Here is a 57,671-nt window from a genome sequence, read left to right as displayed (position 1 = left end):
CGGCGATGACGGAGCCGTTCCGCACGCCCTCCAAAAACTCCGTGTCCGTCCGGCTGGCAAAGCCGGGGCTGGCGGCGATGGACAGCATGGCCTGGGCCACGTCCACGCCAGTAATGGGACCGTCTGTGCTGTTCCAGGTGCAGTAGTTGGTCAGGCCGTCCTCGTTCAGGCCCACCGTCAGTCCGGTGTTGCCGAAGAACGCGTAGACATACCAGGCGGAGCTCCAGTCCATGGTCAGCTTCCGTCCGGCCGCCGCCGCAACCTCCAGCATCCGGTCCAGACTCTCTACGTCCCCCTCAGAGAAGTACGCCTTGTTGTAATAGAGGAAATAGCCGTTGTCCGCCGTCAGCGGATAGGCGTACAGCACGCCGTCCACCGAGGCGGCGGCCACTGCGGCGGAGAGGCTTGCCCCCCGGACCGCTCCGGCGTCCTCAATGGGGTCCAGCGCTCCGGCGGCCGCCAGGGCGGCCGCCTGGTCGTCGGCAAAGGCGAACACATCCGCCCCGTTTTCCAGGTCTCCCAGCATCGCGTCCTTGCAGCTGGACTCGCTTTGAGGCTGAAAATGAATGCGGAACGACGCCTCCCCGGCATAGCGGGACTGGAAGGAGGCAAAAATCTCCTCCAGAAGGTCCGCGTCCTCCTCGGCGCCCCAGACGGTGAGCTCCACCGTTTGTTCCGCTGGTTCTCCCTGGGACGGAGGCGGCTCCTGCTGGCCGCAGGCGGATAAAAAAAGAAGTGCCCCGATGGACAAAAGCAGGAATATTTGATTCATCTTCATGGCGTCATACCTCTCCCGTTGGTTCCGGCGGCCGCGGGCGCGGAGCAGCGCCGCAGTGTGTGAGCCGCTCTTCCCGATCATTATACCAGTTCTTTCCCTTCTTGGCAACCCATATCTCTCTGACCGGCGGCGGGCAAACCGGCGCGGCCCGCCCGGTCCAGGCAGACGGCTGTCCGCGTTCAGACCGGGCAGGGCCGCGTTGGGCAGGTCAATTTTCCGGGATTTCCCCCACGCCGTTCAAAATGAAATCGGGACGGTAGGGATATTGGTCACAGGTCTTGCGTGTGGACACGCCGGAGAGCACCAGCACCGTGTCCAGGCCCGTCTCAATGCCGGCGATGATATCCGTGTCCATCCGGTCGCCGATCATAACCGCGTTCTCCGAATGGACGCCCAGCATGCGCAGGCCGGTGCGCATCATCAGGGGATTGGGCTTGCCCACAAAATAGGCGCTCTTCCCCGTGGCCAGTTCCACCGGCGCGATCAGGGCCCGGCAGGCCGGGACGATGCCCGCCTCCACCGGCGCGGTCAGGTCCGGGTTGGTGCCGATGAGCTTGGCGCCGTCGTTCACCAGGCGGATGGCCTTGGTGATCTGCTCCAGATTGTAGGTGGAGGCCTCTCCCACCACGACATAGTCCGGGTTCACGTCGTTATAGGTGATTCCCTTGTCGTACAGGGCGTTCATGATGCCGTGCTCGCCCACCACATAGGCGCTGCACCCCGGAGCCTGGCTGTCCAGGAAGCAGGCCGTGGCCAGGGCGCTGGTGTAAAAATGGGATTCGTCCACGTCCAGTCCCATCCGGGCCAGCTTCTGCTGAAGCTCCTTGGGGGTATACTGGCTGGAGTTGGTCAAAAAGAGATAATTCTTCTTCTTCTCCGTCAGCCAGCTTACAAACTCCCGGACCCCGGGCAAAATTTTGTTCCCGTGATAGATCACGCCGTCCATATCGCAGATAAAGCCTTTTTTCTTTCTCAGTACTTCCATAAACATCCTCCTGTCCGTTCCAGGGCCCGGAGGCCCGATGATGTCTTGTTTCCGGTCCGCCGGTTCTCCCGGCCCGGGAGGCGGGGCGGCGGCGTCTTCCCCTTCAGTATCCCATATCCCGGCAGATTTGTCAAAGGAAACCCGGCCCGCCGCTTCAGGGGGCCTGGGCCCCGGACCAGCCCGCGGGGGGTTCCGGCGAGTAAAACTCCTGCATGCTCTGAATAAAGGTTTGGGCGGCCTCGGAAAAGTAGCCGTTCCGGCTGCGGGAGAGGACGACCACCCACTGCTCGTTGAACTCCGGCGGAATCCGGAAAAACTTCACCCGGTTGTTCAGCAGCGGCCGGTGGAACCGCACGGAGATTTCCGGCTGAATCGTGAAGCCGAAGCCATGGGCGCAGTATAGCATGGCCCCCTTGGAGCTGCGGGTATTCAAAATTGTCTGTACGGAGATATTGGCCTTTTTCAGAATCTTCTCCGTCACCATGTGGAGCTTTTGGGAGGGGCGGGGAAAGATAAAGGGCTCCATATCCAGCTTCCGGATGTCCAGAACGCCGGTCCGGGGGTCCAGCAGCGCGTCCCCGGGTTCATACCAGCCGGGGGCGCACAAGACCATCTCGCAGGAGATCATGGGCACCGAAATCAGGCTGGGGTCCACCGGCAGGGACATGATGGCCAGGTCCACCTTCCCGCGGAACAGCATCGACTCCAGGCGGTTGGAATCGTCCTCATACAGGTCGATTCGTACATTTGGGTACTTTTGGCGGAAATACATGTAGCCCTCCGGCAAAAGATATCCATTCAGCAGCGTCGGAATTCCCACCACCAGATAGCCGGTATGGAGGGTGGACAGGTCCGCCAGCCGATTCTCCAGGTCCCGGTACTCTTTGCAGACCTTCTCCGCCGTCTCCTGAAAGGCCCGGCCCGCGTTCGTCAGTTCGATTCCGCTCTTGGTGCGGATGAACAGCGTGGTAGACAGTTCCGCCTCCACCCGCTGAATACATTGGCTCAAAGAGGGCTGCGACATGAAAAGGCGCTTGGCGGCGCTGGTAATGTTTCCCTCTTCAATTACGGTGATGATGTTTTCCAAGTCCTTGATGTTCATGTCCGTTGTTCCGCCTATCTGTCTGAGATGAGAAGCTTTTTCCACAGGGTTTATTATAACACGGAAGGGCTGCTTGTACAGCATTTTATCCGCCCAATCATCCAATTATAAAAAACACCAATGGATTATATAAAATATACGTGTTTGACTTATGAATGCGCCGGACGTACAATGAATTCAGCACAAAACCCAAACCGGAGGGGAAAACTTTCGCATAAGAGAAGCGGGTGAGAGACAGAACAATGGAAACCAGGGAAAACACGCGCGGTTCGGAAGACAGGGGTTTTCCAGCCGGACCGCGCAGGGGGGTCAAGGAGGGATGATGATGTCAAAAGTAATCCAGAAAATGGAATTGGTTCTCTGCGTCGCTTTTGTAACCTTTCAGATGTACACCGCGTTTTTCGGTGCGATTTCCGGAATCGCGCAGAAATCCATCCACCTGACGTTTGTCATTGCAATCTTGTTCATCGGCCTGTACCACCAGGACGAAAAGCGCCGGGTCATGCGGATACTGGACCTGACCCTGTTGGCGGCGGGCTGTATCGTAACCGTTTATATCACCTCTCTTTCCAAACAGCTGGCCATTGACAGCACCACCCACACCGCCGCCATGAGTGTTTTCGGCGTGCTGTTCATCGGCATTCTCCTGGTGGCTGCCTGGCGAAAGGTGGGGCCTGTTCTGGCGGTCGTGGTGGCGTTCTTTATCTTTTACGCCTTCTTCGGCAAGATGTTCCCGCTGATTCTGCGCCACGGCGGCATGAAGTTCACCCGCTTCATCCACTTGATCTGCTATACCTCGGAGGGAATCTTCGGCTCTCCGCTGAATTCCGCCGCCACCTTTATCTGTGTGTTCATCATCCTGGGGGCCCTCTTCGCCGTCACCGGCGTCGGCGACTACATCACGGAGCTGGCCTCCTCCATCTTTGGCGTATTCCGGGGCGGTCCGGCCAAGGTGGCGGTGGTGGCCTCCGCGCTGTTCGGGTCCATCTCCGGCTCCGCCTGCGCCAATGTCATCGGCACCGGCACGTTCACGATTCCCCTGATGAAGCGCATCGGCTATGACGGGGAGTTTGCCGGAGCGGTGGAAGCCACCGCCTCCACCGGCGGTCAGATCATGCCCCCCATCATGGGCGCCGCCGCGTTTTTGGTGGCGGAGATTTTGCAGGTGCGCTATTGGGACGTGGTCAAGGCCGCCCTGATTCCGGCCATTCTCTTTTACGTGGCGCTGCTGATCGCCGTGGATCTGTACGCCCTCAGCCATGGGCTGGTGGGTCTGAAGCGCTCGGAGCTGCCGCCTCTGAGCCGGACTATCCGGGGAATCTGGAAGTTCACTCCCATGCTGGTGCTGATTCTGATGATCGGCCCCCTGAACTTCACCATCACCCGCTCCGGCGTCTACACGTTCCTCTTCACCCTGGCGCTGAGCTTTGCCAGCAAGGAGACCCGGCTGACCCGGGAGAAGCTGGTGCAGTTCCTGTATTCCGCAGGCCGGGGCTGCTGCACAGTGGCCATCGCCTGCGCCGTGGTGGGCATCGTCATCGGCACGGTGACGGGAACGGGCCTTTCCTACCGCCTGTCCTCCATCCTGGTGGAGATTGCCGGCGGCCGGCTGGCGCTGCTGCTGGTCATCACCATGCTGGCGGCCATTATCCTGGGCATGGGTCTGCCCAGCTCCGCCTGCTACCTGGTTCTGGCGGCCCTGGTGGCCCCGGCCATCATTCAGCTGGGCGTGCTTCCCATGGCGGCCCATCTCTTCGTGTTCTACTATGGAATCATCTCCAACGTGACGCCCCCCGTCGCCATGGCGGCCTACGCCGCCGCCGGAATCGCGGACTGCAACCCAAGCCGCTGCGGTTTCCAGGCCTTCCGCCTCTCCATCGCCGGGTTCCTGCTGCCGTTCTTCTTTGTGTACAACAACGTGCTGCTTTTCGACGGGACGCCCTTCGCGATTCTGACGGCCTTCGCCGGCGCGGTGGTGGGCATCTACTGTCTGGCCTGCTCCATGCAGGGGTATATCTGGAACGCGCCCATCCACTTCCTGGGCCGGGCGGTCCTGTTCGCCGCGGCGGTGCTGCTGATTGACAGCGCCCTGATTACGGACATCGCCGGTCTGGCCCTGATGGCGGCAGTGCATCTGTTTTTTAACCTGCGCCGCAGACAGACCCCGGTCCGCAGTCCCGAAACACAAGCGGAGTAATCCCCCGGCGCCTGCCGGAGACATAACACTAAGGAGGTTTCACTATGAAAAAAGGATTCTGCACTCTGCTGGCCGCCCTGGTTCTTCTGACCTGCACGGCCTGCTCCGGCGGCGCGCCGGACAGCTCCCAGAACACGCCTTCCAACACGCCCCAGAACAGCCCCCAGACCGGGGAACCGGCGGACGCGGTGGTCCGGACGCCCCAGGACATCCACATCGCGACGGGAACCTCCACAGGCGTGGGCTTCATCACCGTCAGCACCCTGGGCTCCCTGCTTGGAAAAGCGTGCCCGGAGTATACCATCATTCCGGAGATCACCACCGGCGGCGCGGAGAACATCAATATGCTCCTGTCGGACGATGCCCAGATGGCCTCCTGCATGCTGGACGACGCCATTGCCTGCAACCAGATGGAGCGCAAGTGGGAGGGCGTCGCGGAGGCGGAGAACGCCCTCTGCTATGTCACCAACAGCTACCTGACCAGCATCACCCAGTTCTCCCCCAAGAGCACCGGGGCCAAGGAGCTCTCCGACCTGCGGGGCATGCGGATCGGCGTCGCCTCTGGCACCATGGCGAATTACTATTGGAAGTACCTGCTGGAGGCCTACGGCATGACGGAGAGCGACTTTAGCAAGGTGGAAATCATGGGCATCAAGGACCTGCTGGTTGCCATTCAGGACGGCACCCTGGACTACGGCGTCCACGTGGCCTCCACCCCCAACACCAGCATTCAGGACACGGCGCTGTCCGTGGGGCTGAACATCCTGACCATGAGCGACGAGGTCATTGATAAGATGACCGCCCTCAACCCCAGCTTCCAGAAGTTCACCATCAGCAAGGACAAATACGAGTCCGACTTTGACGCCAACACCGTGGGCGTACACAATGTCTACGTCTGCAAGGCCGACGCGGACGAGCAGATGATCTACGACTTCGTGAAGACCATCGACGAGAACAACGATACCCTGCTTGCCGCCCATCCGCAGGCCGGCGAGGTGGGGCAGAAGGTTCTGGAAAACCAGCTTTTGCCCTTCCACCCCGGCGCGGAGCGGTATTACCGGGAAATCGGACTGGTGCAGTGAGCCCGGGCAGAAGGGCCCCGTGCTTTTCACGCAAGAATTTGACGCATAAACGCATAAAAAGGAGAGTGCCTTATGATAGAAGGAAGGGAGCAGCGCCGGATTGTGGAGAAGCTGACGGCGCAGATGGAACAACAGGGACTGGACGCCCTGCTTCTCACCTCGGCGGACGGCGTTTTTTACAGCACGGGCTTCGCGGCCCGCAGTCTCTACCGCTCCGGGAAGACAGGGAACGCCGTCAGCGTGGTCACGTCCGACGGGAAGGTGACGCTGGTGTGCAGCGAGTTTGAGAAAATGGCCGCGCAGAAGGTCTGCGACCCCTCGGTGCACATTGAGGCGTACCCGGTCTGGATTTACATTGAGGACTACGCCTTCGAGGGGATGACCAAGGAGGTTCAGCCTGATCTCAACCGGACCTATCGCATGGCGGCGGAGTTCATCCCCCAGGACAAGCCTGTCCGGGTGGGCATCCAGAGCAAGTGGATCACCTACGAGGCCGGCTGCTTCCTGCGGGAACGGTTCGGCGCGGACCGGGTGGCGGACTGCTCCAAACTCCTGGCGGAGGCCCGGCTTCTGAAAACCCCCTGGGAGATCAAGGTTCTGCGGCACAACGCCCAGCTGTCGGAGCTGGCCATGTACAAGACCATGAAGGCCACCGTCCCCGGCATGACCCACGCGGACGTGCACACCTGTTTCCACCGGACCTGCCTGGACCTGGCCCCGGACCTGACGGCGGTCAGCCAGTCCCACACCTTCGGCTCCAGCATTGCTCCGGCCTGGATGCCGGCGGAAACCCCCTTGATGCGGGGCGACCTGGTCCGCCTGGACGGCGGCCCTTATACCAACGGCTATAAATCCGACCTGGGCCGGACCTTCGCCGTGGGCAACACCACCCTGCCCGAGCGGGAGGAGCTGTACGCCGCCTTGTGGAAGGGCTATGAATGGGGAATCCGGCATATCGGTCCCGGGGTTCGGATGTGCGACATCTTCCGGGGCGTGGAACAGGCCATCGGCATGAAGGAGTATATCCGAGGACATTTCGGCCACTCCATCAGCTGCGACATCTCCGGGGAAGAGGCCCCCTTCATCGCGCCGGAGGAAACCCGGGTCTTTGAGCCCGGCATGGTCATGTGCTTTGAGACGCCGTTTTACAGCTCCCGCCGCCATACTTACAACATCGAGGATACCTTCGCCGTCACGGAAAACGGCATCGAGCTGTTCACCCACGCGAGCCCCTCGCTTTATATCTGACCGTACCCCCAGCGCCAAAGGAGCGGCGGCCTTCCGGTCTGCCGCTCCTTTCCTTGGCGGAGGCTCTGAAGCCTCACGGGCAGAAGGGTTTTCCCTCCTCGGGCCTCGCTTCCGCCCTCCCGGGCCGCTTGCCGCCTTCTCACTTTGCACAAAGTTTTCCCATCCGGAGTGTCGTAAAATTATCCAAAATAAGGATTGCCTTTTTGTGCGAAACAACTATAATGAACGGAAGTTTTCCGGAGTGGATTCCGGAGGCCATCCCCACTCACCGACACGCACAGCGAGGTAATTCTATGACAAAAGACTTGACCAGCGGCAGCCCCATGCGGCTGCTCCTCAGCTTCGGCATTCCGGTTCTGTTCGGGAACCTGTTCCAGCAATTCTACAGTCTGGTGGACACGGCCATCGTGGGCAAAACCCTGGGCGGCAGCGCTCTGGCGGCGGTGGGCTCCACCGGGTCCGTCAATTTCCTGGTGGTGGGCTTCTGCATCGGCATCTGCGGAGGCTTCGCCATTCCGGTGGCCCAGCAATTCGGCGCGGGAAACCACCAGGAGCTGCGGCGCTATGTCGCCGGCGGCGCGTGGCTGTGCCTGCTCTTCGGCGGGCTGCTGACCCTTGCCACAATGCTCTTCTGCAACGAAATTCTCACCGGGATGCAGACGCCTCCGGAAATCTACCAGCGGGCCTACTGCTACATCCTCACCATCTTCGCGGGGCTGCCCGCCTACTTCCTCTACAATTTCACCGCCGGCGTCCTCCGCTCCCTGGGGGACAGCCGGACGCCGGTGATCTGGCTCAGCGCGGCGGCGCTTTTGAACATTGTACTGGACGCGGTCTTCATCCTCACGTTCCATCTGGACGTCTTCGGCGCGGCGCTGGCCACGGTGCTCTCCCAGCTTTTGGCCGGGGTGGGGTGCCTGGTCCGGATGCTGCGGGGCTATCCCATTCTCCGCATGGAGCGGGAGGACTGGCGCTGGAACCGCCGCCGGATGGGGGAGCTGTGTCTGATGGGCCTGCCCATGGGCCTCCAGTTCTCCATCACCGCCATCGGCAGCGTCATGATCCAGACGGCGGTCAACGGTCTGGGAACCGCCTACGTCACCGCCGTCACCGCCGCCAGCAAGGTCTCCATGTTCTTCTCCTGCCCCTTTGACGCCATGGGCAGCACCATGGCCACCTACGGCGGGCAGAACGTGGGCTCCGCCCGCTGGGAGCGGCTCCACCAGGGCCTGCGGGCCTGCGTGCTTCTGGGGGCGGTGTACGCTGTGGTTTCCCTGGCGGCGCTGTATATCTGGGCCGACCCGCTGAACATGCTCTTCCTGGACAAGGCCAGCGCCCCCTTGCTGCCCCTGGCCCGGCAGTATCTGCTGATCCTTGCCCTGTTCTACTTCCCCCTGGCCTTGGTGAACATTTTCCGCCTCCTCATCCAGGGCATGGGCTTCTCTCCTCTGGCCACGCTGGCCGGCGTGCTGGAGCTGGCCGGCCGGGCGGTGATCTCTTATCTGGTGCCGGTCCTGGGTTTTGCCGCCGCCTGCTTCGCTTCTCCGGCGGCCTGGGTGTTGGCGGACCTGTTTCTGCTGCCCGCCTACCTGTACTGCTACCGCCGCCTTACCCGGCCCCGCAGCCGGGACCGGAGGCCCCCCAGAATCCGGCTTCTGCGCCCCACCGGCGCCTGAGCGGACGGTTTCCTTCCTCGCCCATTCCCTGGCTGGCCGCCGGGGGGTGGGCGCTTCTCTATCCGAAAATTGTTTACGTGAACATAGAAAAAAGTGGAAGGCAGAGCGTGGGGGGAGCAGGGCCTCAATTCATAGAAACTTTTCCAAATAAGCGCTTATTCTTGAAAATATTTCGAATTTTGGAAGGATATCCCTTCCGACTATGCGCGTCTTTGGCCCTGCGTCCCCGACGAACCGCGAAACTGTGTAAACCGACAAAATTCGCAGACTTTTTTTGGCAATAAAATGATACGCGTTTTGATTGACTGTTTCGACGAATTATGTTATATATATTTTATAGTTCTTTGTTTGTTTTAGCAAAAGAATGTTAACGTGAACAATTTGGATTGAGAGGAGAAACCTGAAATGAAAAGAAACCGCTCTGCTTGCTTCCGCCGCTCAGCCTCCCTGTCCCTGGTCCTCCTTCTGCTGATTGGACTGCTCTCCGCCTGCGGCGGCCAAAAGCAGCCGGACCCGCCGGCGGCGAACGGCGGAGACGCGCCCCCCGCCGAATCCGGCGGCGAGGCGGAGCCCGCCGGCGTCACCGGAAAGCTGATGATCTACACCTCCGCCGAGGACGCGTTCATCTCCGAGGTCTGCGCCCAGTTCAACGTCAAGTATCCCGGCGCGCAGGCGGAGTACTACCGCTCCGGCACGGAGGAGGTCGTCAGCAAGATTCTGGCGGAAAAGATGACCAACAGCGTCCAGGCGGATCTGATCATGGTCTCCGACGCCGCCACATTTGAAAACCTGAAGGCCAACGATCTCCTCCAGCCCTACGAGTCCCCGGAGCTGGGGAACATCTACACGGAGTTCGTGGACCCGGAGCACTACTATTACGGCACCTTCCCCGCCGCCATGGGCATCGTGTACAACACCACCTTGGTGTCCGAGGCCCCGGAGAGCTGGTTTGACCTGCTGGAGCCCGCGGCCAAGGGCAACGCCGTCATGCCCAACCCCCTCTACGCCGGCACCGCCGCCAATGCCCTGCTGGAGCTGACCCGGGTGGAGGACATCGGCTGGAAGTTCTACGAGGGTCTGCTGGCCAACGAGATGATGGTGGTCAACGGAAACGGCGGCGTCATCAACTCCGTCGCCGCCGGCGAGAACGCCTATGGCGTCGCCTGCGACTCCAACGCCCTCTCCGCCGCCGCCAGCGGCTCTCCCCTGGCCTTCGTCTACCCGAAGGAGGGCGTTCCCGCCACCGCCGACCCCATCGGCATCACCAGCAACACGAAAAACCTCCCCGCCGCCCAGGCCTTCCTCGACTTCATGCTGTCGGAGGAGGTGCAGGCCATGGGCCGGGAGCTCATCGGCAAGGCCCCCATCCGCAAGGGCATGGAGGTTCCCGCCGGCAGCCTGACGGTGGAGGAGCGGGTAAACCTGATCTCCGACGCCAAGGAGCTCTTTGCCGTCCGGGAGGACGAAAAGGCAAAGTTTGCGGAGCTCTTCGGCTTCTAAAACGCTGACGGAACGCGGGCCGCTTTCTCAGGCGGAGAGCGGCCCGTGCCCTTATGTTCACAATGGAAAGAGAGGTCTATATGCCAACCATGCGCTCTCCGAACTGCGGCCCCTTCTCCTCCCGGAAGCTGCCGATATACGTGCTGGCGGTCTTTGGTCTTCTGGCGGTGTTCGGGCTGTTCTTCCTGCCGATCTGCAAGCTGGCGGTTATGGCCGTTCAGGTGGACGGCAAGCTCAGCCTGGGGATGTTCTCCCAGCTGCTGCGGGACCCCAAGACCTTGAAGGTCATCTGGGATACGCTGTATATCAATTTGCTCTCCTCCTTCTTCGCGTCCCTCATCGGCGTCGTCATGGCCTACTTCGTGGCCTACGCGGACATCCGGGGGAAGAAGCTCATTCACTACGCGCTGCTGCTGCCCCTGATTATTCCCGGCTATATCATCACCCTGGCCTGGATGCAGTTCTTCGCCAAAAGCGGCATTGTGGCCACGGCCCTGCGCGGCGTGATTCCCGGCATCACGATGCCCAACATCTACTCTTACTGGGGCATCATCTTCGTGTTCTCCGTCACCAAGTACCCCCTGATCTACACGCTGACGCTGACCACCTTCCGGAAAATCTCCACAGACATGGAGCTTGCCGCCGCCGTCTCCGGCTGCGACAAGGTGAAGACCTTCTTCAAGGTGACGCTGCCCATGTCCTTCTCCGGCATCGCCAACGGGCTGCTGCTGGTGTTCATCTCCTGTCTGGACAACTTCGGCACCGTGGCCTTTTTGGGCATCCCGGCCCGCATCACCGTCCTGTCCACGGACATCTATCAGACCATCATCTCCTTCTCCGGCAACAACTTCAGCGAGGCGGCGGCCAAGTCCGTAATCCTGGGGGTCATCGGCGTTCTCTCCTCCCTGATTCTCTGGCGGGTGGCCAAGCTCTTCCAAACCATGCAGACGGACCTGGAGGACATGAGTCCCCGGTTCTTCCTCCACGGAAAGCGGCTGCTGGCGGAGGGGCTGATCTGGCTGGCCATCTTCATTATCAACTTCGTCCCCCTGCTGACGCTGATTCTCACCTCCTTCATGAAGGGCGTGGGCGGCGGCTATGGCCCGGATAACATGACCCTGGAGAACTTCGCCTTTGTCTTCCACAATCCCAAGAGCTTCCACGCCATCCAAAACAGCCTGGTCCTCAGCTTCTCCACGGCGGGCATCTGCGTGATTATCGGCACCATCGTGGCCTATCTGATGGTGCGCCGCCCATCCCGGCTGGTCCGGCTGGTGGAGAGCGTCATTTCCGTACCTTACTCCATTCCCGGCATTATCCTGGGTCTGGCGCTGATCCTCACCTGGGCCAGCCCTCTGCCCATCATCAACAAGACCATCTACGCCACCGTCTTCATGCTGCTGGTGTCCTATGTGGTGCGCTTCACGTCCCTGCAAATCCGCAACAGCACCACGGGCATCCTGCAAATGGACCTTTCCATGGAGGAGGCGGCGGAAATCTGCGGCGCGGGGTTCTGGAAAAAGTGGCTCTCGGTTATCCTCCCGCTGATCTTCCCCGCCACCCTCTCCGGCATGGGACTGGTGTTCCTCAACGCGCTGACCGAGCTGACCACCTCGTCCCTGCTGTGGTCCGCCGGGTCGGAGACGCTGGGCGTCGTCATCTACAACTACACCTCCGCGGGCTACACGACCTACGCCTGCGCGCTGTCGTCCGTGGTGTGCCTGACCATTCTGGTCCTGGTCCTGCTTTACCAGGGAATCGCCGTCATTCTCAGACGCTATAAAGGGAGGAACGCTGCATGAGTACGGAAATCCGCAACATTATCATGGAGTTCAACGGCTTCCGGGCCCTGAACGACATCAGCCTGAACATCGATACCGGGGAGTTCATCGCCATTCTGGGCCCCTCCGGCTGCGGCAAGACCACCCTGCTCCGCCTGCTGGCGGGCTTCAACCGGCCCACCTCCGGCGAAATCCGAATCGGGGAGAAGGTGGTGGCGGACAAGGACTACGTCCTGCCTCCTAACGAGCGGTTCATCAGTATGGTCTTCCAGTCCTATGCCCTGTGGCCCCATATGTCGGTGAAGAAAAACGTGGAGTTCCCCATCAAGAACAGCAAGTTTGTCTCCCCCCAGATTCGGGAGAACTGTGACAGCCGGGTGAGGGAGCTCATCGAGATGGTGGGCCTTACCGGCATGGAAAGACGGCTGCCCTCCCAGCTTTCCGGCGGGCAGCGGCAGCGGGTGGCCCTGGCCCGGGCGCTGTCGGTGGACCCGGACCTGCTGCTGATGGACGAACCCCTCAGCAACCTGGACACGGAGCTGCGGGTGGAGATGCGCCGGGAGATCAAAGAGCTTCACCAGAAAACCGGCGTGACGGTGGTTTATGTGACCCACGACCAGTCGGAGGCCCTGGCCCTGGCGGACCGGATTGTGGTCATGAACCACGGCCAGATCGAACAGGTGGGAACGCCCAGGGAGATTTACAACCGCCCCGCCACGCCCTTTGTGGCCAAATTCGTGGGCCGGTCCAACCTGATTCCCGGCGCCTGGGAGGGCGACGCCTTCCGTCCCGCCGGCTCCCAGGCCCAGTGGCACAATCCCCAGATTGCCGAGGTCTTCCGCCAGGAGGGGCAATATCCGGTGAAGCCGGAGCACCTGCTCATCGCCCCGAAGGGGGCGGAGGGCGTCCGGGCCGTCATTTATGAGATCGAATACCAGGGCACGGAGATGCGGATGATGCTGCGCAGTCAGGCCGGAGGAGACACATTGGAAATCCGCTACCGGGGCGATGGCGAGTACCAGATCGGAGACGAGGTGACGTTGACGGTATGAGCGAGCTTCACATGCTGGATGTGGGCCGTGCAGACTGCTCGATTCTCCTGCTGGATACGGAGGACGGGAAAAAAACCGTGGTCATCGACGGGGGGGAGCTCTCCTGCCGGGGGCGGCAGCCCCTGCTGGAGTTTCTGGAGGAGCGGAGCATTCGCGAAATCGACCTCCTGATTCTGACCCATCTGCACCAGGACCATTTCGGCGGCTTTCATCAGCTGATCGGCCGGGTGGCGGTCCGGCGGGCGGTGGCCCCCTGCGGGGACCTGGTGTTTCACGAGAAGGTCTATCCCCTCTTCGGCGACCGGGAGTTCTACCGGGAGTATCACCGCATCTTCCAGTACTTCCGGCAAAGCGGCACGGAGCTGGCCGCCTCCCCCTCCTGCTGGGGGAAGTCCTTCGCCTTCGGAGAGAGCGCCCTGCGCTGCCTGTACCCCAGGCCGGACAGCCCCATGCGCTCCGTACGCTCCGCCCAGGCCCTCTGCGCCCCGGAGCTCACGGATAGCCAAATTCACCGTCTGCTGGAGCTCCACAAGCGCTCCTGCAACGAGGACAGCAGCATCTGGCTTCTGGAGCACCGGGGAAATCCCATTGCCCTCTTTACCGGAGACAGCACCGACGAGACGCTGCGCCGGGCCCTGGAGACCAGCGGGCCGGTGCATCCGGAGGTGCAGAAGCTCTCCCACCACGGCATCGGGCAGCCCTATTTTTCCGAGGAGACCCAAAAAATGATTTTGCCGAAAAATCTTGTAGTCAGCGTGGACAAAACCTATTATAATGAGGATATGCGGATCACGGTGGAGGGTTTGGCGGCCGCCGGAGCCTCTCGGGTCCACTATACCTTTCAGGGGGCGTTTGCCTTCCACTTCTGAATCTCTCCCAAGGGGGCTGCTTATGGGCGAGCTGACAATCAAGGATATTGCGCGGATGGCGGGGGTATCCCATACCACGGTTTCCCGCTCTTTAAACGGCGCCAGAAACGTGAAGCCGGAGACCTATGAGAAGATCATGGAAATCTGCCAGCAGACGGGATTTACCCGGAACGCGGCGGCCCGGCAGCTGAAAAAGCACGAGGCGAAATCCATCGGCATCGTGGTGCCGGACATCTCCAACGCCTTCTTTGCCGAGCTGATTCACAACATCGAGTGGGACGTGAAGCAGCGGGGCTTTAACATCTTCATCTCCAGCTCCTTCTATGACTACAACATTGAGGACCAGAACATCCAGGCCCTGCTGGAGCGGCGGGTGGACGGCGTCATCATCTCCGGCGTCGGCGACAAGACCCATCTGAGCCTGCAAAAGTATCTGGACAAGCTGCCGGTCCTCTTCCTGGGGGACAATATCCCCAACAACTTCGTCTCCAAGATCACGGTGGACGGCTACAACGGCATCGTCATGGGGGCCCGGTATCTTCTCAGTCTGGGGCACCGGAACCTGGCCTTCCTGGGCGGACGGGAGACCTCCATCACCCACCAGCGCCGCCGCCAGGGGTTCCTGGACGTGGTGCAGCGGGCGGTGGATGTGCGGTACGAGGTGTTTACCATCACCCCCGGCAGCCGGATTGAGGACGGCTACCACACCGGCATGGCCTATTTCGGCCGGTGCATGGAAGCCGGTACGCCCTATGCCACCGCCATCATGACCATCAACGACCACTTCGCCCTGGGCATCATCCAGGCGGCCATGGAATTCGGCATCGACATCCCCCAACAGGTCTCTCTCATCGGTTTTGACGACGTGGCCTTCGCTGCCCTCCCCAAGATTCAGCTGACCACTCTGGCCCAGCCCAAGGAGGAGCTCTGCGCCCTGGCGGTGGAGACGCTGATGAAGCTCATCGGTCAAAGCGGCCGGAATATCTATTCCGAGGTCATTCAGCCCGTCTTAATCCGCCGGGAAACCTGTGTGCCGCCCCAACAGAAATAAGGAAGAAGCCCCGGCGGGAACCGCAAGGTTCCCGCCGGGGCTCTTGTTCGTTTGCCGGACCCGCGCCGCTGAACCGCAGTCCCGGTAAGCGCTTTTCCGGAGTCAGCTCTTGGTGCGGACGCCGTCCATCACGTCGCCGGGGTTGGTAGCGTCGTAGATGCTGGCCCATTCCGCCTCAATGGCTTTCCAGTCCCGGACGGGGAGCACCTTTGTCCAGTTCTCCATGCCGCCCTGGATGCGGACGTACTCATGAGAGTTCGTCGCCTCCTGGACATCCTCATAGTACCATTTCGTCGTATCCATGTTGTCGGGCCACTGGATCATGTCCTCGTGCATGTGGTCCTTGTCCGGGGTACGGCCGATCATGGCGTTCACCAGGGACATGACCTCCGCGCGGGTGATGTAGTCGTTGGGGCGGAAGGGCTGGTCGAAATCCCTCACCCAGCCCGCCGCCGCGGCGCGGTTGATGTACTCCCGGGCCCAGTGGGCGCTGATGTCGGTGTAGTAGTCCTCGCCCACATATGGGTCGCTGAGGAAGCGGGCCGCGATGGTGGCGAACTCGCCCCGGGTGATGTTGGCGTAGGGGTCAAACTTGCCGTTCAGACGGCCCTTGATAACCCCGGCGTTGGACATCACGGACACCGCGATGTTGCACCACTCGCTGGAGGGTACGTCGGGATAGGGATTCTCCTTCACCCACAGCTCTTTGCGGGATTCCTCGGTGAGCAGACGGTAGAAGACGGTGGCCACCTCGGCGCGGGTGATGTTGGCCTCAGGGTGAACCAGGCCGTCCGACTTGCCCAGGATGTAGGCAAAGTGGTCGGAAGTATCCAGCTTGGCGGGCGTGGCGGGATTCGTGGTTCCGGAGGGCCGGGGCGTGAAGCCGCCGCCTCCTCCGCCGCCGCCTCCGCCGCCGGACTTCTTGTAGCTGTTGGCCCAAGTGACGCCGGTGGAGGAAGCGGTCAGCTGGCCGTCCACGTCGGTTACGGTAATGGTCAGGGTCTTCTCCGCCGTGTCATAGGTCATGCGGGGGGCGGAGCCCTGGCGTTCGGTGAGTTTGTAGGTATAGACGCCCGCAGCGGTAAAGGTGATCTTGCCGAAGGGCACGTTCGCGCTGGAGCCGCTGGTGGGAGTGATGGTGACTTCCGTCACGTCATGGTTCTCGGCGTCCTTGGGCAAAAGCACGGTGCCTTCGCCGGGGACCAGATCAAAGGTGAAGCTGTCGCCGGCGGTGAAGGCGCGTCCGGAGAGGGTCTTCACGATGTTGACGGGCGTGCTGCCGTCCGCTCCGTCGCCGCCGAGGTCGACGGTTACGGGGGCGGTGGTGTACACATTGCGGAAAATGGACTCCCGGTCGCCGGAAGCATCCGCATTCAGGACGACGCCGTCCACATGGTCCGCCACGGTGCCGCTGGTGAGGGGATTGCCGTCGCTGCCGTGGAGGTGGACATAGACGAAGAGGTCCCGTACCATGTCGTCGTAAGCGACGCCGTTGTAGACCTTCTGGCCGTCCTTGTCCGTCCAGCCCTCGGGCACGATTTCCTGGATCGTGTAGTGGTAAACCTTACCCAGGACATTGCTGCCCAGAGAGGCGCGGTCAAAGGCGGTGCCGCCGAAGAGGACCCGGCCGCCTTCGCCGTTGCCGACAACAGCGGTCTGCTGTCCGTCCACGGTCTCGATCTTCACATTGTCCGTCTCTGCGGGCATGGGCTGCTCCGCGTCCGCCGCATAGGTCTTCTCCATCAGATAGCTCTTCACATCGGCGGAGTCACCGGCGTCTTTCAGTTCGTGGAACTTTATGGAGTCTGCCGCAGTCATCAGATAGGAGCCCGCCGCCGTCAAACGGAACTGGAACTCCCCGTTCTGCGCGCCGGAGACCGTGCCGTCCGGATTCGTCCGGCCGGTCAGCTCTTTTCTGCCCTCGAAGTGGATGGTAGTGGAAGTGGGGTCATACACGTTGTCGAAGGTAATGCTGTCGAGGATGCCGCCGGGTTTCAGCGCCTCGTCCTGATAGGTGCCGTCATCCTGCCGTGTCTGGAGCGTAAAGCCGGTGACCGCAAGATTGCTGTCCTGAATGCCCACGGTCACGATGACCCGGTAGATCGTCGGGTCGTAGGTGACGCCAGGAACCATGTCGATGGCTCTGGGACGGTCCTCGCGGATGAGATAGCGGTACTCGCCGGTGTGGTCAAACTTGATCTCGCTGAAGAAGCCGCTCAGCTCCTGAACGCCCGCAGCGGAATTCAGGGTAATCTGGCTGGGAGAGGGAAGGGGAACGCTCTCGGCGGTATTGCCCTCGCCCTGGGAGATGGTGAAGCTGTAGCGGTTTCCGCCAAGGAAATCGCTGTGATTCCCCTGGGCGTCCAGCCGATGCTTGATGACTCGGAAGCTTTGCGCTCCGGCAGTGTTCGGGTCGATGTCCAGCTTCGTTGTGGCGTGGTACTGGTTCACGAAGGACACGCTGGCAGCGGTGCCGCCGCCAACAGCTGCGGTTTTCATCGCGCCGTCCTTCACCGTATAGTAGTTGTTCTGCGTGGCGTCAAACTTGCCGGCCTGCGCGCCGGTGGTGTTCTCCGTCACGGTGTAGGTTTCGTTTGCGAGGCCGACGAAGTTCATTGTCTGCCCGGCCTTCAGGGTAAAGTCAGCGCTGGTGTCGCCGGGGGCATAGGTCAGGCTGGCCTGAGAGCTGCCCGTGCTGCCGGCGGTGGTTGTGTAGGCCAGGATGTTGGCGGAATTCAGCGTTCCGCTGATGGTAAAGCTGAATTCGTCATCTGCGGGAGCGGGTACGCCGGACGCCTGCTCGACGGTCTTGCTGACCGTCAGATCCGGCGCCACGTGGCTCCAGTTGGCCACGAAGGTCAGGTTGCCCACGCTGTTTTCAATGGTGAGCGAGTTGTAGCTGTTGCCGTCCGCTCTCACGGCGGGCTGCCGGACTTCCATCGTCTCACCGCCCAGCGTCCAGCCGGCGAACTGCCACCACAGGCCGTTGCTGTCCTGGATGTAAGCGGGGTTCTTGGCCCTGATGGTGTCTTTGACGGTGTAAAGCGTGGGGTTCTTTTCGCCGGCATGTTCAGGCGGTGTATTTTCCGCCGCCGTAATGGCCGCCAGCGCCGTATCCGCCGCCGTTTTCAGCGTGGCGTCAACCTCCGTGCCGGTAAAAGGCTCACCGATTTCATACGTGATCGTATAGTCGATGGGTTTTACCTGGAACGTCTGCACGGTGCTGCCGTCCGGGCTGACGTCAGTGGACCCCAGCGGGCCGCCTTCCAGCAGGTCTTTATACGACCCGGCCGGAGTGCCGTCGGCCTTAACAATCTGATAGCCCATATTTCTGAGCGTTTCAAACATTTTGGCGCTGGGCGTGAGGACCGCCTGGTCCGCGTTTCCGCTCTCCGTGAGCACGGGAGCTGTACCGGGAGCGGCGTTCAACTCAACGAACTGAATCTTGTAGGACTTGACCGTGTTCTTGGTGTAGTAGAAGTAGAACTTGTAAATGGTATCCGGCGTTCCGCTGCCGCTGTACTCCACCTTCATCTCCTGGGCCGCGTCGGTATTGACCGGGGTAAAGCCCTGGATGTTCTTGGCGTTCAGCACCAGCGAAGAGCCTGCGATAAAGTGTCCCACCGTATAGTCCTTGTCCGTCTCGTTCAGCCGGCCCAGGATGTAATACAGCGTTTCAGCGCCGTTGGCTGCCGGGAAACGACCTGTCGGATAAGTCAGGTCCGGATTTCCATCCACCGGCAGCAGATAGTAGGCCTGATAGGCGTACTGCTTGGTGCCGGTGTTATCCCACATGGCCTTGAGGTACGTGGACTTTGTGACGGGAGCGTCGAAGTTATAGGGCGTATCCGGGTGCAGGATTGTCCCGCCGTCCGTATCCGTCTCATACCAGCCCTTGAAGGTATAGTTTCTCCGAACCGGGCGGGGAATCTGGCCGCCGGTGGTGATGCTGGTATTGGCGTCGATCTGCTGCGTCAGCGGGACGGTTCCGGTCCTCGTGCCGCCGTTCAGGTTGAAGATGACCGTGTACTTCGGCGTGCCCCAAATGGCGTAGAGCAGCAGATCGCCCTCCAGGGTGATCGCAACGTCCCCATTTGTCAGGACCTCGCTGCCTGCCTCGCCGCTGTAGGTCCACTGCCATTCGTTGCCGGCGGGGCCCAGGGCCCAGCCGTTGAAGGCCCACTGCGCCTGGCCGCCTGAAGCGCGGTTGGGGCAGACGGGCACCGGGGTGCTGCCAACGGGCACGGTCCATTTGCCGGTGTACGCCGGGTCGTTGTTCAGCGTTGTGTAACCAGGCTTGAAGCCGTACTCCGCGCCGGTGAGCTTAGTGCCGTAGGCCACCTCCCTGGTGCCCAGGGTGTACTCCGTCGCGTTGCCCTCGCCCACTTTGCCGCCGTCCAGCGCCGCCATGTAGGTAATGGTGTAGCGGTCGCGGTCGTAGTAGAAGTAGAGGTCATAGCGGTTTGTGGCCGTGTTTCCCTCCAGCGGCTTTGTATCTTGTCCGCCGGTAGACCCATCATTGTGGCCAAACTGGGTGGTGTGGTCCGCCACGCTGGGATAGGTTGTGCCGCTATTGGTCCAGTCCGCGTTCACCTTGCTCAGATGCAGACGGGCGCTGGGGTTCTGCATGGCAATCTTCGCCGAAGACGCGGCCTCGACCCGATTGCTCAAGGCGTAACATTTTGTCACGGAAGAGCTGCTGTTCGCAGGCGTGAAGGTATAAATACGGACGGCGTAATAACCCCCGTTCACAGTGGGAACGCCATTCTCGTCAACCTCCCGCAGGTCGTCAAAGCCGGGGCCGGTAAAGGCGGTGTTCGCCGTCGGGATGAGGTAGAGCGTATTCCGCTCACTGACCTCAGCCGAGGAAGCGCTCACGTCGTTGTAGAGTACCTTCTTAAACCCGTTTCCGGCATCGCTGTCCGGAAGGCCCTTCAAGGTGTTCGCGTCCAGCCCGGGAATCTCGAAACAGTGGTTATACACATAATAGGTCAGATTGTTGGACCAGTACGCATAGAGGTCATGGGCGGTTTCGGTATTCTTCGCATCCGCGATCAGTTGCCAGCTCATCGCGCCGTAAAGGCCCATGATAGTGGGTTCGCCCCGGCTGATGCCTAGGCCCAAGCCCTTGGCAATTTCATTATAGGGGCCCTTTGTCGTCGTCCAGGACACAAAGTTGTAGGTGTTGTTGTTTGCGCTTACTCCATGGGAATATATGGGCCAGACGCCTCTCAGGTCCGCGCCATACTTGGCCCTCACCGTTATGGTCTGCTGGGGAAGCGTTCCGGAAGTCACCGTCTTCCAACTGTTCCTCAAAGAGTTGCTGGTGTTATAGTTGTCCGTTCCGGTATTCGCGTAGCCGTTGGTATTATCGGCGATCTGATTTGCACCATTCTCGGTCTTGTAATAGTGGAAATTCAGCGTGTAAACGTTTCTCGTATAGTACACATAGAGAATGGTACTGCCGTCTGCGGCAACGGTGACATTGTCTGCGCCGTTGCTGCTGGTCACCGTAGCGTGGTGGCGGGTATAGAAGTCAGAAATCTGGACCTCTCTCTCATTCGCTGTACCGGAGCCATAGTTTCCGGTAGAAGTATCGGCGCCCATATACCGCACGGGCTGCATAATGTCAATCTTCCGGAATTCCTCGGTAATCTTATCCGAAAGGCCCTTTCCGTCCACCTGCACGGTATTGGAAACAGTCCCCTGACCGTCCGTCAGAGCGGTTCCGGTATCGCAGTCAAAGGTGAAGCTGCCGATGTTGCTCCAGCTCTCGGAGGTCACGACTTCCGAACCGTCGATTGCGGTGGAGGAAACGTCCGTCTTCCCGTTCAGGTCCTCCGTCCAGAGCACCACGCGGACCTTGGAGCCGCCCTTGGTCCAGTGGGCGTAGAGGATGACCGCGCGGACGCCCTCGTCGCCCTCCGCCTGGGAAATCTGTACGTCCTCGAGGAACTTATCGGTCAGGGTCAAGCCTTGGCTCAGGTCGATCTTGACGTACCTTCCCGCGGGGTCCTGCTCGGGGTTATCCGAAGCGGAGTCAATCGTGACGATCTTCGGACTGACGCCGGCCCAGGAGGGATTCGGACTCTGTACGGTATCCTTGAGTTTGACCATCCAGCCGTCAAAGGTATAGCCCGCCTGGGTGGGAGCGGTGTACGCGTCGCCAGTCGCCGCCTCGCCCACCAGCAGCTGGTTGTCATTGGAAAGCTTCAGTCCCAGCCCTACGGGCACAGACTGCCGGGGAATGTAGGCGAAGTTGGTGTTGAAGATCACCCGGTAGTTGTTTGCCGTCGTATAGAAGACGTCCACCACGGTGCCCTCGGCCTGATCGTTCGCCCGCCGCTCGATCAGCTTCTGCACAATGGGTTCGGTGGTATAGGGCAGGAATCCCTCCTTATCGCTGGCCGCCGCGTTGGTCAGCGCGCCCACGCGGCCCTGCAGGGACTCGGTATCGGCAAGATAATAGTCTACTTCGGGGGTGCCATGCTTCATGGTGTCAGCGTTATCCATGGAGCCAAAAGAGGGACTCCACATGGCCGCAGTTACCCAGTGCTTGGCTGTGTAAGTCGTGGCGTTCCGGCGGTAGTAGACCGTGATCTTCGGGCCGGTCTTCAAGTCCATGAAATGCCGGATATCTTCGCCATCCAAAGTGATTCTCAGTGTAGCATCCGTGCCCACGGAACTCGCGCCCGGATGCTCCTTATCCGCGCCGTTCTCGTCTTTTCCGACGATGACCGCGCTGTAATGCGGGTCGGCCTGACCGCCCTGAAGAAGTTTCTCCAAATCGGCGTCAGGGACGAGTACACCGGGATGACCTGCCGCTATGTGCTCTTTCAGCTCAGCAAGACTGCTGTATTCGGGCAGCCTGCGGGCTACGTCCCAGGCCAGCTCATAGACAGGCTCATACCCGCCCTGAGCGCCCTGCTCCTCATTCAAATACACATCCTCGGGGCGGACGTTAAAAGCGCCGCTGTTCAGCGCTTCCTTGATCATCTCGTCGTCGATCACCGTATCCGGGTTGGAGAACCGGTTCGCCAGCTCCTGGTCCACCAGGAAGCTGTTCAGCGGATAGGGGTTCAGCAGCATCCGGAAATTCTCCAGAGTCTTGTCCGTGGGAATCGCCCACTCCTTTGAAACGGACTGGTAATTCCCATTCGCGTCCTTCTCCACCGGAATCTCCACATTGACGGTGTCATAGGCGGCCGTACCGGCCAGGCTTCCGGTTCTGGAGTACTGGAAGTGAATGGTCAGCGTCAGCACATCGGCGGCGGTGAACTCCACATCATCCAGATTGCCGCCGGTGAACTGGATCAGGGGCATGACGTCATAGTCCCCGGCCCCGCCGGAGGCATTGGACACGTCGGCCTCATAGCCGCCGGCCACCTCGTACTCAATAAGCACCTGCATTCCATAGTAGCCGGAGCCGTCCGTGAAGTCGCCGCCTTCTCCAAAGGCGTCCTGCGCCACGGTCCAGCCCTCGGTCAGGTCATAGGACCCGTTGTCCAGCCAGCTGCCCCTGACGGCGTTCATGCCCTGACGCTCCAGAGCGTTCTGGCGGAAGTCATACGCGCCGTCCCGGAAGTCGTCCGCCGTCAGCTGGACCGTCTCCATCTTGCCGTAGACCTCCCCGTCCACCTCCAGGGCGTGGGTGATCATCAGGTAATAGGGCGCGCCGTCCTCCGGCCCGTCCTGACTGGCGGCTTCCTCGGGGGGTTCACTGTTCTCCGGCCCGGCGGCTTCCGCTTCCACGGCCGGAGTGTCCTCCGCCTCCACGGCGAAGGCCTGGACCGGCAGCAGAGAAAGCGTCATCACCAGAGCCAGCAGCCCTGAGAGAAACCGTTTCTTTGTACTTGCCATTCCTCGTTCTCCTTTCGGAAATTTATAAACCCTTGAGCCGGCGGGCGGCTTAATCCCTCCACCTCTGGCCCCAGGGTCTGCGGGAGTACCGGGCGGTTCTCCGGCGCTCCCGCAGCGCCGTGAGCCGCCCCCGTCTGCGGTTCTTGAAGACCAAGGCGCGAAACCGCGCCGCTTCACCGCCGGGCGGGCACCCGGAGAGATATAAAGCATGCTTAATAGCCAACGGTTTCACCTTCTTTTCTGCGTCCGCCTCCCGGCCTCCGGAGACGGAATGCGTATTTTGGAACGTCGGGTTCTGGAAAACACCCCTGTCCCAAACTAGACTATTTTTCATTATACATAGAAACGCTTTCAAAAGCAAGAGCGGACTCCAGCATTTCACAAATAAGCATGGCGAATCAAGGCCGCAGAAAGAATTCTCTTTCCGGCCTTGATTCGCCATGCTCATTTGCTGCCAAAATATGGCGCAAAGCAGGTGAATGTGTGGGCATAACGTCCCAAAATACGCATTCCGTTCCCTAGCAGACCAGCCGCAGGCGCTCTAAGCAGCGGGCATGCTCCGCTCCGCCGGAGAGGAGGTAAATCCGCGTGGTGTCCACGGAGCTGTGTCCCAACAGGTCCGCCAGCTTCACGATATCCCGGCACACCTGATAGAAGGTTGTGGCGAACAAATGCCGCAGATTGTGGGGAAAGACCTTGGAGGGGCGGACCCCGGCCCTCCGGCACAGAGCTTTCATCCCCCGCCAGATCTGCTTTCGGGAGAGGCTGCCCCCGTCCCTGGCAAGAAAAATCTCACCGGAAGCGATTCTCTGTTCCCGGGCAAAGCGCAGCAGCTTCTTCCGGAGCTTCCCCGGCAGCAGGATGGTGCGGATTTTGCCTTTGAGATAGATGACGGCCTCCCCCTGCCGCGCGGCCTCCACAGTGAGATAGCGCACCTCGGAGACCCGGATGCCGGTGGAGCAGATGGCCTCCATCAGCAAAGCCAGTCCCTCCCGGCCGGTCTCCCGGGCGGCGGAGAGCAGGCGAAGATATTCCCCCCGGCCAAGCTCCCGGCTCTGCTCCCGGAACATCCGGCGCTGGACCCGAAGGAATTTCACCCGGCAGCTCTCCCGCCCTGAAAAGCGGAGAAACCCGTTGAGGGCGGAGAGCTTGCAGTTTACGGTGGCAGGGGCAAGGCCGGAGGAGAGGAGGCTTTCCTTCCACCCGGCGGCAGCCTCCCGGGAGAGGGGGCGGTCCGCCAGCCAGGCGGAAAATTCCCGGAGGTCTCGGAGGTATTTTTGAATGGTGGCGGCGGCGCGCTCCTCCTGCCGCAGGGCCTCCTGGAAGGCGAGCAGTTGTCTTGGCGTCAGGGTATCAATTTCCATAAATGGCGCTCCTTTCACAAACATAAGCGCTTCTATTGTACCCGATTCACCAAAAATATGCCACGCCATGTCCAAGGACATGGCGTGGCATTGTTATACTTATCATATTAGCATAGGCGTTTTAGCCCCGGCCAAGCTCCCGGCGAACGGCCTTGGCCAAAATCTCCTGCCCCTCGGGGGACCGGAGGGCCTCCAGCGCGGCGGAGCGGACCAGCGCCTGGAAGGAGGGGCTCTTCAGCAGGGCGCCGAACACCGCTCCATCCTCCTGCACCGCCGCCGGGCGGTTTTTTTTCGGTGCGGGACGGGCCGCCGGAATCTGGACCGGCCCGTCGTCGCCGGGCACACCGCCGCTGAGCCAGCTCTCCCCGCCGGAGGGGTCGTCGCTCTCTCCCCGGAGATAGGCCAGGGAGACGCCGAAGTACTCCGCCAGCTTCTTCTGCTGGTCCTGGGAGGGCGTCTGCCGTCCGGTTTCAAACTTCTCCGCCGCCGTCTTGGGAAAGCCCAGGGCGGCCGAAAGCGCGGGGCGGCTCAGGCCCCGCTCGGTGCGAAGCGCCTCTATGCGCTGTGCGATTGTGATCATGATACAACCTCCGTTTGTCAGCGCCGGTCCGGCAGGAGCGTCACCGCTCCCGTCCGCCGGGTGGAGTTCAGATCAATGAGGCGCTGGTTGGAGCTGCCCCGGAAGCGAAGGGAGATGTCCTTCAGCGCCTCCACATAGCGGCCGTCCACCAGTACGTCCAGAAGGCCCAGCAGCTCCGCCGTCGCCTCGCAATGGGCATGGGTTCCCTCCTCCAGCAGCTCTTCATAGGTAAAGCCGCTGTACGCCCAAACGCTCTTCTCCGGATAGGCCGCCTTCACCCGCCGGACGAAGGGAAGCAGCGCCCTCTGGTTTTCAGGCTCGAAGGGCTCGCCTCCCAAGAGGGTCAGCCCGTTGACATAGCTGGGGGACAGCAGGGACAGGATGCGCTCCTCCGTCTCTTGGGTGAAGGGCTGCCCATAGTCAAAGGCCCACGTCTGGGGCTGGAAGCAGTGCCGGCAGCGATTTGTGCAGCCGGAGACGAAGAGGCTCACCCGAACCCCCTCGCCGTTGGCGATGTCGCAGTCCTTGATCTCGCCGTAATACATGGCCGCTCCTTTCGCGCCTTACAGATGCAGCACCCGGTCGCGAATCTCCTGGGTCCGGCCCTGGTTCCAGAACTGGGTCCCGATGTAGCCGCAGGTCCGCCGGGCCACGTTCATCTTGTCCTGGTCCGTATTGCCGCACTTGGGGCACTTCCAAACCAGCTTGCCGTGCTCCTCCACGACCTGAATCTCCCCGTCCCAGCCGCAGACCTGGCAATAGTCGCTCTTGGTGTTCAGCTCCGCGTAGATGATGTTGTCATAGATGAACTTCATCACCTGGAGCACCGCCTCCAGATTGTTCTGCATGTCCGGCACCTCCACATAGCTGATGGCTCCGCCGGGGGACAGGTGCTGGAACTGCGCCTCGAATTTCAGCTTATCAAAGGCGTTGATCGGCTCCGTCACATGGACGTGGTAGCTGTTGGTGATATAGCCCTTGTCGTTGATGCCCTCTATGATGCCGAAGCGGCGCTGGAGGCACTTGGCGAATTTGTAGGTAGTGGACTCCAGCGGGGTGCCGTAGAGGCTGAAATCAATGTTGTGCTCCGCCTTCCACTTCCGGCAGGCGGCGTTCATGGTCTCCATGATCTGGAGGGCAAAGGGCGTGGCGGAGGGGTCCGTGTGGCTCTTGCCCGTCATGTACTTCACGCACTCGTACAGTCCCGCGTAGCCCAGGGAGATGGTGGAGTAGCCGCCGTAGAGCAGCTTGTCGATGGTCTCCCCCTTCTTGAGCCGGGCGCAGGCGCCGTATTGCCACAAAATGGGGGCCACGTCGGAAGGAGTGCCCTTCAAACGCTCATGGCGGCACAGGAGGGCCCGGTGGCAAAGCTCCAGCCGCTCGTCGAAAATCTTCCAGAACTTCTCGACGTTCCCGCCGGAGCTCAGGGCCACGTCGGGGAGGTTGATGGTGACCACGCCCTGGTTGAACCGGCCGTAGTACTTGGGCTTTCCCGTCTCCGGGTCCACGTAAGGCGTCAGAAAGCTGCGGCAGCCCATGCAGGTGTAGCAGTGGCCCTCGCCGTTCTTGTCCACCTTCAGCTCCAGCATCTTTTTCTCGGAGATGTAGTCCGGAACCATCCGCTTGGCGGTGCACTTGGCCGCCAGCTTTGTGAGATACCAATAGGGGGCGTCCTCCCGGATGTTGTCCTCCTCCAGCACGTAGATGAGCTTGGGGAAGGCGGGGGTGATCCACACGCCGTCCTCGTTTTTCACGCCCTCGTAGCGCTGGGCCAGGGTCTCCTCGATGATAAGGGCCAGGTCCTTCCGCTCCTGCTCGTTTCTGGCCTCGCCCAAGTACATGAACACCGTCACAAAGGGGGCTTGTCCATTGGTGGTCAGAAGCGTCAGCACCTGATACTGAATGGTCTGCACGCCGCCCCGGACCTCCTCCCGCAGGCGGGATTCCACCAGGGCGGAGAGGTGCTCCTCATCCAGGACAATACCCACGTCCTTCAGCTCCTGCTCCACAATCACCCGGAGCTTCTTCCGGCTGACGTCCACAAAGGGGGCCAGATGGGCCAGGGAGATGGACTGGCCGCCATACTGGTTGGAGGCCACCTGCGCCACAATCTGGGTGGCGATGTTGCAGGCGGTGGCGAAGCTGTGGGGCCGCTCGATCATGGTGCCGGTGATGACGGTGCCGTTTTGCAGCATGTCCTCCAGGTTCACCAGGTCGCAGTTGTGCATGTGCTGGGCGAAATAATCGGAGTCGTGGAAGTGGATGATGCCCTCCTGATGGGCCTCCACGATCTCCTTGGGCAGCAGCAGCCGCTCGCTGAGGTCCCGGGAGACCTCGCCGGCCATATAGTCCCGCTGGGTGGAGTTCACCACGGGGTTCTTGTTGGAGTTCTCCTGCTTGGCCTCCTCGTTGCAGCATTCGATGAGGCTGAGGATGCGCTCGTCCGTGGTATTGCTCCGGCGGACCAGGGAACGGGTATAGCGGTATGTGACGTAATTCTTCGCCACCTCAAAGGCGCCGTGGGCCATGATCTGATACTCCACCAGATCCTGAATCTCCTCCACGGAAGGGGAACGGCCCATTTCCTGGCAGGCTAGCTCCACAGACTCGGCGATCCGCCGGACCTGGGTGGAGGTCATGCGCTTCGCCTCTTCGATGCTTTCGTTGGCCTTGGTGATGGCCGCCATAATCTTGGTGATGTCGAATGAGACCTCGGCGCCGTTCCTCTTAATAACTTTCATGCGGTATCCCCCTATATCGAATGTATATCTGTTTTGACCACAATACTTCGGCAGCGGGGCGAGTATATCACACAAGATATGGGGGACGCAAGTGTTTTTTGCGACAATCCCCCAAAATTTTTCCGGCGGGTGCGGCGGGAAAATCTCCCAACGCCGTGGGCGCAAGGGTTTGCGGGAGTTTGGGAAATGCTGTAAATTTTTTTCCTCGGAGAGGCGGTCTATTCCCCCTCGGCCAGACGGTAGCCCACGCCCACCTCAGTGAAGAGGTATTCCGGCTCGGCGGGGTTCCGCTCGATCTTGCGGCGGATGTTGGCCATGTTGACCCGCAGAATCTGGTTGCCCCCTCCGGCCCGGGGGCCCCAGAGCTCCCGGATGATAAAGTCGTAGGTCAGCACCTTCCCGGCGTGCTTGCCCAGCAGGGCCACGATGCGGAACTCGCTGAGGGTGAGCTTCACGTTTTTCCCCCGGACCAGAACCTGGTGCTTGTTGTAGTCGATGACCAGCTCTCCCACGGTGTAGGTGCCCTTTTGGGCGATCTCGCCGTTGCCGCTGGCGGTGCGGGTGTGGCGGATGGCGGTGCGGACCCGGGCCAGCAGCTCGGCGGTGCCGAAGGGCTTGGTGAGATAATCGTCGGCCCCCTGGTCCAGGGCGGTGACCTTGTCCCGCTCGTGGGACCGGGCGGAGACCACCACCACCGGCAGGCTGGACCAGCTGCGCAGCTGGCGGAGAATGTCCAGCCCGTCCATATCCGGCAGCCCCAGGTCCAGAATCACCAGGTCCGGGCAGTGGGAGGAGAGCATGGAGAGCCCCTCCCGCCCGGTGCGGGCCTGCACGGTCTCATAGCCCTGCCCGTCCAGCACGGCGGCGATGAACTGGGCGATGCTCTTCTCATCCTCAATGACCAGTATCTTTTCCCGGATGTTCATGACGGCACCTCCTTGGCGGTCAGGGGCAGAGAGAAGAAGACCTCCGCCCCCTGGGGCAGGTTCCGGGCCCCGATGGTTCCCCCGTGGGCCAGAACGATGGCCCGGCAGACGGAGAGCCCCAGGCCCATGTTCCGCTTCCCGTCGCCGTCCGGGGGGCGCTGGGGTTTGAGGCGGCCGTCAAAAAGGCTGTCCAGCTCGTTTTTGGGGATGCCCCGGCCGTCGTTCCGGACAGCGAACCGGGTGCAAGCGCCCTCCTTCTCCAGGGAGAGGGCGATGTTGGCGGCCCCTCCGTGAACGGCGGCGTTCTCCAGGAGGTTGGCCAGCACCTGTTCTATGAGAATGGGGTCCATGGGTACCATCACCAGCTCCTCCGGCACGGAGACGGCGACGTTTACCTTGGGAAAGCGCCGGCGGAACTTTCGGGCCGCCTCGCCCAGCACCTCCTCGGCGGGCTCCGGCTCCTTGGCGATGGGGGCCTGATCGTCCCCCATGCGGGTGATGGAGAGGAGGTTTTCCACCACCCGGATCAGCCATTGGGCCTCCTCCCGGGCGTTTTCCAGCAGCTTCCGCTGCTCCTGGGGCGAGAGGCCCGGGTTCTCCAGCACGGCGGAAGTGGACCCCACGATGGACGTCAGCGGCGTCCGGATGTCGTGGGAGACGGAGCGCAGAAGGCCGGAGCGCATCTTCTCCCGCTCGTTCTCCGCCAGGAGGCTGGCCTGCCGCTTGGCCTGGGCGGTGAGGGTGCTGGTGATGAGGGAGATCATCAGCAGCGTGAAGAAGGTCAGCGGATAGCCGGGATTGTGGAAGTCGAAGGCCCAGTAGGGATACGTGAAGATAAAGTTGACGAAGACCACCCCCAGGATCACGGAGAGGAACCCATAGAGGTAGCCGCTGGTAAGCCGGGAAATCAGCAGCACCGCCAGCACGAAGACCGGGGCGGCGAAGCCGTCGATGCTGCCCGCCAGCCGGAGGAAGAAGCACAGCAGCACCGCGCAGAGGAGAATGACGGCCGTGACAAAGAAGTCCCGCCGGGAGACGGGAAAGAGGGGAGAGACCCAGGGTTTGCGGAAGGCCATGGCGGAAGCTCCTTTCACCAACAGCATGTCGTTTTCTTTATTATAACAGGAGTTCCGGCAAAATTCAATCATCAGCCCCGGGGCTTCCGGCCAGCGCCCACCAAGCCCTTGAGCCACAGCGCATCCCGCCGCCCCACCACCCGGAAGGCCAGCCACAGCGCCCCCAGCGCCAGCAGATAGCATCCCATGGGAACCAGAGCCCCCGCCGCTCCCGCCTGGGGACGGAGAAGGAATCCCGGCAGCGCGGCGGCAGCGGCGCAGAGAAACGCCCGCACCGCCGGGCCCGGAGTGAACCGCAGGCCCGCCGACTGTCCCAGCCGCCGGAGGCTCAGGGCAAAGTTCACCAGGTGGGAGGCGGCAAAGCTGAAATAATAGCCCCCCATGCCCCACCGGGGCAGCAGCAGCCAGAGAAGGGCCACGTCCAGCAGGTTCGTCATGAGGTTGTAGCGGGCGTTGGCGCTCTGCTGGCCCAGGCCCTTGCACATGGCGTCCACCACGACGTCCAGGTAGAGAATGGGGACCAGGGGCGCGTACAGCCGGAGGCAGGCCCCGGCGGCCTCGCTGTGATAGAGCAGCTCTCCCAGGGGCCGGGCGGCGGCAAAGATCATCCCTCCGGCGCAGATGCCGAAGAGCCAGGAGACCCGCAGCCCCTGCCGGGCCAGGTAGCGGACCCGGACCTGCCCCCGGCGGCGGGCGCAGCGGGAGAACTCCGCCACCAGCAGATCCGCCAGGGAGGCCAGGATGGCGGCGGGAAACATCAGCACCGGGAAGACCATGCCGTGAAGGACGCCGTAATCCGCCATGGCGTTCACCGTCCCGGCGAACAGGGCCAGCCGCCGGGGGATGATGAGATTTTCAATGGTGTTCAGCCCCGCCCGCAGATCGTCCGCCAGCCCCACCGGCAGCGCCATGCGGGCCACCCGCCGCCAGGGCGGGCGGTCCTCCCGGCCGGCAGGCGGCCCCTCCTGCCGGAGCGCCCACAGAGCCCCCAGGGACAGCGCCGCCGCCGCGGAGGACCCCAGGGCCACGGAGAGGCAGGCCCGCTCCGTATTCTCCCCCGCCCAGCGGGCGAGCAGGGCGAAGGTGACCGCCATGGAGCAGCCCTGCTCCAGAAATTCCACCGCCACCAGAGTCCGCAGCCGCCCGGCGGCGGTGAAGAGGCCGGTCATCACGCCGTTCAGGCAGCCCACGGGCAGAAACAGGGCGAAGGCCCGGAGGGCCGCCTCCCCGGCGGTGTCCCCAATCCAGCCGCAGGCAATCCGGGGCGCGAGGGCCCACATCCCCGCCGCCGTGGGCAGGGAAAAGAGGAGGCAGTACCAGACGCAGCCCGCCAGGGCGGGCCGGACGTTCCGCCGCCGCCCCAGGGCCTCGGCGGAGAGGTAGAGAGCGCAGGTCCGGGCCCCGGCGGAGCCGACGGTGAACGCCAGCATCCGCACGGAGAGGACCAGCTGCAAAAGGCCCACCCCGACGGCTCCGACCCGGCCGGAGAGATAGACCTGAAAGCTCATGCCCGCCAGGCGGAGCACGAGATTCGCGCCGGTGAGCAGCAGAGCGCCGTAAAACATGGAGCTTCCCTTTTTCAAAACAACACCCCCGTCCTACACTATATGGACGAGGAGGGGAGGGTAGGACAAAAAGGGTTCGGGTTGAACCGGCGGCGGGGCTGTGGTACAATCAAAGTCACCCCCACAAAACCTCGAATAAAAAGCCGGAAAGGAACACACAAATGAACATCGCCGTCATCGCCGGAACCCCGGTGGACACCCGGATGGGCGCCGGGTTATTAAAGAAAAAAGGAGCCCGGGCCCTGGGCTTCCCCGTCTCCCAGACGCCGGAGGAACAGACCATATTCCAGACCGGGCCTCAGACCGCGCGGGAGCGCGCCGTGGGAGCCATTCTGGACCGCATCCGCGCGCAGGGCCTGGAGCGGGTTTTGCTTTACTGCAACTCCCTCAGCGCCACCATCGACGCCCGCGCCCTGGCGGAACCGCGGGGTCTCCGGATTTGGACGCCCATGGACGTTTATGGCGAGATCGCCCGAACCTATCGCCGGGTGGGCGTTCTGGCCGCCAACTGCCAGGGCGCCGCCGGAGTGGAGCGGGCCATGGTGAACGCCTCGCCGGAGATTCTGGTCCTGGGCGCGGCGAACCTGGCGCTGGTCCAGGGCGTGGAGGCGGGAACGCCGCCGGAGATCCTTGTGGAGGACTGCGGCCTGGAGACGCTGCTCCGCTTCTTCGAGCAAAACGGCGCGGAGGCGGTGGTCCTGGGCTGCACCCACTTCCCCTATGTAAAGGCGGCTCTGCAAAGGCGGACGGACCTCCCTGTCCTGGACCCCTCGGAGCGGCTGGCGGAGCTGGTTTTGGGCCGCTGAGAAAGCTGTCCCGGCGGGTAATCGATTGCGCCCCCACTTTCCGCCTGCGGGGGAAAATTTCCTCTTTTTGGGCGGAGGCGGGAAGGCTGTGAGGCCGTAAGGGTTCCGCAGGAAATTACAAATTTTCCAGAAAAATCACCGTTCACAGTCTGGACATTTTTTGAAGATGGGTGTACAATGCAAGGAAGTATGTGATAGTCTGTCCAGGCACGTCAGCCCGTCCCGACGGTGGACGGTCTTTCCGTCCGCGCCCGGGCCGCTGTCAGGAGTAAAAAATGAGGTGAAATAATGGCACAAGCGTTCTTTGGCGGCGTTCATCCCCACGACATGAAAGCCGCAACCAATGAAAAGGCCATCGAGCAGCTGCCTGCCCCGGCTCAAGTGGTCATTCCCATGTCCCAGCACTTCGGCGCGCCATGCACCCCCCTGGTGAAAGCCGGCGACCACGTGAAGGTGGGCCAGAAGATCGGCGAGTTCCGCGGTCTCGGCGCTCCCATTCACGCCAGTGTCTCCGGCACCGTCAAGGCGGTGGAGCCCCGGCCCTATTCCATGGGCGGGAACATCCTGTCCGTCATCATCGACAACGACATGCAAAACGAGGTCAGCGAGGAGGTTCAGGCCCCCGCCAACCCGGACGCCCTTTCCGTTGACGAGATGGTGGAGATCGTGAAAAACGCCGGCATCGTCGGCATGGGCGGCGCCACCTTCCCCACCCACGTGAAGATTTCCGGCGGCATCGGCAAGGTGGACACTGTCATCATCAACGGCGCGGAGTGCGAGCCCTACATCACCGGCGACCACCGGGCCATGCTGGAGCGGCCGGAGGAGATCGTCGGGGGCGCGACGTACCTCGCCAAGATGTTCGGCGTGGAAAAGGTCATCATCGGCGTGGAGGTCAACAAGCAGAACGGCATCGACCAGCTCAACAAGACCATCGCCGAAAAGCACGCCCCCGTGGTGGTGGAGGGTCTTCGCTGCCGCTACCCCCAGGGCGGCGAGAAGCAGCTCTGCCAGGCCATCACCGGCAAGCAGGTGCCCCCGGGCGGCCTGCCCAGCAACATCGGCTGCGCCGTGTTCAACATCAACACCACCTGCGCCATCTACAAGGCCATCACCACCGGCATGCCCGTGGTGAAGAAGGTGGTCACCGTCTCCGGCTCCGGCGTGGTGGAGCCCAAGAACGTGGAATGCCCCATCGGCACCCCTGTCTCGGCGCTGTTTGACTTCTGCGGCGGGCTGAAGGACGGTACTTATAAACTCATCGCCGGCGGCCCCATGATGGGCATGGCCCAGTACACCGCCGACATTCCCGTGGCCAAGGGCACCGGCTGCATGCTGGCCTTCTGCGAGAAGGAAGAGCAGACCGTCGAGCATCCTCAGTGCATCCGCTGCGGCAAGTGCGTGGGCGTGTGCCCCATGCACCTGGAGCCCCTGTTCCTGTACCAGTACGCCTCCAAGGGCCTGGTCGACGAGCTGAACGACGCCCACATCATGGACTGCATGGAGTGCGGCGCCTGCGCCTACACCTGCCCCGCCCGGCTCCACCTGACCCATATGTTCAAGACCGGCAAGCAGCTGGTGAAGGACGCCGCGGCCAAGGCCAAGGCCGCCGCCGAGGCCAAGAAAGCCGCCGAAGAGGCGAAAAAGGAGGTTGTCAACAAATGACGGACTATAAGAATCTCAAGCTGATCGCCACCTCCTCGCCCCACATCCGCGGAAGCGAGACCACCCAGGGCATCATGAAGGACGTCATCATCGCTATGCTGCCCGCCCTGGCATACGCCTGCTTTAACTTCGGCCTCCGGGCCCTGACCCTCACCGCCGTGTCCGTAGCCGGATGCGTCTTCTTCGAGTGGCTGTACCGCAAGCTGATGAAGAAGCCCCAGTCCGTTCTGGACCTCTCCGCCGTGGTCACGGGCATGCTGCTGGCCTTTGTCAGCCCGGTGCAGATTCCCTATTGGATGATCCTCATAGGCGACGCCTTCGCCATCCTCATTGTCAAGCAGCTCTTCGGCGGCATCGGCAAGAACTTTGTGAACCCCGCCCTGGCGGGCCGGGCCGTGCTGCTGGCCAGCTACGCCGGGTCCATGACCACCTGGGTGGAACCCGCCGCGAATAAGGCGGCCATCTTCGGGTCTAATGTGGACCTCGTCACCGCCGCCACCCCCCTTTCTTATATGAAGGGCACGGACCCCGCCGCTCTGGCGGAGAGCTTTGGGAACCTCATCGGGACTTACAGCGTGAGGGAGATGTTCCTGGGTCAGACCGGCGGTTCCCTGGGCGAGGTTTCCGCCCTGATGCTGATTATCGGCGGCGTGTATCTCATCTGGCGGAAGGTCATCAACTGGCAGACTCCCGCCGCGTACATCGGCACCGTGGCCGTCCTGACCTTCCTCTTCCCCAAGGCCGGTTCCAGCCTGGACTGGATGCTCTACAGCATCTTTGGCGGCGGCCTTATGCTGGGCGCGTTCTTCATGGCCACCGACTACGCCACCTCCCCCATCACTAAGAAGGGCCAGCTGATCTTCGGTGTGGGCTGCGGACTGTTCACCGTGCTGATCCGTTATTTCGGGTCTTATAACGAGGGCGTGTGCTACTCCATTATGGTGATGAACCTGTTCGTGCCCTTCATTGACAAGTACACCAAGCCCATGCGCTTCGGCGTTGTGAAGAAGGAGGGAGCCGCGAGATGAGCACCGCGAATAAGGAAAAGGTTCAGATGGATCCTGCGTACATTATAAAGTTGACCGTGACGCTGCTGGTGACCTGCATGGTCGTGGCGGCGGCTCTGGGCGGCGTCAACGCCGTCACAGAGGAAAAAATTGACGAGATCAACCGGGCGAAAACCGTGGAGGCCATGAAGGCCGTGGTGGCGGACCCCGACAACACCACCTTCTCCGACAAGCTGGCTCTCACCGACGAAATGACCGCCGCCTCCGGCAGCGTCGCTCTGGACTCCGTGTACGAAGCCCAGGTAGGCGGCGCGACTGTGGGCTACGCCATCAAAGTGGTGGCCAGCGGCTCTCAGGGCAAGATCGAAATGATGGTGGGCGTGGACAGCGAGGGAGCTGTCACCGGCGTGTCCATTGTCAAAAACGCCGAAACCGCCGGAATTGGCTCCAAGGTCATGACCAATATGCCCACTGCCTCCGGCGTGGGCGTGCTGAGCCAGTTTGAGGGCAAAAGCGCCGCCGACGGCGTCCTGACCGTGGGGTCCAACGTGGACGCCATCTCCGGCGCGACGGTCTCCACCCGGGGCGTGACCAACGGCGTCAACGCCGCGCTGGCCGTGGCCGGCGTGATGGGCTGAGAAAGGGGGAGCTGAAACATGAATATCGGGAAACAGTTTAAAGAGGGTCTTCTGACCCAAAACCCCGTTCTGGTGCAGATGCTGGGCCTGTGCTCCACCATGGCGATCACCACCTCCATTATGAACGGTTTGGGCATGGGCGTGTCTGTGCTCATCATCTTGACGGCGGCCAATGTGGTCATCTCCGCCATCCGGAAGATCGTCCCGGACAAAATCCGCATCGCCATGTTCATCGTGGTCATCGCGGGCTTTGTCACCTGCGTGGATTTGCTGCTGCAAGCCTTCTTCGAGTCCATCGCCGCCTCTCTGGGTGTGTTCATTCCGCTGATCGTGGTAAACTGCATCATCCTGGGCCGGGCGGAGTCTTTCTCCTATAAAAACGGCGTGGGCGCGTCCTTCTTCGACGGCATCTTTCAGGGCCTGGGCTACACCGCCGTGCTGCTGGCCATGTGCTTCATCCGGGAGCTGCTGGGCGCGGGCACGCTGGCGGGCTTCCGCATCATTCCGGAGCAGTTCCCCATCGGCATTCTGACTCTGCCCGTGGGCGGCTTCCTGGTGCTGGGCTTCCTCATCGCCGCTATGCAGTGGGCGCTGTCCAAGAGTAAGGAGGGCAAGTAAATGGATCAGATTTCAAAACTCCTGGCAATCACGCTGGGCGCCATCTTGGCGAATAACTTCATTTTCTCCCAGTTCCTCGGCATCTGCCCCTTCCTGGGCGTTTCCAAGAAGGTGGACACCGCCGTGGGCATGGGCTTCGCCGTGACCTTTGTCATGGGCCTGGCCTCCGCCATCACCTGGGTGGTGTACAAGTTCATCCTGGTGCCTCTGGATTTGGAGTATATGCAGACCGTGGCATTCATTCTGGTCATTGCGTCTTTGGTGCAGTTCATCGAAATGTTCCTCCAGAAGTCCATGCCCTCTTTGTACACGGCCCTGGGCGTGTATTTGCCCCTGATCACCACCAACTGCGCGGTGCTGGGCGTGGCCCTTCTGAACATCCAGGAGAGCTACAACTTCATCGAGTCTGTGGTCTACGGCATCACCGGTGGCATCGGCTTCCTGGTTGCCATCGTGCTCTTTGCCAGCATCCGGGAGCGGCTGGTTTTCGCCGAGTATCCCAAGAGCTTTGAGGGGTTCCCCATCGCGCTGGTCACCGCCGGTCTCATGGCCCTGGCGTTCATGGGCTTCTCCGGCTTGGTAATTTGGTAAGGAGGGCGGTTGCATCATGATGAATATTTTATTCGCGGTAGCCGTCCTGGGCATTCTGGGCGCGGTGTTCGGCCTGGTCCTGGCCGTGGCCTCCAAGATTTTCGAGGTGAAGAAGGATCCCCGTGAGGAAGCGATATTGGGCCTGCTGGCCGGCGCGAACTGCGGCGGCTGCGGCTATCCCGGCTGCGGCGGCTGCGCCGCCGCCATTCTGGCGGGAGACGCGCCTGTCACCGCCTGCGCCCCTGCGGGGGCGGAGAACGCCGCCGCCATTGCCAAGATCATGGGCATGGAGGCTCCCACTGGAGAGCGGCAGGTGGCCTTCGTCCGCTGCACCGGCGGCGTCAACGCCAAGAAGCGCTATGACTACGTGGGTGTGAAGGACTGCATCTCCGCAACCAAGGTGGCCGGCGGTCCTCTGGAGTGTGCCTTCGGGTGCCTGGGCTTTGGCTCCTGCGTGGCGGCCTGCCAGTTTGGCGCCATGTCCATCGGCCCCGGCGGCACCGCCGTGGTGGACCCGGACAAGTGCACCGCCTGTATGGCCTGCGCCAGCGCCTGCCCCCGGCATCTGATTACCTCCGTCCCCGTCTCCAAAAAGGTCCACGTGGGCTGCGCCAATCAGGACAAGGGCAAGGCGGCCATGAGCGTCTGCTCCACCTCCTGCATCGGCTGCGGCCTGTGCCAGAAGGAGTGCAAGAAGGACGCCATCCATGTGGAAAACGGCGTGGCGGTCATTGACTATAAAAAGTGCGTGGGCTGCAAGCTCTGCACCAAGGTCTGCCCGAGAGACGCCATCCTCCCTGTGGCAACGGCTGAGGAGAAGGAAAAATACAAGGCCATCAAGAAGGCCCAGGCGGAAAAAGCCAAGGCTGCGGCGGAGGCTTCGGCGAAGTAATGATCTGTCTTTGACGAAGTTTCACTTGTTTAGGTAAACCGACCTGCAAAAGCCAACCTGTCACAGGAACATGTGGCAGGTTGGCTTTGCTGTTGGCAGCGCCAAAGGCAACCCCCGGCTAAGCCGAATCTCTTTCATATACGCAACAGACCAGACCGTACAGAAGGCGGTCTGGTCTGTGTTTTCAAATATTAAAAAGGATACAAAAACACTTGGCGGCATAGAAAAAACCGGCGGCTGCGTTGGGGTGTTTATCTTAATGAGATTGGGCCTGGCCGGAGGTTTTGACTCTTTTGTCAAACCAGTTGGCTCTGCTGGCGGATTTAAAGGAGCGGCCGGCCTCTGGCAACTGTCACAGGATATTTGGGTACATCCCGGCTGTGGATATCGGCTTTTTCCCTATTTGGCCGTCTTCCGCCACTTCCCGCAAACAGCGCGCTGCGGAATTTCCCGCCTGTCTGCGGCGGATGATGCGGTCAATACTTTGCGATGGCGGCCTTGATCATGGAGACGCACTCGCCGGCAATGGGAGCATCGCTTTCGGCCAGCTCCGCCAGCGGAGCCCGTACACTGCCGCAGTCGGGACCGTCCATCCGGCGCAGCACTTCTTTGATCATGGCGTACATGTTGCCATGGCCGGAGCACAGCTTGGAGATGATCTGGCAGCAGTCGTCCTGAATTTTCAGAGCGGTGGTCAGATCACCGGATTTGACGCACTCGAAAAGCTTGATATACAGCTCAGGCATCGCGCCGTAGGTTCCGCCGATGCCGCCGGCGGCGCCCATGACCAAACCGGAAATCAACTGCTCGTCGGGGCCATTGAAGACGATGGCGCCCTCGCTGCGCCACATTTGGATGTCCTGAGTGGGCATGGAGGAATTCTTGACGCCGATGCAGCGGGGATTTTTCAGCATTTCCTTCAGCAGAGGCACGCTTAAGGCCACGCCCGCCAGCTGCGGGATGTTATAGATGATAAAATCCGTGTTGGGAGCCGCGCTGGAAATGTCGTTCCAGTACTTGGCGATGGCGTAAGGAGGCAGATGGAAGTAGATAGGGGGAATGGAAGCGATGGCGTCCACGCCAAGGCTCTCGGCATGCGCCGCCAGCTCCTGAGAATCGGCGGTATTGTTGCAGGCGACATGGGCGATGATGGTCAGCTTGCCCTTAGCCTCCGCCATGACGCTCTCCAAAACCGCCTTGCGCTCTTCCTTACTGTGGTAAATGCACTCGCCGGAGGAACCGCCCACATAGAGACCCTTGACGCCCTTGTCAATGAACCACCTGGTCAGCGTCCGGGCGGCCTCTGGATCAATTTTGCCTTCGGCGTTATAGCAGGCGTAGAAAGCGGGGATAATGCCCTCGTACTTTGTGGTATTCATAGCGATTCTCCTCCTAAAAAACATATGTTGTACGTAGTTTGCGTTTTACACCCTGAACTTGTAGCAGGCCTTCTCCACCAGACAGCCGCTGCCATTCATGACCTTGACCTTATGCGCATCCTCGGGAAAGACGATGAGAATGTCCCCGGCAGTCATGGGGAACCAGACCTCCACGCCGCCTTCGTAGCCGATGAAATCCTCCTCGGGCTTCTGGACGGTCATCTCCAGCGTTTCCACATTGGAAACGCCAATCTTTTCGCGGCCGGACAGGAGAACGTGCATATCCCCGTACCTTTCGTGCCCCTCCCAGATGGCCTGTTCCGGGGGCATGGTCTGATAATCAAAGCGGTTGACGAATGCCTGCTCACCGTCAATCTCATTGCGGCCCATGTGAAGCCGGCTCAGATCTGTGCCCAGCAGATGGCGGATAGCGGCATCCAGACTGCCGCTTATGCCCAGGCAGCGTTCGATGTGCTTGCGCTTTGTATAGATCAAAAAACCACCCTTTCGTACTGAAATTTATGAAAAAGTTTGGAACGCCGTTTATAGTGCGGAGGCGCGCGGTACTCTCATACGGCGTAGTCTGCGCCGTTCCGGTGAAGAATAAAACCGCGAGGATGCCTTTGAAACGTTATCAGTGGAACGGTGTTGCTTTATCGAAAGTTGACATCAAACGAGGCTTCAAGAAGGAAATGTTTATTCAAAATTATGATAACATGTGCGGCTCCGGAAAGCAATAGAGGAACCGAATTTGCAAATATGACAAAGTAACCAAAATTTTTAAGAATAATTCTCATCATGGAATGCTGGAAAAAGATTGAAATGCGGAGGGTATTTGTTTATAGTATATATGAAATGAAAAATGCCGCCTGGAAAACATGGGCAGTTTCACAACGTATTCAACGGCCCTGGCCGCTGAAGATATTATTTTGAGGAGAGGGAAAAAGATGAAAAGAAGGATCGCAGCGCTTGCAATTGCCGTTGTCAGCATCATTGCCTTGGCCGGGTGCGGCGGCGCATCGGGAGGGGGCGCGTCCGGCGGAGGCGAGTCGGCTCCGCCGGAGGAGAAGGCCGTCACCTTGAAAATTGGCTTCCAGGCAAACACGTCCTCCAATGAGTACAAGGCCGCAGAGATGCTTGCCGAAAAGGCAAAGGAGTACTCAAACGGGTCCATTACCGTGGAAATCTATCCCGGCGGACAGCTCGGCGACGACCGGGCCATGATCGATCAGGTTGCGGCCGGCGCGCTGGATATGGTCTATGCGGAGACCGGGCGGCTTGGCCTTTGGGAGCCGGAGCTGGAGATTTTTGGCTATCCCTTTGCCTTCGACGATTTCGACCACATGATGCGGACTCTGAACGATACGGAGTACGGCAAGTCGATCTACGAGAGGCTGGAGGCCAGAGGCTGGAAAATCCTTGCCGACGCGTATAACGGAACCAGGCAGACCACGTCCAACCGAAAGATCGAAACCATCGCCGACATGAAGGGCATGAAGCTGAGAGTCCCCAATGCCGACGCGAACCTCGCCTTCGCGAATTATTCCGGAGCGGCCGCTACGCCGATGCCCTTTGCGGAGGTGTATCTGGCGCTGAAGACGAACGCGGTTGACGGACAGGAGAATCCGCTTTCCACCATCGACGCCCAGAAGTTCTATGAGGTTCAGGAATTCTGCGCTCTGACGGGCCATATTATCAATGACAACAACTATATCATCAGCAAGATCGTCTTCGACAAGCTCTCTCCGGCGCAGCAGGAGGCGATTACAAAGGCCACGGTAGAAGCGGCCGAGTTCCATACGACGACCTTCACGGAAGATGAAAAGGCCCTGATTGAAAAGTTTGAGGAGAACGGCATGACCATTACAACTCCGGATAAGGCGCCGTTCAGAGAGGCCTGCGCCCCGATGTATGACGAATATGTTTCGAAGTATGGCGACGCTGCCGTCAAGGCCATTGAGGAAGCGAGACAATAACCGGCAAATTAGGGGGCCCTTCTGGGCCCCTTAACTCGATACCATTGGTATTCATGGTCTTTGGGAGGGTTTCAAAATGAAAGACGGCAAAATCAAAATCCAAAAGCCTGCAGATGCGGTTCACGCGCTGGAGAAACTCGAGCAATATGTTGCGGTCATCCTGTTTAACGTGATTCTGTTCTCTCTGTTCTGGCAGGCCGTATCAAGAAAGATTGGCTCTCCTTCCGCGTGGACAGATGAGACGAGCCGCCTCCTGTTCGTGTGGATGGGCGTTCTTGGCTGCCACCTTGCGCAGAGGGAAAATATTCATGTCAGAATTGACGCCATACTGCTCTCTCTTCCGAAAAAGTTCCAGCTCTTTATCGAGGCTTTTATCAATGTGGTAATGATCGGCCTTCTGTCTATGGTGTTCTATTATACGATCTCCATCGTGCAGAGAAAGACCTATACGCCGCTGGTAACACTGGGAATCAGCGAGAGCTGGCTGTATGGCGCGATGTTTTTATGGACGGTCTTGACAATCTTGGAAATGATTGCGCAGCTTGTCAACATTGTCAAGAATGGCGAAGTTGTAAGAGCATGGGTGGTCGAGGACTCGAAAAATGACTTTTACGACATAAAGGAGGCCGAGTAACATGCAGATGGTATTGACCTTCGTACTATGGTTTATCCTAATCATGCTGGGCGTTCACGTAGGATACGCCCTGATTATGGCCTCCATCTTCTTTTTTGCAGCGTCGGGAGGCTGGAATCTCGTTCCCTTTGCGCTGGAGCAGATGTTTAACGGCGTAAACAGCCAGACATTGCTGGCCGTACCGTTCTTCGTCCTTGCGGGCAACCTGATGAACGGCGGCGGCGTGACCACCAGAATTTTCGATTTCGCCGCGTCCATGATTGGACACAGAAAAGGCGGTCTCGCGCACGTAAACGTAGTCGCGTCCCTGATTTTCTCCGGCATGTCGGGTTCGGCCCTCGCGGACGCGGGCGGACTTGGGCAGCTTGAAATCAAGAGCATGAAGGACGCGGGCTTCGACGAAGGCTTCGCCGGCGGAATTACGGCGGCAAGCTGCATCATCGGGCCGTTGGTTCCGCCCTCCACTCCGCTTATCATCTATGCGGTGCTTGCAAACCAGAGCGTTGAAAAACTCTTCATGGCGGGTTTCCTGCCGGGTTTGCTCACGACTGCTGCGCTGATGATTATGTGCTCGATTCTTTCCCATAAAAGAAACTATCCCTCAGAGCCCAAGCGGAGCTGGTCCTACCGGGCAGACTCCTTCAAAAAGAGCTTTTGGGCACTTTTGACTCCGGTGATTATCCTCATCGGTATCTTCACGGGTTACTTCACCCCCACCGAGGCGGCCGTGGTGGCGGCGTTGTATACGATGATTCTCGGGTTCTTTGTATACAAAGAGCTCACGTTGGACAGCTTTTTCAAGATCTGCATCGACTCCATCAAGACAAGCGGAACCATTGTGCTGATGATTCTCGGCGTGACGCTGTTCCAGTTTGTGATCTCTCGTGAGCAGATGCCGCAGGCGATTGCCACGTTCTTTACGAGCCACGTGAGTTCGAAGCTCATGCTGCTCCTGATGATCAACATCGTACTGCTGATTCTCGGTACATGTATCGACGCGCTTCCGCTCCAAATGATCCTGGTGCCGATTTTGCTCCCCGCAGTCCTGGCGTACAACATCAACCCCATTCACTTTGGCGTCGTCGTGATTTTCAACCTCATGATCGGCATCCTGACGCCCCCCATGGGCACCGCCTTGTTTGTCGTCGCCCGAGTTGGAAACATGCAGTTTAAGACCCTGATGAAAGGCGTAGTCCCGTTCCTAATTCCCCTTATCATCACCCTGATTCTTTTAAATATCTTCCCGGAGATCACGCTCATACTCCCCAGGCTGCTTACGGGAGGAGTATAATTCGAAAGCGTATCATGACGCATCCATTTCGCCACCCCTCAGTTTTGAGGGGTGGTTTTTTTGCGGTGCGGCCGCCGCGCGGAGACAGATAGATACTCCAAATCCTTTCACTTTTTTCTTGACAGATATGGGGAAAATATTTATAATAAAGTAAAAAACATCATATATTGGGAACTTATGGGAGCCCGAAGGACAGCGCCCGGCAGGCCCTCGGTCTCAGTGGCTGCGGACAGGGCGCGGAGTTCTCGGGGCAGAAGACGGGAGGGAACTTCATGCGTGACCGCCTGACAGTCTATAGTCAGGATACATACGAAGAGTGCCTTGTTTCCTGGCCCGAGGAGGGCGCTTTCGGAATCGCGTTATCCGGAGGACTTTCAGGCCGGCCGGGAGGACTTCGGCTGGAGCTGGAGGTCCGAAATGGGGTCCCGTTTTTTTTGCCCTGCGGCGGGTTCTCCCTGTGGCCGGCTGGAGGGCGGCGGCACTTTCCGCTGCCCGTTGAGAGGGAGCGGGTCTATTTCCTTTCGATCGACGGCGGCGGGCGGCTGGTCCTGTTTGTACGGGCCGGGAGCGCCGCTCCTGAGCTCCGCCGTTTCGCGCTGGAGTACGGGACGCCGTTCTGCGTTGGGGCCGCACCGGAAAATCAGATTGTTTATCACGGCGGGGGGGCGGTCTCTGGCGTCCACGCCGTTTTTACAAGAACAGCGGATGGCTGCCTCCTGGAGGACCGGAGCTGCAACGGTGTCTATGTCGAGGGACGCCGGATAAGGGGAAGCCAGCGTTTGAATCCCAGCGACCAGGTTCACCTGTGCGGACTGACGCTCACATACCTGGGAGACAGTGTTTCGCTGGATGCCTCCATTCCGGGCCTGACCGTCCAAGCGGGGCTGACGCCGCTGGATGAATTGACGGATGGGCAAAGCCGCGATTATTTTGAGGATGAGACCGTCTTTGAAGGCATTCCCGGTTCCGAGGACGAGACCGTCTTTGAAGGCATTCCCAGCTCCGAGGACGAGACCGTCTTTGAAGGCATTCCCAGCTCCGAGGATGAGACGGTTTTTGAAGGTATTCCCAGCTCCGAGGAAGAAACGGTTTTTGAAAGAATTTCCAGCTCCGAGGACGAGACGGTTTTTGAAAGAATTTCCAGCTCCGAGGACGAGACGGTTTTTGAAGGTATTCCCGGTTCCGGGGACGAGACCGTTTTTGAGAGCATTCCCGATTCTGAGGGGAAATCCGTTTTGGAATGGCCAGACCGCACCTGAAAACCGCTGGGGGAAAGGAGAATCAAAATGAGGAACGGATTCTCACGCCTGGCAGCGGCGTTATTTGGACACAAGACTTTGGAACTTCCGGAAGACCCAGCCGTTCCGCCCCGGCAAGTCCGGCAGACGAAGCTGCCGTTGAAGGAAGCGGAATCCAAAGCGCCGGAGGTCCCCGTGATTCGTTTCTGGGACGAACCGGACCCGCCCTACTGCATTACCCTGACAGATGTCCAGGCGGTGGAGCGGAATTTCCGCCACGCCATTGACCGCTCTCTTCTGATTGGTCTTTCCGCTGAGATGGATATCTGCGTCAATCACGACCGGTCTGTCTCCCGGCGGCACTGCGAAATCCTCCGGGATGGGGACCGTTTCTATCTGGTCAACCACAGCCACAGCAATGGAACCCTGCTCAACCGCCAGGTGGTAATCGAGAAGACCCCTGTGCGGGATGGAGATGTTATCACCATGGGCCGGGTGGAACTGCGTTTGGAAATCGACGGCTGACGCCCGGAGAGGCGGGCGCCGCCGCAGATATGAGACGAAAGGAGACAACGGCCATGGATGGAGCGGTCCAGTACAGCGCGCTCTTCTATGCGGGCGCGGCGCTGATGAGCGCCTCCGCCGCCGGGGGCGCGGCGACGTTCTTCCTGCGGCGGCGGGCAGGGAAACGCCTGCGGGAAAAGCTGAACGCCGAGTATGGAAAAAAACGCCGCTGAGAACGGAGTGAGGGCCAATGCCGCAGATTATCGCATCGACCTATGAACGCAGGGAGAAAATCGGCGCCGGCGGCGCCGGCGTTGTCTACCTGGGAGAGCATATCCGCCTGGGAAAGCCGGTGGTGCTGAAAGCCGACCGGCGAACTCTGTCCACAAAGCCGGAGGTGCTGCGCCGGGAAGTGGACGCCCTGAAAAATCTGAACCATACCTACATACCCCAGGTCTATGACTTCGTGGTGGAGGGCGACACCGTTTACACGGTGATGGACTACATTGAGGGGGAGAGTCTGGACAAGCCCCTGGCCCGGGGGGAGCGCTTCTCTCAGGTCCAGGTCATCGAGTGGGCCTGCCAGCTGCTGGAGGCCCTGTGCTACCTCCACAGCCGCCCGCCCCACGGCATCCTCCACGGCGATATCAAGCCCGCCAATATCATGGTCACGCCCCAGGGGGACATCCGGCTGATCGACTTCAACATCGCCCTGGCCCTGGGGGAATCCGGCAGCGTCCGGGTGGGATACAGCCGGGGCTACGCCTCCCCGGAGCATTATGGAATCGACTGTTCCAGCCGCCCTGCGGAAGAGGAAGCCACCGAACTTTTGACGGACAGGCCCACCCTGCCCGTCCAGGCTTCCGCGCCCCAGGCCCGTTCCGCCGCCGGAGGCCGGACCCTTTTGCTGGACGTCCGCTCCGACGTCTACAGCCTGGGGGCGACCCTGTACCACCTGCTGGGCGGCCAGCGCCCCGCTCAGGACGCGGAATCGGTGATTCCCCTCTCCGGCCCCGGCATCTCTCCGGAAGTCTCCGCCATTCTTCGGAAAGCCATGGCTCCGGACCCGGGCCAGCGGTTCCAGACGGCCCAGGAGATGCTGGACGCCTTCCGGAGTCTCCATGAAAACGATCCCCGCGCCATCCGTTTCCGGCGGCAGAACGCCTTTCTGACTGCCGCCTTTTTGCTGCTCTTCTTGGCGGGAGGGCTGTGTACCTTCTTGGGATTGAAACAGACCCAGGAGGCGGAGTACCAGGCCCGGCTGCTGGCGGAGGAGGCGGAGACTGCGGAGCGCGCCGCCAAGGACGCCCTGGCGGCGGTGACCGCGTCCGAGGCCGCCTGGGAAACCGGGGACGCCCCCGGCGCGGTGAACAAAGCCCTGGAGGCCCTGTTCCTGGAGAGCCCCTATGCCGCCAGAGCCCAAAAGGCCCTGACCGACGCCCTGGGCGTGTATGAACTCACCGGCGGATTCCGGCCTCACCGGAGACCGGCTCTTCCCAGTGAGCCGCTGAAGCTGGCCCTGTCCCCGGAGGGAACCCGGGCGGGGGCCATGGTCCTGGGAAGCGCGCTGGTCTTTGACACGGACAGCGGCGAGCTCCTGGCGGAGCTTCCGGCGGAGCCATCCGCTCTGGCGGACCTGGTCTTCGCGGGGGAGGACGTTCTGCTCTACGCGGGAGAGGGAGCTCTGCGGGCCTATGACCTGACACGGGAGCGGGAGCTGTGGTCCGGAGAGCCCGCCACCGCCCTGACCCTTTCCGCCGACGGTTCCACCGTGGCGGCGGTCTATAAGGACGAGCCCTTTGCCACAGTATACGCAGCCGCCACCGGCGAAGTGCTGGCGGCCGTGGATTTCGGAGGGCGGCGGCTTTGCGTCCCATCCAACGATATTTTCGCGGACCCGGAGGACGACCTGTTTGTCCTGAACCGGGACGGGAGCCTACTGGCTGTAAGCTTTGACGGCGGCGCGCTGGAGGTCTTCGGCGTTCGGAACGCCGGAGACGGCCTGACCATTTACGAGTCCTCGGACTTCACCCGCTTTGACGGGGGCTTCCAGGGAACTTACCTCGCCTTTTCCGCCCGGTCCGCCGCGGGGGAGCATGTCTTCGCCGTCGTCGACGCGGCGCGGGGGGAACAGGTGGGCGGCTTCACCGGAGACGCCATGCCCTATTACGCCCAGGCGGATGAGAGCGGAATCTACGTCTCCAACAACGACGTGCTGGTCCAGCTGGACCCGGAGACGGGGCAGCAGCGGGAGCTGGCCTACACCGCCGGCGCCGAGATTACCGGCTACGCCCTGGGCGGCAGCTTTGCCATCGTCCGGACAGCGGAGGGAACGGTTTCCATATTTGACCGGCAGGCCCGGCTGACCGGCAGCTGGGAGGGCGGCGGGGGCCAGGGCTATGTGGACATCGCGGGGGAATTCGCGGTGTTTGGAGAGCTGGACGTGCCGGCCTTGCGGCTGGTCCGGCTGGAGAGCCATCCGGAGGCTCTGCTGGCCTCCTATGACCCGGAGGACCGCCACAGCGAGGCCCGCGTCAGCGCCGGCGGCAAGACCATCATGCTCTTCCGGTATGACGGTTTCTCCCTCTACGCTTCGGACGGCGCTCTGCTGGCGAAGGAAGCCATTCCCGACCCCCTGGAGGTCTATGACCAGCAATTCCGCCGGGAGGGAACGGAAAGCCGCCTGGAGGTGCTTTACAAGGACGGGCGTCTCCGCTGCTACTCTGCGGCGGACGGGAGCCTTCTCTCCGAAAGCCGGACAGACAGACCGGATGAAACCCTTCAGGAGGAGTTCCTGACGGACGCCCTGCGCATTCAGCGCTCCGCCCACGGCGCGCCCCAGGTCTATGACCGGGTCTCCGGGGACTTCCTTTGCGAACTGGAGACGGAGGATTATCTGACCTATGTCACCCAGGTGGGAGACTATGTGATTACTGAGTATACGGACAGCGGAAACAGCCGCTACGGCCTGCTGCTGGACGAAGCGTGCCAGGTGCTGGCCCGCCTGCCGGGACTGTGCGACGTGCTGGAGGACGGTACGCTGGTGTTTGACGATCAAGGGGGAACTCTGCGACAGAGCCGCATTTATTCCCTCCAAGAGCTCATCGCCCTTGGGGCATAATTAGGAAGGAGAAAGCTATGAAGACGTGGAAAAAGAGACTGGCAATGTTCCTGGCAGTTGTTCTGCTGCTGGGCACCGTACCCGTCGCCGCCCTGGAGGAGGATCTCTCGCCTCCGCCGGCGTCCGTCTCCCATGAGACGGATGGGGAGCAGCCGGAACCAACCGCTCCGGATGCGGAGGAATCCCAGGAAGCGCTTCCGGAAATCTCGGAGGAACTTCCGGAGGTGATTCCGGATACTCCGGACGAGCTGCCGGAGGCGGTTCCGGATGTCCTGGAGCTGCTGGAGGACGCGGTGGTCTATAATCTGGGAACCTATAACACCGCCGTTCTTCCCGCCGCTCTGGAAACGGCCCTGGAGGACGAGACGGTCTCTGAGGCCGTGGGCGCGTTCATGCTGGAAACAGACTGCCGGGACCTGCTGTTTCTGGACGAGGAGGGCGGCTTCGCCATTCCCCTGCCGGAGAGCGAGCCCTTCTTCCCCTATCCCGTGCAGTTCCAGTCTGGGGGCGAAACCTGGACGGAGTGGTTCGACGAGGCGGACAGCGCCGCCGCTGTGGGAGGAGCGGTCTTCACACTGACGCTCCGGGAAGGGGCGGAGCCTCTTTATATCGAAGGCCCGGAGGACGAGGTCCGCGCCTGGCTGGCCAAGGACTTCACCACCGATGGAGATCCTGCCCAGGCTATGTCTCTCCAGCCGTTGACGAATGGCTACGCCGCAGTTTACTTCACTAAAAAGGAGCTGGAGGGTCCGTTTACCCTGAAGTCTCTGGCCGCCATGGCGCTTAAGGGAAATTCGTACCCCAATATACTGACGGTTGGCGACGACACCGTGGTGGTCTGGCAGGCATATATCTATGAAGGCAATTCTTATGATCCGCCCTCCGAATCAAATTACAAAAGCAATGGCCGCTATACCATCGGCAAGGGAAGCGACACGATGGACCTGGAAGCAATACTCCAGGAGCTGAGAGGGGAATACGAATACTACACATCTTTGAATCTGGAGCTCATCGTGGGCAAAACGGGCCATGACAACAGTGACCAGAACGACGGGGAAAAATACCGCATTCGTCTGAGCATCCAGATTGGAAACCATTTCCTTGCGTGTAAAGCGTATGATGAAACCAATGCGAGTCTGTCCCAGTATATAAGCGGTTATGTGGAGGAAACGTTCTATGACGGGGAGACGTACCAGCCCATTTCCAAAAACTGCTGCAACATTCAGGTATATGGTTCCGAATGGTCCGGTTCGGAACGGACGACTCTGAAATTCGGCTGGGACGAACAGCTGAAACAGGTCGTGGATGCAGCCGGAGAGAGCGCCGAAGTCAAAATTTACACAGGCTATTACGAAACTGAAATTCCGGCCAACGCGGCGGACGTGACCAGCCAATTGCTGATGGAGCGGAAGAACTCCTACAGCACGGAAGATTGGGACAATTTTGCGGGCTATTCAGTGCAGCTCTCCTCTCTGAGCGACTGGGGAAGCTGGGATAAGGTACCCAAGTTCACTCTCGCGCTGGTTAAGAACGGTTCTGCGGAGGTACTGCTTCCCTTCGCCGTTCGGATTAGCCCCAATTACGCGCATATATATTTTGGCGACTCCCTGTATTCCAAGATCGGGGATTTTGGCTTTATCCCGGTTGCGGAAAGCATTCGAGAGAACTATGAGTATACCGGCAGCTACCGCATGCTGAACAGGACTTTACCCACGAACGGGCGCTACTACTTCCAGATGACGTTCTACAGCCCCATGCCCGGCGAATCCGTGAGCAACTATGTGGCAAGTGTCACCGCCGGAGGCGCCGCGCTTACTCCGGGGCAAATCTCCGACTTGTTTTCTGGTATCTATAATGGCGGAGGCTATTGCGCGGATTTCAGCCAGGGCGTAACCTTTACGATCACATATACCAACAAATATCACTACAACCCCGGCGGCAAGGAGACCTTCACAGTCAAAACCCTTCCGTCGAACGAGGAGCCCGGCAATGTAGAAATAAACTATGATACCTTCTTTGTGATGAATGGCGCGGCGAAGTCCGGCAGCAACGGGTCCTACCGAAGCTATGTCATGCAGGCGAAGGACGACGGCTATTACAAATACGGGTATCAGACGCTGTTTTTGGCAAACGGCGACAATCCGGTAAGCGACGAGACCATTGTCCCGCAGTTCACCACACGGGCGCTGAGCCTCCAGGCCAAGACGGAAGAGGACGAAAGCGCCTCGAATCAGGATCTTACCAGCACCACCGCTATCCCGTTCACAGACGGCAGGCCGGTTCAGTACACCGCCTATGTGGACAACAGTTCCTCCACCCACCGCAACTACTGGGTTACCTTCGCCACCAAAACCGCCGGCGGGCCGAAACTCTTCGTCAACGGGGCCACCAACGCCGACGCGGCCCACAGGGATTCGGACGGCAATCTCACCCGCCTGGTGGTGCTGGATGACGCGCGGAATTATCACGACGTCTTCGTCGCCAACCTGGGCGATGCGCCGATGAACGGCCTGTACGCCCGGCTGGAGGACGCCCAGAACGTCAAGCTGGACCCCTATTGGAGCTTCCGGGAGAACTCCTCCCTGGCGGAATTTCCCAGCTATTTCATCTCTTCCTATGACGGCTTCCAACAAAACATCTCCAAAGTCCGCCTCCTGCCGGAGGTAGACGAGGCCACGGGCCTTCTCAAAGGCGGACTGATCGGCGGAACCCTGATCATCGGCTATACCAAGGAGGACGGGACCACGGAAGAGGTCCGCATCAAGCTCATTGGCTTTGCGGGGAACCTCCAGTTTACCAACCAGTCATTGCGCAAGGGCGTCAAGTGGGTGCCCTATGTCACCGCCATTCAGGACAACACCCTGATTGATACCGAGCACTACGAGTTCACCGTTACCGGAACCCTTCCCAGCGGCCTCAGCTGGACGCCCGCCGGCGAAATTTACGGTGTGCCCCAGGAGTACGGAAACTTCCCCATCCACGTAAAACTGGAATACAAGGGCAGTATCGACACGCTGCTTGGCGGGGTGGGCGACCTGCTGAGCGAGGAGGAAAAAGCGGCCCTGCAAGACCGGCTCTCCTGCGAGGGCGACCTGACGCTGACCATCCTGAATAATACGGACGTCAACGTCTGGACCGTTCCCACGGACGAGAGTTACAGCTACGCCGTGGAAACTCCCGTGGGTACGGACCAGGGGAATTACCACTTTACCATTGACAGCTACACGGACCGGGTCTTCAAATCCGCCGGCCCCTTCGGCGATTTTGTAAACTTCTACCTGGACGGAAGGCTGCTGGTCCGGGATACGGACTACGCCGCGGAGGACGGCAGCACCATCATCACCATTAAAGAGCAGACCTTCCGGAACGCCGGACCGGGAACCCACACCATCGCGGCGGAGTTCTTCCCCGGAGGAAGCCGGACCGACGCGAACACCCGCAGCATGAAGACCACCAGCCAGAACTACACCCTGACCATAGGCGGCTCCAGCGGCAGCGGAAGCAGTGGAGGCAGCAGCGGCGGCGGCAGCGGCGGCAGCAGCGGCGGCAGCAGTGGAGGCGGCGGCTCCCGGCCCAGCTCCTCTTCCTCGAAGCCTACCGCTTCCACCAAACCGGCCGCTCCTGAGACGCCCCCCGTTCCCAGCTTCCCCTTCACGGATGTGCCGCAGGACAATGTCTTCCGGGCCGACATCCAGTGGGTGTTTGACAACGGCCTGATGATCGGAACGACGGACAGCACCTTCGAGCCCCGTTCCACCCTCACCGCCGCGGCCATTATCACCGTGCTGGCCCGTATGGCCAAGGTGGACCTGACCCAGTATGAACATGTGGCGGACGAGGAGATCGACCCCAGCGCCTGGTACGCTGCGGCGGCAATCTGGGCCAAGCACTCCGGCCTGCTGCCGGAGGAGGGCGCGGCCATTTTCCAGGCGCCCCTGAAGCGGGAGCAGATGGCGGTTATGCTGGTGAAGTACCTCCGGCTGGTGAACGTGGAGCCTCAGCTCCCGGAGGAACCCGTGATCTTCGCCGACGCGGACCGGATGAGCCCGGAGGGGAACGCCGCCTTCCAGACGCTGTACCAATACGGTATTTTCAAGGGCACCGGCAATGGGGTTATGGACCCCGGCGGCATCACGAACCGGGGCCAGTTTGCCGCCCTGATTCACAGAATTTCCGACCGGTTTTCCCTGAGCGGCGACGGCCGGCAAGGGACCTGACCGCTCCAGAACAGCAAAAACAAGCGGGTCCACAGGCCGTGGACCCGCTTCCCCCACCTGGCCAGGGGGGACAGAAAGGAGACGAAGATGAGCGGATATCAACCTAGGCCCATGGATACCAGCGACGTCGTCCTGCCGGAGGAGCTGGCGGAGCTGACGGAGCTGCTGGCACAGAACGTGCATGAAAACTGGGCCAGAGGCCGCCTGGAGGAGGGCTGGGTTTACGGCCCTGCCCGGGACGACCGAAAAAAGACCACGCCCTGCCTGGTGCCCTACGGGGACCTGCCGGAGGAGGAGCGGGAATATGACCGGCGCACGGCCCTGGAGACCATCCGGCAGATTCTGAAACTGGGCTATACGATCCGGCCTGCGGAGGAGGGGTAACTTGAAGCTGAACGAGTTGCTGCGATTTGAAGAAATCGTCATTCAGTGCCACGACAATCCGGACGCCGACGCCATTGCCAGCGGTTGGGGGCTTTTGCGGTACTTCACCTCCCACGGCAAGCAGGCCCGGCTGATCTACGGCGGGAAACTGCCCATTCAAAAGAGCAGCCTGGTTTTGATGGTGGAGCGGCTGGGCATTCCCATCTGCCACGTCCAGACCCTGGAGCGGCCGCCAGAGCTGCTGCTGACGGCGGACTGCCAATACGGGGAGCGGAACGTGCAGAACTTCGCCGGGCAGACCGTGGCGGTCATTGACCACCACAAGGCCCGGGAGGAGGCTCTGCCGCCCCTGTCGGAGGTCCGGGACAACCACGGCTCCTGCTCCACCATAGTTTGGGATATGCTGGTGGAGGAGGGCTTCCCGGTGGAGGAGGACGAGGCCCTCTCCACCGCCCTCTATTACGGTTTGTTCATGGACACCGGCAAGTTCCAGGAGCTGCGCCACCCCAAAGACAAGGACCTGCAAAACGCCCTGGAATTTCACTGCAACAAGCACGACCTCTTCCAGCTCCAGAACTGCAATCTGTCCCTGGAGGAACTGGGGATTGCCGGCAGAGCCTTTGGAAATTACGACTATTGCCCGGATTACCGCTATGCGGTGGCGGAGGTGGAGCGCTGCGACCCCAACCTCCTGGGCGTCATCAGCGACACGCTGATGGAAGTGGACGTGGTCAACGCCTGCATCGCCTTTTGCATGCTGGACAACGGGGCGAAGCTCTCTGTTCGAAGCTGCGTGCGGGAAACCCGGGCGGACGAGCTGGCGGCCTATGTCAGCGCGGGCCTGGGCTCCGGCGGCGGACATCCCCGGAAGTCCGGCGGCTTTTTGCAGGAGGCCCTGCTGGCTCCCGCCTGTGAGGCGCGCTTCGGGCCGCTGGGAGACGCGCCCCTCTGCGGCAGCGTCCGAAAGCTCCTCATGGCCCGGCTGGGGGAGTATTTCCAGGAGCAAGAGGATGTCATTTACAGCGGGTCTGGCAGCGTGCCGGACCTCTCCGGCGAGAGGGCCTACCGGAAGCGGCGCATTCCCATCGGCTACGTCCGGGGAACGGACCTCTATCCCGCCGGGACGGAGGTTACCCTCCGGATGCTGGAACTGGAGAAGGAAGTCACCCACTTTGTCATCCGGGAGGACACCTATTTCATCATCGGCGTGGAGGCGGAGGTCTACGTCAACGACGAGGACTATTTCCTCTCCCACAACGACCTCAGCGACGAGCTCTACTGTTTCCGGGGAGAGTACGCCCCCACCGTTCACCAGGCGGTCCAGGCGGCGGACTCCCGGCAGCCCCGGCAGAAATCCATTGTGGAGTTTGCCAGAACCTGCGTCCCGAAGGAGGGGCCCAGAGTCCGCGCCCGGGAAATCACCCGCCGCACGAAGGTGTTCGTACCCTGGAGCGAGACCTATCTCCTGGGCGAGCCGGGGGATTGGCTGGTGGCAAGGGAGGAAAACCCGTCGGACGTCTATATCGTCAAGCGGGACATCTTTGCCAAGAGCTACCAGCCCTGCCCGTGACGCAGGGAAAGACGCTTGCTGGCCGCGAAAAAACAGGACTGATTTCCTTGAAATCAGTCCTGTTTTTCATCTTATAAGGGGCGGGATTATTCATGAAAGAGGAAGGTCTCGCTGGAAATGCGGATGGCGTCTCCCTCTGTCAGGGGATATTCCTTATCAGGGTGGATGGCCCGCCCGTTTAAGAGCGTATAATTTTTCGAATGCTGGTCCACGATGGAGGCGCGCCCGCCCCGGACAAGCAAGACCGCGTGAACGCGGCCCACCGCGCTGTTCCCGGCAATCTGGTAGTCACAGGTGATGGACCGCCCCAGCTTGAACGTTCCCTCGTGAAGCTGGATGATTTCTCCGGTACTGACCCGGACCAGGTGGGGCAACGGGCGGGGAGCGCGGCTTTGCTGTTCCCGCCGCTCCATTTCCGCGCGCTGCCGTGCCGCTTCCTGCATGGCGGCCCAAGGGGCTTTTTCCAAAAGCTCTTGTTCCCGCTCCTGTTGGGAGTCACGGAACACGTCAAAGGGGTCTGAGGCTTCCGGCACAGGGTCCCCGGCGGGCCGGCCAGCGATTTCCTGGCAAGGCGCCGTCTGTTTCGGGAAGGAGGACAGGCGAACGAACTCGGCAGCGATGGGTTTCCAGCCGCCGTCCTCCCAGTGACAGATTCCCGTAGGGGAAGCCGGCACGGAAGCGGCGGGCTTGGACGCTGGCGCCGGGGGTTGGCTTCCGGCGAAGCCGCCGGCGCCTGCGGAAGGGGCGGCAACGGTCTGGAAGGCGGGGAGCAAGCTCTCCCGCACCCGTTCCACCCGCACCTCGTCAAACCGGGCGAGGCGGATGGGCAGGCTGGAGTTCAGGGAATAGTCGTTTCCATTCAGGTCCTGGGAGATGAACCAGTTTTTGACCAGGAAAGCGATTTGAGGAAAGAAATCCTGATATCCCGCCCGGTAGGCGTCCTGCAGGTAGCCTGCCATCTTTTCCGCCGGAGGAGCCTTCCGCAGGACGGCCTTTGTGCGGCTCTCCTCCAGCCAGAAGTGCAGGCCCTCTCCCAGGAGGGCGGCTTCCTTCCGGTTCTGGCCCAGAAAGCGCTCCCCCATTCCGCTCTGCATGGAGCGGAATGCGGCGGCATAGAGTTCCTGACAGTTCTCCGGAATCTCGTCGTCATCCGGAACCATTCCCAGGACGACGGAATCCACCGGAAGGAGCTTGCCGCTGTGCCGGTTGGTGACGGTTTCGCCCCGCATGGTCAAAAGCTCCAAAAGGGCGGCGTAGCTGTAGCGGTAGTGGGCGCTTTTGAAGCAAATGGCCAGGCGGCAGAGGCGGCTGGAGAGGGTGTCCAGCATCAAGTCGGCCCAGTTGCTGTCGCTGCCGTAGCGCTCAAAATCCAGGTCAATGTAGAGGTTGTACCCCGCCCGCATCCAGGTGAGGACCAGCGGGTAAATCTGTTCGCGGTCCCGGTGGGAGTAGCTGATAAACGCATAGCCCCTGTCTTTCCGGCAGTCGTAGCTCCGCATCTCCGCCGTGATTTCCTCCATGGTCATTTCTCTTACATCTTTCATACGCATCCCCTTCCCTCGCCGCCTCCCGCACGCCGGATCACGCTGCTTCCGGGTATCCGGCGCGCTTCTGCCGGTTGCCGAAGGTTTGGCAGGAGTGTGATCTTCGGCCCTGATGTATGTATCATAACATATATAGGTTCTAATTTCAATCTGTCAAAAGCATCGTCTATAAAGGGGACCGCTCCTATGAGATTGCGAGCGCCCAAAGGGTGCCCTGCATCATTCGGGAGGCATCGCAAAAGAGGGACCCCGGACAGCCGGCCGGACAGCCTAGAGTCTTTCTGGATACGATCTCAAGCGACGCGCCTGTGGTCAGAGCGGCGCCTCGGAAGCAGTTGCATATCCGTTCCACCACATCCTCCAACACGGCGCTGTCGTTGGCGCGTACACCATATTCGGCATTGGAGAAATCCGGAACCGTATTGGCGCTGGAGCCTCCGTTTGTTATGATTCCATGGATGCGTACGTCTTCTTCGACATGCACTCGGAGCATCTCAATGCCCAGGTATCCCAGCATCACTGCGTCGCAGGCGCTGATCCCGTTTTCCGGAGCCCGGCTGGCGTGGGACGCCCGTCCGTGAAGCTTGAACTCCAATTTGCTGGTGGCTTTAAACCGCAGGGACACCAGAATGCGTACATCGCCGGACTCGACATAGGGGGCATAGTTGGCGCAGGAGGCCACGCCGAAATGCACCTCGCCGGACTGCGTGGAGGCAATCTGGCCGCCGCCGCCAAGGGGAATGTGCTGGAAGGAGGTTCCCAAGGCGGATTCTAGGGCCACAGCGGCCAGGTCCTCAAAGGTTTTCCAGGGGGAATTGGAGGCGACCGCGACGACATTGTCCTCCAGCGTGAGGCGGCAGACCTGCTCGAAGTCCTCGCGGCTCTCCGTCATGTTTCCGTTGTAGTGAGCGATGGACTGTGAGTTGCTGTTGCAGACGATGGTGTATCCATCGGGATCTGCGGCGACGCCAAGCAGCAGCGGCGTGGCGGGGAATCCGGAGCGCCGGCGCGTGGAATCGCGCCCATGACCGTGCCGACGATGGACCCGGTCAAAATGGCCTTGGCGCAGCGCTTTGGGTCGGAGAACCCCGGCAGCGCGATCTTGGCGCTGCGGGTCTGCGGAACGGCCTCGTGCTTGCTGCTCACAATGCCGCTGATGATCTCCGGCACGGCAAACATGCCAATCAGCACCGGCAGGAGCTGTATACCGGAGAGCAGATGCAGGACAGCCCGAGAAAAATGAGCGCGCACCGCGCAGCGGCGCTGAATTTCTGGGTGATGGCGGACAGCTGGACGGCGGCGGAAGGCGTCCCCGGGATGCCCAGCAGGATCGCGGAGACGGAGCCTCCCGTCATCCCGCCGCAGTAAATGCCCGGCAGGATCGATATGGCGCTGCTGATATCCATGCCATAGGTCATGGGCAGCACCAGCAATATGCCGGTCATATACGTGAGTCCCGGTATGGCGCCGAAGACCAAACCGATGACCGTACCCAGGGCCGTTATCGCGAGATTGCTTAAGTTCAGGCACATCTTTAGACTTACAAGTATAGGATACCCGGGAAGGTACGGTGGAGCGGCTGTATGCGCTTGCCGGACAAGGGAGAACCATCCCGCCGAAAATTGAGAGGAAGCGCCTCTAAACACCAAGTGCCCCTGGCCCGATTGCAAAATTAGGCCAGGGGTCTTTTTCCCATTGTTGGAAATATGGCTGCCAAAACCCGATGACAAATGCAGCAGTCTATGTTATACTATAACAACATTCCCAATCGCTTTATCCCTTGGCCACTGTGTTCCACTGGGTTGAGAGGGGAGCTGCGAGGTGAAGGGCGCAAAGGAATCATCCCCATTGCCTCCAGGAGTTCCCCGCAAACCAACGTATAACGGCCATAATAATTATCAGGATTTGTTTGCGGAGGTGCCAGATGTCAAAGAAGAAAGATGTAAAACCCATCAGCAAAAGAAAGACTTCCTCGAAAGCGGCTGCGGCAGTGCGCGAGGACAAGACTGCCCAAAAGAGCGTCGTGAAAGGTGTGATGGAGGAGACCAGGACAGAAGAACTCAAAGCGGCGGAAATCATTCCGGAGACGCCTCCTGAGACCGAGGCCCCGGCGGTCGTCAGGGAAGAAGCCCCGGCGGCAGAACCTGTGACAGAAGAACCCAA

At 60.8% G+C, this 57,671-nt stretch carries 45 protein-coding genes (1 of these 45 running past the window's edge); 28 read left to right on the top strand and 17 right to left on the bottom strand.

Annotation, left to right across the window (positions count from 1 at the left end):
- The 3 genes from QZ329_RS00525 to QZ329_RS00515 form a co-directional block, all read right to left on the bottom strand.
- Positions 1-778 carry the 5' portion of an extracellular solute-binding protein gene (locus tag QZ329_RS00525; RefSeq protein WP_295747205.1) on the bottom strand. It extends 458 nt beyond the left edge of the window, so the window shows 778 of its 1,236 coding nt (coding positions 1-778); its start codon is at positions 776-778; the stop codon falls past the left edge of the window.
- Positions 779-986: 208 nt separating this feature from the next.
- Positions 987-1,763, bottom strand: coding sequence for an HAD-IIA family hydrolase (locus tag QZ329_RS00520; RefSeq protein WP_295747203.1), 777 nt, complete (start codon positions 1,761-1,763; stop codon positions 987-989).
- A 154-nt stretch (positions 1,764-1,917) separates the two neighbouring features.
- Positions 1,918-2,865, bottom strand: coding sequence for a LysR family transcriptional regulator (locus tag QZ329_RS00515; protein WP_295747201.1), 948 nt, complete (start codon positions 2,863-2,865; stop codon positions 1,918-1,920).
- A 325-nt stretch (positions 2,866-3,190) separates the two neighbouring features.
- Here QZ329_RS00515 and QZ329_RS00510 point away from each other — a divergent pair, with 325 nt between their 5' ends.
- From QZ329_RS00510 to QZ329_RS00470, 9 genes are all read left to right on the top strand, one after another.
- Positions 3,191-5,062, top strand: coding sequence for a TRAP transporter fused permease subunit (locus QZ329_RS00510; protein WP_295747199.1), 1,872 nt, complete (start codon positions 3,191-3,193; stop codon positions 5,060-5,062).
- A gap of 44 nt (positions 5,063-5,106) precedes the next feature.
- The gene (locus tag QZ329_RS00505) at positions 5,107-6,144 is read left to right on the top strand and encodes a TAXI family TRAP transporter solute-binding subunit (RefSeq protein ID WP_295747197.1); all 1,038 of its coding nucleotides are present in this window, start codon (positions 5,107-5,109) and stop codon (positions 6,142-6,144) included.
- 72 nt (positions 6,145-6,216) lie between these two features.
- The gene (locus tag QZ329_RS00500) at positions 6,217-7,392 is read left to right on the top strand and encodes a Xaa-Pro peptidase family protein (protein WP_295747195.1); all 1,176 of its coding nucleotides are present in this window, start codon (positions 6,217-6,219) and stop codon (positions 7,390-7,392) included.
- Positions 7,393-7,685: 293 nt separating this feature from the next.
- Positions 7,686-9,068 (top strand): MATE family efflux transporter, encoded by a 1,383-nt coding sequence (locus QZ329_RS00495; protein ID WP_295747193.1) that lies wholly within the window; start codon positions 7,686-7,688, stop codon positions 9,066-9,068.
- 405 nt (positions 9,069-9,473) lie between these two features.
- Positions 9,474-10,568, top strand: a complete 1,095-nt coding sequence (locus tag QZ329_RS00490; RefSeq protein ID WP_295747191.1) for an ABC transporter substrate-binding protein — start codon at positions 9,474-9,476, stop codon at positions 10,566-10,568.
- Between the two features lie 80 nt (positions 10,569-10,648).
- Positions 10,649-12,370: an iron ABC transporter permease gene (locus QZ329_RS00485; RefSeq protein WP_295747190.1), complete on the top strand. Its 1,722-nt coding sequence runs from the start codon at positions 10,649-10,651 to the stop codon at positions 12,368-12,370.
- Positions 12,367-13,401, top strand: coding sequence for an ABC transporter ATP-binding protein (locus QZ329_RS00480; RefSeq protein WP_295747188.1), 1,035 nt, complete (start codon positions 12,367-12,369; stop codon positions 13,399-13,401). Before QZ329_RS00485 ends, QZ329_RS00480 begins: the two co-directional genes overlap by 4 nt.
- Positions 13,398-14,270 (top strand): MBL fold metallo-hydrolase, encoded by an 873-nt coding sequence (locus QZ329_RS00475; protein ID WP_295747186.1) that lies wholly within the window; start codon positions 13,398-13,400, stop codon positions 14,268-14,270. The genes QZ329_RS00480 and QZ329_RS00475 overlap by 4 nt, the downstream gene beginning before the upstream one ends.
- Positions 14,271-14,292: 22 nt before the next feature.
- Positions 14,293-15,321, top strand: coding sequence for a LacI family DNA-binding transcriptional regulator (locus tag QZ329_RS00470; RefSeq protein WP_295747184.1), 1,029 nt, complete (start codon positions 14,293-14,295; stop codon positions 15,319-15,321).
- A gap of 102 nt (positions 15,322-15,423) precedes the next feature.
- Here the strand turns inward: QZ329_RS00470 and QZ329_RS00465 are convergent, their stop codons facing one another.
- From QZ329_RS00465 to QZ329_RS00430, 8 genes are all read right to left on the bottom strand, one after another.
- Positions 15,424-23,181 (bottom strand): FctA domain-containing protein, encoded by a 7,758-nt coding sequence (locus QZ329_RS00465; RefSeq protein ID WP_295747182.1) that lies wholly within the window; start codon positions 23,179-23,181, stop codon positions 15,424-15,426.
- Between the two features lie 518 nt (positions 23,182-23,699).
- On the bottom strand, positions 23,700-24,545 hold the full coding sequence (locus QZ329_RS00460; RefSeq protein ID WP_295747180.1) for a tyrosine-type recombinase/integrase: 846 nt from the start codon (positions 24,543-24,545) through the stop codon (positions 23,700-23,702).
- 121 nt (positions 24,546-24,666) lie between these two features.
- Positions 24,667-25,125, bottom strand: a complete 459-nt coding sequence (locus tag QZ329_RS00455; RefSeq protein ID WP_295747178.1) for a helix-turn-helix transcriptional regulator — start codon at positions 25,123-25,125, stop codon at positions 24,667-24,669.
- Between the two features lie 17 nt (positions 25,126-25,142).
- Positions 25,143-25,670 (bottom strand): anaerobic ribonucleoside-triphosphate reductase activating protein, encoded by a 528-nt coding sequence (gene nrdG / locus QZ329_RS00450; RefSeq protein ID WP_295747176.1) that lies wholly within the window; start codon positions 25,668-25,670, stop codon positions 25,143-25,145.
- Positions 25,671-25,688: 18 nt separating this feature from the next.
- Positions 25,689-27,866: an anaerobic ribonucleoside-triphosphate reductase gene (nrdD, locus tag QZ329_RS00445; RefSeq protein ID WP_295747174.1), complete on the bottom strand. Its 2,178-nt coding sequence runs from the start codon at positions 27,864-27,866 to the stop codon at positions 25,689-25,691.
- A gap of 218 nt (positions 27,867-28,084) precedes the next feature.
- A complete protein-coding gene (locus QZ329_RS00440) occupies positions 28,085-28,792 on the bottom strand; it encodes a response regulator transcription factor (RefSeq protein ID WP_295747172.1) in 708 nt (235 codons plus the stop codon).
- Positions 28,789-29,868, bottom strand: coding sequence for a DUF4118 domain-containing protein (locus QZ329_RS00435; protein WP_295747170.1), 1,080 nt, complete (start codon positions 29,866-29,868; stop codon positions 28,789-28,791). Before QZ329_RS00435 ends, QZ329_RS00440 begins: the two co-directional genes overlap by 4 nt.
- A gap of 71 nt (positions 29,869-29,939) precedes the next feature.
- Entirely contained in the window at positions 29,940-31,451 is a 1,512-nt protein-coding gene (locus QZ329_RS00430) for a polysaccharide biosynthesis C-terminal domain-containing protein (RefSeq protein ID WP_295747168.1), read from the bottom strand.
- A 143-nt stretch (positions 31,452-31,594) separates the two neighbouring features.
- Between QZ329_RS00430 and QZ329_RS00425 the strand changes: the two genes are divergently transcribed.
- The 8 genes from QZ329_RS00425 to QZ329_RS00390 all read left to right on the top strand — a co-directional run bounded on the left by QZ329_RS00425 (position 31,595) and on the right by QZ329_RS00390 (position 38,152).
- Positions 31,595-32,239 carry an aspartate/glutamate racemase family protein gene (locus tag QZ329_RS00425; RefSeq protein WP_295747166.1) on the top strand — a complete coding sequence of 215 codons (645 nt, stop codon included), beginning with the start codon at positions 31,595-31,597 and terminating at the stop codon, positions 32,237-32,239.
- Positions 32,240-32,527: 288 nt separating this feature from the next.
- The gene (gene rsxC, locus QZ329_RS00420) at positions 32,528-33,904 is read left to right on the top strand and encodes an electron transport complex subunit RsxC (RefSeq protein WP_295747164.1); all 1,377 of its coding nucleotides are present in this window, start codon (positions 32,528-32,530) and stop codon (positions 33,902-33,904) included.
- Entirely contained in the window at positions 33,901-34,932 is a 1,032-nt protein-coding gene (locus tag QZ329_RS00415; RefSeq protein ID WP_295747162.1) for an RnfABCDGE type electron transport complex subunit D, read from the top strand. Before rsxC ends, QZ329_RS00415 begins: the two co-directional genes overlap by 4 nt.
- Positions 34,929-35,549 (top strand): RnfABCDGE type electron transport complex subunit G, encoded by a 621-nt coding sequence (locus tag QZ329_RS00410; RefSeq protein ID WP_295747160.1) that lies wholly within the window; start codon positions 34,929-34,931, stop codon positions 35,547-35,549. Before QZ329_RS00415 ends, QZ329_RS00410 begins: the two co-directional genes overlap by 4 nt.
- An 18-nt stretch (positions 35,550-35,567) precedes the next feature.
- Entirely contained in the window at positions 35,568-36,167 is a 600-nt protein-coding gene (gene rsxE / locus QZ329_RS00405) for an electron transport complex subunit RsxE (protein ID WP_295747158.1), read from the top strand.
- Between the two features lie 9 nt (positions 36,168-36,176).
- Complete coding sequence (gene rsxA, locus QZ329_RS00400; RefSeq protein ID WP_365351164.1) at positions 36,177-36,758, top strand: electron transport complex subunit RsxA; 582 nt, start codon at positions 36,177-36,179, stop codon at positions 36,756-36,758.
- 16 nt (positions 36,759-36,774) lie between these two features.
- Positions 36,775-37,650, top strand: coding sequence for an RnfABCDGE type electron transport complex subunit B (locus tag QZ329_RS00395; protein WP_295747154.1), 876 nt, complete (start codon positions 36,775-36,777; stop codon positions 37,648-37,650).
- Between the two features lie 70 nt (positions 37,651-37,720).
- Positions 37,721-38,152, top strand: a complete 432-nt coding sequence (locus tag QZ329_RS00390) for a hypothetical protein (protein WP_295747152.1) — start codon at positions 37,721-37,723, stop codon at positions 38,150-38,152.
- On the opposite strand, the gene QZ329_RS00385 is transcribed toward QZ329_RS00390, so the two are convergent.
- Positions 38,127-39,029 (bottom strand): dihydrodipicolinate synthase family protein, encoded by a 903-nt coding sequence (locus tag QZ329_RS00385; RefSeq protein WP_295747150.1) that lies wholly within the window; start codon positions 39,027-39,029, stop codon positions 38,127-38,129. The two genes, QZ329_RS00390 and QZ329_RS00385, sit on opposite strands and share 26 nt — an antisense overlap.
- A gap of 45 nt (positions 39,030-39,074) precedes the next feature.
- Positions 39,075-39,524 (bottom strand): YhcH/YjgK/YiaL family protein, encoded by a 450-nt coding sequence (locus QZ329_RS00380; RefSeq protein WP_295747148.1) that lies wholly within the window; start codon positions 39,522-39,524, stop codon positions 39,075-39,077.
- A 452-nt stretch (positions 39,525-39,976) separates the two neighbouring features.
- On the opposite strand from QZ329_RS00380, the gene QZ329_RS00375 reads away from it, so the two are divergent.
- From QZ329_RS00375 to QZ329_RS00330, 10 genes are all read left to right on the top strand, one after another.
- Complete coding sequence (locus QZ329_RS00375; protein ID WP_295747146.1) at positions 39,977-41,005, top strand: sialic acid TRAP transporter substrate-binding protein SiaP; 1,029 nt, start codon at positions 39,977-39,979, stop codon at positions 41,003-41,005.
- Positions 41,006-41,081: 76 nt separating this feature from the next.
- Entirely contained in the window at positions 41,082-41,639 is a 558-nt protein-coding gene (locus tag QZ329_RS00370; RefSeq protein WP_295747144.1) for a TRAP transporter small permease, read from the top strand.
- Position 41,640: 1 nt separating this feature from the next.
- Complete coding sequence (locus tag QZ329_RS00365; protein WP_295747142.1) at positions 41,641-42,930, top strand: TRAP transporter large permease; 1,290 nt, start codon at positions 41,641-41,643, stop codon at positions 42,928-42,930.
- 272 nt (positions 42,931-43,202) lie between these two features.
- Positions 43,203-44,189 (top strand): FHA domain-containing protein, encoded by a 987-nt coding sequence (locus tag QZ329_RS00360; protein WP_295747140.1) that lies wholly within the window; start codon positions 43,203-43,205, stop codon positions 44,187-44,189.
- A 174-nt stretch (positions 44,190-44,363) separates the two neighbouring features.
- On the top strand, positions 44,364-44,693 hold the full coding sequence (locus QZ329_RS00355) for an FHA domain-containing protein (protein ID WP_295747138.1): 330 nt from the start codon (positions 44,364-44,366) through the stop codon (positions 44,691-44,693).
- A 53-nt stretch (positions 44,694-44,746) separates the two neighbouring features.
- A complete protein-coding gene (locus tag QZ329_RS00350) occupies positions 44,747-44,905 on the top strand; it encodes a hypothetical protein (RefSeq protein ID WP_295747136.1) in 159 nt (52 codons plus the stop codon).
- A 17-nt stretch (positions 44,906-44,922) separates the two neighbouring features.
- A complete protein-coding gene (locus QZ329_RS00345) occupies positions 44,923-47,793 on the top strand; it encodes a serine/threonine-protein kinase (RefSeq protein ID WP_295747134.1) in 2,871 nt (956 codons plus the stop codon).
- Between the two features lie 17 nt (positions 47,794-47,810).
- Positions 47,811-52,010 carry an S-layer homology domain-containing protein gene (locus QZ329_RS00340; RefSeq protein ID WP_295747132.1) on the top strand — a complete coding sequence of 1,400 codons (4,200 nt, stop codon included), beginning with the start codon at positions 47,811-47,813 and terminating at the stop codon, positions 52,008-52,010.
- A gap of 87 nt (positions 52,011-52,097) precedes the next feature.
- Positions 52,098-52,394: a RyR domain-containing protein gene (locus QZ329_RS00335; RefSeq protein ID WP_295747130.1), complete on the top strand. Its 297-nt coding sequence runs from the start codon at positions 52,098-52,100 to the stop codon at positions 52,392-52,394.
- Between the two features lies 1 nt (position 52,395).
- Entirely contained in the window at positions 52,396-53,964 is a 1,569-nt protein-coding gene (locus tag QZ329_RS00330) for a DHH family phosphoesterase (protein ID WP_295747127.1), read from the top strand.
- Positions 53,965-54,050: 86 nt separating this feature from the next.
- Here the strand turns inward: QZ329_RS00330 and QZ329_RS00325 are convergent, their stop codons facing one another.
- The 4 genes from QZ329_RS00325 to QZ329_RS00315 all read right to left on the bottom strand — a co-directional run bounded on the left by QZ329_RS00325 (position 54,051) and on the right by QZ329_RS00315 (position 57,040).
- Positions 54,051-55,508, bottom strand: a complete 1,458-nt coding sequence (locus QZ329_RS00325; RefSeq protein ID WP_295747125.1) for an FHA domain-containing protein — start codon at positions 55,506-55,508, stop codon at positions 54,051-54,053.
- A 184-nt stretch (positions 55,509-55,692) separates the two neighbouring features.
- Positions 55,693-56,400, bottom strand: coding sequence for a peptidase dimerization domain-containing protein (locus QZ329_RS00320; protein ID WP_295747123.1), 708 nt, complete (start codon positions 56,398-56,400; stop codon positions 55,693-55,695).
- Positions 56,397-56,687, bottom strand: a complete 291-nt coding sequence (locus QZ329_RS15555; RefSeq protein ID WP_365351118.1) for a hypothetical protein — start codon at positions 56,685-56,687, stop codon at positions 56,397-56,399. Before QZ329_RS15555 ends, QZ329_RS00320 begins: the two co-directional genes overlap by 4 nt.
- Positions 56,688-56,692: 5 nt before the next feature.
- Entirely contained in the window at positions 56,693-57,040 is a 348-nt protein-coding gene (locus QZ329_RS00315) for a tripartite tricarboxylate transporter permease (protein ID WP_295747121.1), read from the bottom strand.
- Between the two features lie 392 nt (positions 57,041-57,432).
- Here QZ329_RS00315 and QZ329_RS00310 point away from each other — a divergent pair.
- A partial coding sequence (locus tag QZ329_RS00310) for a hypothetical protein (RefSeq protein WP_295747119.1) occupies positions 57,433-57,671 on the top strand: 239 nt, incomplete at its 3' end.

This window comes from uncultured Oscillibacter sp. (assembly GCF_910579365.1).
GTDB lineage: Bacteria > Bacillota > Clostridia > Oscillospirales > Oscillospiraceae > Oscillibacter.
This window is presented reverse-complemented; position numbering and strand designations above follow the sequence as displayed.

Bases quoted from the DNA above. Each gene is read 5' to 3' on its own strand.
- QZ329_RS00520 (WP_295747203.1), bottom strand. From the start codon at position 1,763: ATGGAAGTACTGAGAAAGAAAAAAGGCTTTATCTGCGATATGGACGGC.
- QZ329_RS00515 (WP_295747201.1), bottom strand. From the start codon at position 2,865: ATGAACATCAAGGACTTGGAAAACATCATCACCGTAATTGAAGAGGGA.
- QZ329_RS00510 (WP_295747199.1), top strand. From the start codon at position 3,191: ATGTCAAAAGTAATCCAGAAAATGGAATTGGTTCTCTGCGTCGCTTTT.
- QZ329_RS00505 (WP_295747197.1), top strand. From the start codon at position 5,107: ATGAAAAAAGGATTCTGCACTCTGCTGGCCGCCCTGGTTCTTCTGACC.
- QZ329_RS00500 (WP_295747195.1), top strand. From the start codon at position 6,217: ATGATAGAAGGAAGGGAGCAGCGCCGGATTGTGGAGAAGCTGACGGCG.
- QZ329_RS00495 (WP_295747193.1), top strand. From the start codon at position 7,686: ATGACAAAAGACTTGACCAGCGGCAGCCCCATGCGGCTGCTCCTCAGC.
- QZ329_RS00490 (WP_295747191.1), top strand. From the start codon at position 9,474: ATGAAAAGAAACCGCTCTGCTTGCTTCCGCCGCTCAGCCTCCCTGTCC.
- QZ329_RS00485 (WP_295747190.1), top strand. From the start codon at position 10,649: ATGCCAACCATGCGCTCTCCGAACTGCGGCCCCTTCTCCTCCCGGAAG.
- QZ329_RS00480 (WP_295747188.1), top strand. From the start codon at position 12,367: ATGAGTACGGAAATCCGCAACATTATCATGGAGTTCAACGGCTTCCGG.
- QZ329_RS00475 (WP_295747186.1), top strand. From the start codon at position 13,398: ATGAGCGAGCTTCACATGCTGGATGTGGGCCGTGCAGACTGCTCGATT.
- QZ329_RS00470 (WP_295747184.1), top strand. From the start codon at position 14,293: ATGGGCGAGCTGACAATCAAGGATATTGCGCGGATGGCGGGGGTATCC.
- QZ329_RS00465 (WP_295747182.1), bottom strand. From the start codon at position 23,181: ATGGCAAGTACAAAGAAACGGTTTCTCTCAGGGCTGCTGGCTCTGGTG.
- QZ329_RS00460 (WP_295747180.1), bottom strand. From the start codon at position 24,545: ATGGAAATTGATACCCTGACGCCAAGACAACTGCTCGCCTTCCAGGAG.
- QZ329_RS00455 (WP_295747178.1), bottom strand. From the start codon at position 25,125: ATGATCACAATCGCACAGCGCATAGAGGCGCTTCGCACCGAGCGGGGC.
- nrdG (WP_295747176.1), bottom strand. From the start codon at position 25,670: ATGTATTACGGCGAGATCAAGGACTGCGACATCGCCAACGGCGAGGGG.
- nrdD (WP_295747174.1), bottom strand. From the start codon at position 27,866: ATGAAAGTTATTAAGAGGAACGGCGCCGAGGTCTCATTCGACATCACC.
- QZ329_RS00440 (WP_295747172.1), bottom strand. From the start codon at position 28,792: ATGAACATCCGGGAAAAGATACTGGTCATTGAGGATGAGAAGAGCATC.
- QZ329_RS00435 (WP_295747170.1), bottom strand. From the start codon at position 29,868: ATGGCCTTCCGCAAACCCTGGGTCTCTCCCCTCTTTCCCGTCTCCCGG.
- QZ329_RS00425 (WP_295747166.1), top strand. From the start codon at position 31,595: ATGAACATCGCCGTCATCGCCGGAACCCCGGTGGACACCCGGATGGGC.
- rsxC (WP_295747164.1), top strand. From the start codon at position 32,528: ATGGCACAAGCGTTCTTTGGCGGCGTTCATCCCCACGACATGAAAGCC.
- QZ329_RS00415 (WP_295747162.1), top strand. From the start codon at position 33,901: ATGACGGACTATAAGAATCTCAAGCTGATCGCCACCTCCTCGCCCCAC.
- QZ329_RS00410 (WP_295747160.1), top strand. From the start codon at position 34,929: ATGAGCACCGCGAATAAGGAAAAGGTTCAGATGGATCCTGCGTACATT.
- rsxE (WP_295747158.1), top strand. From the start codon at position 35,568: ATGAATATCGGGAAACAGTTTAAAGAGGGTCTTCTGACCCAAAACCCC.
- QZ329_RS00395 (WP_295747154.1), top strand. From the start codon at position 36,775: ATGATGAATATTTTATTCGCGGTAGCCGTCCTGGGCATTCTGGGCGCG.
- QZ329_RS00390 (WP_295747152.1), top strand. From the start codon at position 37,721: ATGTGGCAGGTTGGCTTTGCTGTTGGCAGCGCCAAAGGCAACCCCCGG.
- QZ329_RS00385 (WP_295747150.1), bottom strand. From the start codon at position 39,029: ATGAATACCACAAAGTACGAGGGCATTATCCCCGCTTTCTACGCCTGC.
- QZ329_RS00375 (WP_295747146.1), top strand. From the start codon at position 39,977: ATGAAAAGAAGGATCGCAGCGCTTGCAATTGCCGTTGTCAGCATCATT.
- QZ329_RS00370 (WP_295747144.1), top strand. From the start codon at position 41,082: ATGAAAGACGGCAAAATCAAAATCCAAAAGCCTGCAGATGCGGTTCAC.
- QZ329_RS00365 (WP_295747142.1), top strand. From the start codon at position 41,641: ATGCAGATGGTATTGACCTTCGTACTATGGTTTATCCTAATCATGCTG.
- QZ329_RS00360 (WP_295747140.1), top strand. From the start codon at position 43,203: ATGCGTGACCGCCTGACAGTCTATAGTCAGGATACATACGAAGAGTGC.
- QZ329_RS00350 (WP_295747136.1), top strand. From the start codon at position 44,747: ATGGATGGAGCGGTCCAGTACAGCGCGCTCTTCTATGCGGGCGCGGCG.
- QZ329_RS00345 (WP_295747134.1), top strand. From the start codon at position 44,923: ATGCCGCAGATTATCGCATCGACCTATGAACGCAGGGAGAAAATCGGC.
- QZ329_RS00340 (WP_295747132.1), top strand. From the start codon at position 47,811: ATGAAGACGTGGAAAAAGAGACTGGCAATGTTCCTGGCAGTTGTTCTG.
- QZ329_RS00335 (WP_295747130.1), top strand. From the start codon at position 52,098: ATGAGCGGATATCAACCTAGGCCCATGGATACCAGCGACGTCGTCCTG.
- QZ329_RS00325 (WP_295747125.1), bottom strand. From the start codon at position 55,508: ATGAAAGATGTAAGAGAAATGACCATGGAGGAAATCACGGCGGAGATG.
- QZ329_RS00320 (WP_295747123.1), bottom strand. From the start codon at position 56,400: ATGACGGAGAGCCGCGAGGACTTCGAGCAGGTCTGCCGCCTCACGCTG.
- QZ329_RS15555 (WP_365351118.1), bottom strand. From the start codon at position 56,687: ATGTTTGCCGTGCCGGAGATCATCAGCGGCATTGTGAGCAGCAAGCAC.
- QZ329_RS00315 (WP_295747121.1), bottom strand. From the start codon at position 57,040: ATGTGCCTGAACTTAAGCAATCTCGCGATAACGGCCCTGGGTACGGTC.